53 protein-coding genes, 1 pseudogene and 1 riboswitch (2 of these 55 only partly in view) are annotated in these 56249 nt (G+C 70.9%); of the genes and pseudogenes, 27 read left to right on the top strand and 27 right to left on the bottom strand.

The features are described 5' to 3' along the window. From recF to dnaA, 4 genes are all read right to left on the bottom strand, one after another. Window positions 1–824 carry the 5' portion of a DNA replication/repair protein RecF gene (gene recF, locus AB0O40_RS04090; RefSeq protein ID WP_365035382.1) on the bottom strand. The gene continues 313 nt to the left of window position 1, outside the view, so only the first 824 of its 1137 coding nucleotides appear in the window; its start codon is at window positions 822–824; its stop codon lies beyond the left edge, outside the window. Between the two features lie 73 nt (window positions 825–897). Beyond that, window positions 898–1773, bottom strand: a complete 876-nt coding sequence (gene gnd, locus AB0O40_RS04085; protein WP_365035381.1) for a phosphogluconate dehydrogenase (NAD(+)-dependent, decarboxylating) — start codon at window positions 1771–1773, stop codon at window positions 898–900. A gap of 109 nt (window positions 1774–1882) precedes the next feature. Beyond that, a complete protein-coding gene (gene dnaN, locus AB0O40_RS04080; RefSeq protein ID WP_365035379.1) occupies window positions 1883–3013 on the bottom strand; it encodes a DNA polymerase III subunit beta in 1131 nt (376 codons plus the stop codon). A 1039-nt stretch (window positions 3014–4052) separates the two neighbouring features. Next, window positions 4053–5840: a chromosomal replication initiator protein DnaA gene (dnaA, locus tag AB0O40_RS04075; RefSeq protein ID WP_365035378.1), complete on the bottom strand. Its 1788-nt coding sequence runs from the start codon at window positions 5838–5840 to the stop codon at window positions 4053–4055. Window positions 5841–6196: 356 nt separating this feature from the next. Between dnaA and rpmH the strand changes: the two genes are divergently transcribed. The 9 genes and pseudogenes from rpmH (at window position 6197) to AB0O40_RS04030 (ending at window position 12724) form a co-directional block, all read left to right on the top strand. Further along, window positions 6197–6334, top strand: coding sequence for a 50S ribosomal protein L34 (rpmH, locus tag AB0O40_RS04070; protein ID WP_030457638.1), 138 nt, complete (start codon window positions 6197–6199; stop codon window positions 6332–6334). Window positions 6335–6355: 21 nt separating this feature from the next. Then, a complete protein-coding gene (gene rnpA / locus AB0O40_RS04065) occupies window positions 6356–6730 on the top strand; it encodes a ribonuclease P protein component (RefSeq protein WP_365035376.1) in 375 nt (124 codons plus the stop codon). Further along, window positions 6727–7150, top strand: a pseudogene (yidD, locus tag AB0O40_RS04060) (membrane protein insertion efficiency factor YidD). The gene rnpA and the pseudogene yidD overlap by 4 nt, the downstream one beginning before the upstream one ends. Beyond that, window positions 7042–8112: a membrane protein insertase YidC gene (gene yidC, locus AB0O40_RS04055; RefSeq protein ID WP_365035447.1), complete on the top strand. Its 1071-nt coding sequence runs from the start codon at window positions 7042–7044 to the stop codon at window positions 8110–8112. Before yidD ends, yidC begins: the two are co-directional and overlap by 109 nt. 15 nt (window positions 8113–8127) lie before the next feature. Continuing rightward, entirely contained in the window at window positions 8128–8640 is a 513-nt protein-coding gene (locus AB0O40_RS04050; protein WP_365035374.1) for a R3H domain-containing nucleic acid-binding protein, read from the top strand. A 116-nt stretch (window positions 8641–8756) separates the two neighbouring features. Further along, window positions 8757–9473 carry a 16S rRNA (guanine(527)-N(7))-methyltransferase RsmG gene (rsmG, locus tag AB0O40_RS04045; RefSeq protein WP_365035372.1) on the top strand — a complete coding sequence of 239 codons (717 nt, stop codon included), beginning with the start codon at window positions 8757–8759 and terminating at the stop codon, window positions 9471–9473. A gap of 265 nt (window positions 9474–9738) precedes the next feature. Beyond that, complete coding sequence (locus AB0O40_RS04040) at window positions 9739–10824, top strand: ParA family protein (RefSeq protein WP_365035370.1); 1086 nt, start codon at window positions 9739–9741, stop codon at window positions 10822–10824. Beyond that, window positions 10821–11891, top strand: a complete 1071-nt coding sequence (locus AB0O40_RS04035; protein ID WP_365035368.1) for a ParB/RepB/Spo0J family partition protein — start codon at window positions 10821–10823, stop codon at window positions 11889–11891. Before AB0O40_RS04040 ends, AB0O40_RS04035 begins: the two co-directional genes overlap by 4 nt. 215 nt (window positions 11892–12106) lie before the next feature. Further along, window positions 12107–12724, top strand: coding sequence for a GNAT family N-acetyltransferase (locus AB0O40_RS04030; RefSeq protein WP_365035366.1), 618 nt, complete (start codon window positions 12107–12109; stop codon window positions 12722–12724). A gap of 92 nt (window positions 12725–12816) precedes the next feature. Here the strand turns inward: AB0O40_RS04030 and trxA are convergent, their stop codons facing one another. From trxA to AB0O40_RS03995, 7 genes are all read right to left on the bottom strand, one after another. Next, window positions 12817–13152, bottom strand: coding sequence for a thioredoxin (gene trxA / locus AB0O40_RS04025; protein ID WP_365035364.1), 336 nt, complete (start codon window positions 13150–13152; stop codon window positions 12817–12819). A gap of 42 nt (window positions 13153–13194) precedes the next feature. Beyond that, window positions 13195–14154, bottom strand: coding sequence for a thioredoxin-disulfide reductase (gene trxB / locus AB0O40_RS04020; RefSeq protein ID WP_365035362.1), 960 nt, complete (start codon window positions 14152–14154; stop codon window positions 13195–13197). Between the two features lie 126 nt (window positions 14155–14280). Then, entirely contained in the window at window positions 14281–15201 is a 921-nt protein-coding gene (locus AB0O40_RS04015) for a hypothetical protein (protein ID WP_365035361.1), read from the bottom strand. Beyond that, window positions 15198–15887 (bottom strand): RNA polymerase sigma factor SigM, encoded by a 690-nt coding sequence (gene sigM, locus AB0O40_RS04010; protein ID WP_365035359.1) that lies wholly within the window; start codon window positions 15885–15887, stop codon window positions 15198–15200. The genes AB0O40_RS04015 and sigM overlap by 4 nt, the downstream gene beginning before the upstream one ends. A 27-nt stretch (window positions 15888–15914) precedes the next feature. Then, window positions 15915–17639, bottom strand: coding sequence for a protein kinase family protein (locus AB0O40_RS04005; protein WP_365035357.1), 1725 nt, complete (start codon window positions 17637–17639; stop codon window positions 15915–15917). 117 nt (window positions 17640–17756) lie between these two features. Continuing rightward, window positions 17757–19973 carry a murein biosynthesis integral membrane protein MurJ gene (murJ, locus tag AB0O40_RS04000; protein ID WP_365035355.1) on the bottom strand — a complete coding sequence of 739 codons (2217 nt, stop codon included), beginning with the start codon at window positions 19971–19973 and terminating at the stop codon, window positions 17757–17759. Between the two features lie 47 nt (window positions 19974–20020). Next, entirely contained in the window at window positions 20021–22291 is a 2271-nt protein-coding gene (locus AB0O40_RS03995) for a DUF6049 family protein (protein ID WP_365035353.1), read from the bottom strand. Window positions 22292–22474: 183 nt separating this feature from the next. On the opposite strand from AB0O40_RS03995, the gene AB0O40_RS03990 reads away from it, so the two are divergent. Continuing rightward, the gene (locus AB0O40_RS03990; RefSeq protein WP_365035351.1) at window positions 22475–23917 is read left to right on the top strand and encodes a CCA tRNA nucleotidyltransferase; all 1443 of its coding nucleotides are present in this window, start codon (window positions 22475–22477) and stop codon (window positions 23915–23917) included. 85 nt (window positions 23918–24002) lie between these two features. Here AB0O40_RS03990 and AB0O40_RS03985 read toward each other — a convergent pair whose 3' ends face one another. The 3 genes from AB0O40_RS03985 to AB0O40_RS03975 all read right to left on the bottom strand — a co-directional run bounded on the left by AB0O40_RS03985 (window position 24003) and on the right by AB0O40_RS03975 (window position 27088). After that, entirely contained in the window at window positions 24003–25268 is a 1266-nt protein-coding gene (locus AB0O40_RS03985) for an MFS transporter (protein WP_365035349.1), read from the bottom strand. 84 nt (window positions 25269–25352) lie between these two features. Then, a complete protein-coding gene (locus AB0O40_RS03980; RefSeq protein ID WP_365035347.1) occupies window positions 25353–26435 on the bottom strand; it encodes an inositol-3-phosphate synthase in 1083 nt (360 codons plus the stop codon). Window positions 26436–26485: 50 nt separating this feature from the next. Further along, window positions 26486–27088 carry a helix-turn-helix transcriptional regulator gene (locus tag AB0O40_RS03975; RefSeq protein WP_365035345.1) on the bottom strand — a complete coding sequence of 201 codons (603 nt, stop codon included), beginning with the start codon at window positions 27086–27088 and terminating at the stop codon, window positions 26486–26488. A 276-nt stretch (window positions 27089–27364) separates the two neighbouring features. Between AB0O40_RS03975 and AB0O40_RS03970 the strand changes: the two genes are divergently transcribed. Then, entirely contained in the window at window positions 27365–30028 is a 2664-nt protein-coding gene (locus AB0O40_RS03970) for a transglycosylase domain-containing protein (RefSeq protein WP_365035343.1), read from the top strand. 95 nt (window positions 30029–30123) lie between these two features. Beyond that, window positions 30124–31584 (top strand): glycosyltransferase 87 family protein, encoded by a 1461-nt coding sequence (locus AB0O40_RS03965; RefSeq protein ID WP_365035341.1) that lies wholly within the window; start codon window positions 30124–30126, stop codon window positions 31582–31584. 26 nt (window positions 31585–31610) lie between these two features. Here the strand turns inward: AB0O40_RS03965 and AB0O40_RS03960 are convergent, their stop codons facing one another. The 3 genes from AB0O40_RS03960 to AB0O40_RS03950 all read right to left on the bottom strand — a co-directional run bounded on the left by AB0O40_RS03960 (window position 31611) and on the right by AB0O40_RS03950 (window position 34299). Continuing rightward, window positions 31611–32642: an alanine racemase gene (locus tag AB0O40_RS03960; protein ID WP_365035339.1), complete on the bottom strand. Its 1032-nt coding sequence runs from the start codon at window positions 32640–32642 to the stop codon at window positions 31611–31613. A gap of 90 nt (window positions 32643–32732) precedes the next feature. Then, complete coding sequence (locus AB0O40_RS03955; RefSeq protein WP_365035337.1) at window positions 32733–33851, bottom strand: peptidoglycan bridge formation glycyltransferase FemA/FemB family protein; 1119 nt, start codon at window positions 33849–33851, stop codon at window positions 32733–32735. Between the two features lie 133 nt (window positions 33852–33984). Continuing rightward, the gene (locus tag AB0O40_RS03950) at window positions 33985–34299 is read right to left on the bottom strand and encodes a hypothetical protein (RefSeq protein ID WP_365035335.1); all 315 of its coding nucleotides are present in this window, start codon (window positions 34297–34299) and stop codon (window positions 33985–33987) included. Window positions 34300–34565: 266 nt separating this feature from the next. On the opposite strand from AB0O40_RS03950, the gene rpsF reads away from it, so the two are divergent. The 4 genes from rpsF to rplI all read left to right on the top strand — a co-directional run bounded on the left by rpsF (window position 34566) and on the right by rplI (window position 36278). Further along, window positions 34566–34856 carry a 30S ribosomal protein S6 gene (gene rpsF, locus AB0O40_RS03945; protein WP_004950685.1) on the top strand — a complete coding sequence of 97 codons (291 nt, stop codon included), beginning with the start codon at window positions 34566–34568 and terminating at the stop codon, window positions 34854–34856. 71 nt (window positions 34857–34927) lie between these two features. After that, entirely contained in the window at window positions 34928–35533 is a 606-nt protein-coding gene (locus AB0O40_RS03940; RefSeq protein ID WP_365035333.1) for a single-stranded DNA-binding protein, read from the top strand. Between the two features lie 43 nt (window positions 35534–35576). Beyond that, window positions 35577–35813, top strand: coding sequence for a 30S ribosomal protein S18 (gene rpsR, locus AB0O40_RS03935; RefSeq protein ID WP_005315025.1), 237 nt, complete (start codon window positions 35577–35579; stop codon window positions 35811–35813). Window positions 35814–35831: 18 nt separating this feature from the next. Then, the gene (gene rplI, locus AB0O40_RS03930; protein WP_365035331.1) at window positions 35832–36278 is read left to right on the top strand and encodes a 50S ribosomal protein L9; all 447 of its coding nucleotides are present in this window, start codon (window positions 35832–35834) and stop codon (window positions 36276–36278) included. A 114-nt stretch (window positions 36279–36392) separates the two neighbouring features. On the opposite strand, the gene AB0O40_RS03925 is transcribed toward rplI, so the two are convergent. Beyond that, on the bottom strand, window positions 36393–37730 hold the full coding sequence (locus AB0O40_RS03925) for an MATE family efflux transporter (RefSeq protein WP_365035329.1): 1338 nt from the start codon (window positions 37728–37730) through the stop codon (window positions 36393–36395). Between the two features lie 467 nt (window positions 37731–38197). On the opposite strand from AB0O40_RS03925, the gene dnaB reads away from it, so the two are divergent. Then, entirely contained in the window at window positions 38198–39661 is a 1464-nt protein-coding gene (gene dnaB / locus AB0O40_RS03920) for a replicative DNA helicase (RefSeq protein ID WP_365035445.1), read from the top strand. Window positions 39662–39680: 19 nt separating this feature from the next. On the opposite strand, the gene AB0O40_RS03915 is transcribed toward dnaB, so the two are convergent. Further along, window positions 39681–40145 (bottom strand): GNAT family N-acetyltransferase, encoded by a 465-nt coding sequence (locus tag AB0O40_RS03915; RefSeq protein WP_365035322.1) that lies wholly within the window; start codon window positions 40143–40145, stop codon window positions 39681–39683. A 10-nt stretch (window positions 40146–40155) separates the two neighbouring features. Beyond that, entirely contained in the window at window positions 40156–40374 is a 219-nt protein-coding gene (locus AB0O40_RS03910) for a hypothetical protein (RefSeq protein ID WP_365035320.1), read from the bottom strand. A 158-nt stretch (window positions 40375–40532) separates the two neighbouring features. On the opposite strand from AB0O40_RS03910, the gene AB0O40_RS03905 reads away from it, so the two are divergent. The 3 genes from AB0O40_RS03905 (at window position 40533) to AB0O40_RS03895 (ending at window position 43861) form a co-directional block, all read left to right on the top strand. After that, a complete protein-coding gene (locus tag AB0O40_RS03905) occupies window positions 40533–41678 on the top strand; it encodes a histidine kinase (protein ID WP_365035318.1) in 1146 nt (381 codons plus the stop codon). Between the two features lie 24 nt (window positions 41679–41702). Beyond that, on the top strand, window positions 41703–42371 hold the full coding sequence (locus AB0O40_RS03900) for a response regulator transcription factor (RefSeq protein ID WP_365035317.1): 669 nt from the start codon (window positions 41703–41705) through the stop codon (window positions 42369–42371). Between the two features lie 101 nt (window positions 42372–42472). Next, a complete protein-coding gene (locus tag AB0O40_RS03895; RefSeq protein WP_365035315.1) occupies window positions 42473–43861 on the top strand; it encodes a serine hydrolase domain-containing protein in 1389 nt (462 codons plus the stop codon). Window positions 43862–43912: 51 nt separating this feature from the next. On the opposite strand, the gene AB0O40_RS03890 is transcribed toward AB0O40_RS03895, so the two are convergent. Further along, complete coding sequence (locus AB0O40_RS03890) at window positions 43913–45085, bottom strand: winged helix DNA-binding domain-containing protein (protein ID WP_365035314.1); 1173 nt, start codon at window positions 45083–45085, stop codon at window positions 43913–43915. An 87-nt stretch (window positions 45086–45172) separates the two neighbouring features. Further along, window positions 45173–46048 (bottom strand): GNAT family N-acetyltransferase, encoded by an 876-nt coding sequence (locus AB0O40_RS03885; protein ID WP_365035312.1) that lies wholly within the window; start codon window positions 46046–46048, stop codon window positions 45173–45175. A gap of 215 nt (window positions 46049–46263) precedes the next feature. Between AB0O40_RS03885 and AB0O40_RS03880 the strand changes: the two genes are divergently transcribed. Further along, a complete protein-coding gene (locus tag AB0O40_RS03880; RefSeq protein WP_365035310.1) occupies window positions 46264–46914 on the top strand; it encodes an HAD-IB family phosphatase in 651 nt (216 codons plus the stop codon). Window positions 46915–47057: 143 nt separating this feature from the next. After that, window positions 47058–48350: a globin domain-containing protein gene (locus tag AB0O40_RS03875; protein WP_365035308.1), complete on the top strand. Its 1293-nt coding sequence runs from the start codon at window positions 47058–47060 to the stop codon at window positions 48348–48350. A 46-nt stretch (window positions 48351–48396) separates the two neighbouring features. On the opposite strand, the gene AB0O40_RS03870 is transcribed toward AB0O40_RS03875, so the two are convergent. The 4 genes from AB0O40_RS03870 to AB0O40_RS03855 all read right to left on the bottom strand — a co-directional run bounded on the left by AB0O40_RS03870 (window position 48397) and on the right by AB0O40_RS03855 (window position 51560). After that, on the bottom strand, window positions 48397–48876 hold the full coding sequence (locus tag AB0O40_RS03870; protein WP_365035306.1) for an NUDIX hydrolase: 480 nt from the start codon (window positions 48874–48876) through the stop codon (window positions 48397–48399). A gap of 35 nt (window positions 48877–48911) precedes the next feature. Beyond that, the gene (locus tag AB0O40_RS03865; RefSeq protein ID WP_365035304.1) at window positions 48912–49805 is read right to left on the bottom strand and encodes a LysR family transcriptional regulator; all 894 of its coding nucleotides are present in this window, start codon (window positions 49803–49805) and stop codon (window positions 48912–48914) included. A gap of 207 nt (window positions 49806–50012) precedes the next feature. Further along, entirely contained in the window at window positions 50013–51182 is a 1170-nt protein-coding gene (locus tag AB0O40_RS03860) for a cystathionine gamma-lyase (RefSeq protein WP_365035302.1), read from the bottom strand. Next, a complete protein-coding gene (locus AB0O40_RS03855) occupies window positions 51183–51560 on the bottom strand; it encodes a phage holin family protein (RefSeq protein WP_365035301.1) in 378 nt (125 codons plus the stop codon). It abuts the gene before it with no gap. Between the two features lie 79 nt (window positions 51561–51639). Between AB0O40_RS03855 and AB0O40_RS03850 the strand changes: the two genes are divergently transcribed. From AB0O40_RS03850 to AB0O40_RS03835, 4 genes are all read left to right on the top strand, one after another. After that, the gene (locus AB0O40_RS03850) at window positions 51640–51957 is read left to right on the top strand and encodes a cupin domain-containing protein (RefSeq protein ID WP_365035299.1); all 318 of its coding nucleotides are present in this window, start codon (window positions 51640–51642) and stop codon (window positions 51955–51957) included. Between the two features lie 119 nt (window positions 51958–52076). Continuing rightward, window positions 52077–52295 carry a DUF5326 family protein gene (locus AB0O40_RS03845; RefSeq protein ID WP_365035443.1) on the top strand — a complete coding sequence of 73 codons (219 nt, stop codon included), beginning with the start codon at window positions 52077–52079 and terminating at the stop codon, window positions 52293–52295. 238 nt (window positions 52296–52533) lie between these two features. Beyond that, window positions 52534–53280 (top strand): helix-turn-helix domain-containing protein, encoded by a 747-nt coding sequence (locus AB0O40_RS03840; RefSeq protein WP_365035297.1) that lies wholly within the window; start codon window positions 52534–52536, stop codon window positions 53278–53280. Between the two features lie 98 nt (window positions 53281–53378). Beyond that, the gene (locus tag AB0O40_RS03835; protein ID WP_365035295.1) at window positions 53379–53834 is read left to right on the top strand and encodes an SsgA family sporulation/cell division regulator; all 456 of its coding nucleotides are present in this window, start codon (window positions 53379–53381) and stop codon (window positions 53832–53834) included. 113 nt (window positions 53835–53947) lie between these two features. On the opposite strand, the gene AB0O40_RS03830 is transcribed toward AB0O40_RS03835, so the two are convergent. Then, window positions 53948–55453: a YibE/F family protein gene (locus AB0O40_RS03830; protein WP_365035293.1), complete on the bottom strand. Its 1506-nt coding sequence runs from the start codon at window positions 55451–55453 to the stop codon at window positions 53948–53950. 39 nt (window positions 55454–55492) lie between these two features. After that, a riboswitch (TPP riboswitch) is annotated at window positions 55493–55645 on the top strand. On the opposite strand from AB0O40_RS03830, the gene thiC reads away from it, so the two are divergent. Beyond that, window positions 55639–56249, top strand: partial view of a phosphomethylpyrimidine synthase ThiC gene (thiC, locus tag AB0O40_RS03825; RefSeq protein ID WP_365035291.1) — the 5' end (the start) only. The gene runs 1162 nt beyond the window's last position; only the first 611 of its 1773 coding nucleotides appear in the window; its start codon is at window positions 55639–55641; its stop codon lies beyond the right edge, outside the window. Its footprint overlaps the riboswitch before it by 7 nt.

Genomic DNA, 56249 nt, shown 5'->3' with positions numbered 1-56249 from the left:
GGACCGACCAGGGTCACACCCCGCTCGATCTCCTGCTTGCGGGCCTCGGCGAGGGCTGCGGTCAGCGCCTCGTACAGCTGCTCGCGGGAGCCCGGCAGGGCGGCGTCGACCACCTCGCCGGCCGAGCTCCTGTACGCCAGGGACAGCGGGCCGCCGCCCGGGGCCAGCTGCTCGTAGGCCTTGTCGGCCAGCGGCTGGAGGGTGGCGATCAGGTCCAGGCGCTGGGCCAGCAGCTCGGCGCCGGCCCGGGCCAGGTGCTGGTCCCAGACGTCGAGGGTGGACAGGTCCATCGACCGGCCGCCGTGCCGGCGGGCCATCGCGGCGGACTTCAGGAGGGTGTTGCGCTGCTTGAGGACCCGCTCGTAGTCGGAGCGGACGCCCGCCATCCGCGGGGACCGGGCGGTGATCAGCTCGTCGAGGAAGCGGCGGCGCTCCCCGGGGTCGCCCTTGATCAGCGCCAGGTCCTCGGGGGCGAACAGGACGGTGCGCACGATCCCGAGCACGTCACGCGGTCTGACCTGCGAGGACCTGTTGATCCTGGCCCGGTTGGCGCGGCCCGGGTTGAGTTCCAGCTCGACCAGCTGACGGCGCTCGCCCTGGGTCACCGCGGCCCGGACGATCGCCCGCTCGGCCCCCATCCGCACCAGGGGGGCGTCGGAGGAGACCCGGTGGCTGCCGAGGGTGGCGAGGTAGCCGACGGCCTCGACGAGGTTGGTCTTCCCCTGGCCGTTGGGGCCCACGAAGGCGGTGACGCCCGGGTCGAGCGGGACCTCGGCCCGGGCGTAGGAGCGGAAGTCGGCCAGCGACAGGTGCGAGACGTGCATGGTGCGGCCGACCTCCCCCGGCTCCTGCTGTGTCGTCCCCAGCCTGTGGACGGGCCGGGGACCGGTTGTGGACTTACTTCTTCTCGACCGCGTGGCCGCCGAACTGGTTGCGCAGCGCGGCGATCATCTTCATCTGCGGGGAGTCGTCCTGCCGCGAGGCGAAGCGGGCGAACAGCGAGGCGGTGATCGCCGGCAGCGGGACGGCGTGGTCGATCGCGGCCTCGACGGTCCAGCGGCCCTCGCCCGAGTCCTGGGCGAAGCCCTTCAGCCGGTCCAGGTGCTCGTCCTCGTCCAGGGCGTTGACCGCCAGGTCGAGCAGCCAGGAGCGGATGACCGTGCCCTCCTGCCAGGAGCGGAAGATCTCGCGGACGTCGGTGACCGAGTCCACCTTCTCCAGCAGCTCCCAGCCCTCGGCGTAGGCCTGCATCATGGCGTACTCGATGCCGTTGTGGACCATCTTGGCGAAGTGGCCGGCGCCGACCTTGCCGGCGTGCACGGCGCCGAAGTCGCCTTCGGGCTTGAGGGCGTCGAAGACCGGCTGCACCCGGGCGACGTGCTCCTTGTCGCCGCCGTACATCAGCGCGTAGCCGTTCTCCAGGCCCCACACGCCGCCGGAGACGCCGCAGTCGACGAAGCCGATGCCCTTGGCGGCCAGCTCCTCGGCGTGCTTCTCGTCGTCGGTCCAGCGGGAGTTGCCGCCGTCCACGACGACGTCGCCGGGCGAGAGCAGTTCGCCGAGCTCGTCGATCGTGGACTGGGTCGCCTCACCTGCGGGGACCATCACCCACACGACGCGCGGAGCCGGCAGGCCGTCCACAAGCTCCTGGAGGCTGTGGACGTCGGCGAGGTCCGGGTTGCGGTCGTAGCCGATGACGGTGTGGCCGGCGCGGCGGATGCGCTCGCGCATGTTGCCGCCCATCTTGCCGAGACCGATGAGACCGAGCTCCATCAGGTGGTTCCTTAAGTGTGTGTGCAGTTTCGTACCCGCGTCCGAGCCTACGCCCGGACCCGGGTGCACACCGTCCCCCGGACCGCCGCCCGGGGGACGCGCCGCGGGCTCAGCCGGACAGGCGGACCGGCATGATCAGGTACTTGTACGCCTCGTCCGCCTCGGCGTCGACGGCCGGGCGGCCGCTGAGCAGCGCCGGCTTGGTCGAGGTCGTGAAGGAGAGCTGGGCGACCGGGGAGTCGATGGCGCTCAGGCCGTCGAGCAGGAAGGTCGGGTTGAAGGCGATGGAGATGTCGTCGCCGTCGAGCTTGGCGTCCACCCGCTCCACAGCCTGTGCGTCGTCGGAGGAGCCGGCCTCCAGGATCAGCACGCCCTGCTCGAAGCTGAGGCGGACCGGGGTGTTGCGCTCGGCGACCAGGGCCACGCGCTTGACGGCCTCGACGAACGGGGCGGTCTCGATCACCGCGACGGAGTTGAACTCGGTCGGGAAGAGCGTGCGGTACTTCGGCAGGTCGCCCTCGAGCAGGCGGGTGGTGGTGCGCCGGCCGGCGCCCTCGAAACCGATCAGGCCCTCGCCCGCGCCGGAGCCGGAGAGCGCCAGCGTGACGGTGTCGCCGCTGGTCAGGGACTTGGCGGTGTCCAGCAGGGTCTTGGCGGGGACCAGCGCCACGGCGGAGGCGTCCGGGTTCTCCGGCTTCCACAGGAACTCGCGGACCGCGAAGCGGTAGCGGTCGGTGGAGGCGAGGGTGACCCGGTCGCCCTCGATCTCGATGCGCACACCGGTCAGCACCGGGAGCGTGTCGTCGCGGCCGGCGGCGATGGCCACCTGCGCGGCGGCGGAGGCGAAGACCTCACCGGGGACGGTGCCGGTGGCGGTCGGCATCTGCGGCAGCGCCGGGTACTCCTCCACCGGCAGGGTGTGGAGGGTGAAGCGGGAGGAGCCGCAGACCACGGTCGCCCGTACACCGTCTGTGGAAATCTCCACCGGGCGGTTGGGGAGGGCGCGGCAGATGTCGGCGAGCAGGCGGCCGGAGACGAGGACGGTGCCGTCCTCCTCCACGTCGGCCTCGACCGAGACGCGTGCGGAGACCTCGTAGTCGAAGCCCGACAGGCTCAGCGAGCCCTCCTCGGCCTTCAGGAGGAGGCCTGCGAGGACGGGGACCGGCGGCCGGGCCGGCAGGCTGCGGGCCGCCCACGCCACCGCCTCCGCGAGTACGTCGCGCTCCACCCGGATCTTCACCGGAACCGCCTCCTGCTGTTGCTGGCTCGCCCTGCTGGCCTTCGTCGTCGGCTGAATGCCGGAGACCAGTCTGACGTACGGCGCCGACAGTCGGTGCGGCTGGCGGTCAAGTCGAGCCCGAGGTGTCGGGAGGGCCGAGCGACGAGTTGTGCACAGGACCCGCTTGAAAACCGAATCCGAGCTAACTCTCTATGGGGGTAGTAGTAGGCCCTGTGGAAACCGTGGATAACCGCGTCTGCGCAGGTCAGTCCAGGTTTTTTGTCCACCGACCCTGTGGGTGACACCAGTGGACAACCGGGGTGTCCTGTGGAGAAGCGAAAGTTCTGCACAGTCCGTCCCCAGGTCACCCCGGGTACTCCACAGGTCCGTCCCCAGCTTTACCCCGGTTCCCCACAGCCCAATCCTCCGGTCTCGTGTGACGGCTTTCACTCGGGACGGTGATGAGGGGTGGCCGGTTGCCGAACAGTGGACAACCGTGTGGAGAAGCCGGGGAAAGTTGGGGACAAGGGTCCCCAGGCTGTGGGCCACCGGTGGACAACGCTTGTGGAGAGCTTGTGGACAAACTCTTTGTCCACAGCCTGTGGATCTCCGCTGCGCACAATTCCACAGGGTGCTGACCAGGGCTGATACTCCATCAACAGGGTTACCTGTGGACGGAATGTGGGCGACGTCGGGGGTCCCCAGGGTGTGGACGGAAGAAACCCACAAGATCTGTGGAGGACGGCCGTAACCTCGCTGCAAATCGAACAGAGGGCTACGGGAAGGCATCGGTCCCGGGGCGCCGAAACGGCCTCAGCGGGGTCCCGCAGCGCTTCCGGAGGGGCTTTTCGGGCCTCTGGAAGCCGCTGAACGGGCCTCCGGAAGCCGCCGAACAGGTCTCTGGGAGCCGCTGAACGGGACTCTGCGAACCGCCGGACCGGCCCCCGGAAGCCGCTGAACGGACTGCCGGGAGCCGCCGAACGGGTCGCCGCAGACGACGAAGGGGCGCCCCGGGAGGTCCCGGGGCGCCCCTTCGGACGTGGTGTGCGGGCGGGCCGCGTCAGCCGTTCTTGATGCGGTTGGTGAGCTCGGTGACCTGGTTGTAGATGGACCTCCGCTCGGCCATCAGCGCCCGGATCTTGCGGTCCGCGTGCATGACGGTCGTGTGGTCCCGGCCGCCGAACTGCGCGCCGATCTTCGGCAGCGAGAGGTCCGTCAGCTCCCGGCACAGGTACATCGCGATCTGCCGCGCCGTCACCAGCACCCGGCTGCGCGAGGATCCGCACAGGTCGTCCACCGTCAGCCCGAAGTAGTCGGCGGTGGCGGCCATGATGGCGCCGGCGGTGATCTCGGGCGCGGTGTCCTCGCCGCCGGGGATCAGGTTCTTGAGGACGTCCTCGGTCAGCCCCAGGTCCACCGGCTGCCGGTTGAGGCTGGCGAAGGCCGTGACGCGGATCAGCGCGCCCTCGAGCTCGCGGATGTTGCGCGAGATCCGGGACGCGATGAACTCCAGCACCTCCGGCGGGGCGTTGAGCTGCTCCTGGACGGCCTTCTTGCGGAGGATCGCGATCCGGGTCTCCAGCTCGGGCGGCTGGACGTCGGTGATCAGGCCCCACTCGAAGCGGTTGCGCAGCCGGTCCTCCAGGGTGACCAGCTGCTTGGGCGGCCGGTCGGAGGAGAGCACGATCTGCTTGTTCGCGTTGTGGAGCGTGTTGAAGGTGTGGAAGAACTCCTCCTGCGTCGACTCCTTGCTCGCCAGGAACTGGATGTCGTCGACGAGCAGGATGTCCATCTCGCGGTACCGCTTGCGGAAGGCGTCGCCCTTGCCGTCGCGGATGGAGTTGATGAACTCGTTGGTGAACTCCTCCGAGCTCACGTACCGCACCCGGGTGCCCGGGTAGAGGCTGCGGGCGTAGTGGCCGATGGCGTGCAGCAGGTGCGTCTTGCCGAGGCCGGACTCGCCGTAGATGAAGAGCGGGTTGTACGCCTTCGCCGGCGCCTCGGCCACCGCGACCGCGGCCGCGTGGGCGAAGCGGTTCGAGGCACCGATGACGAAGGTGTCGAAGAGGTACTTGGGGTTGAGCCGGGCGGTGGGCTCCACCGGTCCGGACGAGGAACCGGAGGAGGCCGGCGGCGGCGCGGCGGAGGGCCCCCCGGGGCTGCCGGGCGCGGCGGGCCGGCGCGGCTCCGGCGGCTCGGGCCGGTCGCCCCGCTGGTTGTCGTACCCCGAGTCGTACGACGGCTGCTCGTACTGCTTCGGCTCGTAGGGCTTGGGCTCGTACGGGCGCGGCTCGTAGGGGGGCATCGGCTGGTCGTACTGCGACTGCTCGTAGCCGCCGGGGCCGGTGGGGCCGGGCGTGGCGTAGGGGTCGCGGTCCGGGAAGCCGCCGAGCCGGGGCTGCTGCCAGCCGTACTCCTCCTGGGGAGCGGACGGGCGCGGCCAGGCGCCGGGCTCGGGGCGCTGCTGCTGGTAGTCCGGATAGGCCGGGCGGGCCGTGGGCGGCTGGTCGTACGCGTCCTCGTACCGCGGCCGCTCCTGCGGGGCCGGCGGCGCCGGGGCGGGGACCGGCTCGCCGACGGAGTCGTCGACGGTGATCGCGATCCGGATCGGGCGGCCGCACTCACGGCTCAGGGTCTCGCTGATCAGCGGGGCCAGCCGGCCTTCCAGTACGCGCTTGCCCCATTCGTTGGGGACGGCGAGCAGGGCCGTGTCGGCGACCAGCGCGAGCGGCTGGCACCGCTCGACCCACTGCTTGTCCTTGGCCTCGATGCCCTGCGCTCCCTCACCCAGCAGCTGCTCGAGAACCCTGGGCCACACTGCGGCAAGATCGGCAGGTACGTCAGCCACAGGGCACGCTCTCTCACAGGTCCCACGAATGTGTGGTTCTTTGGGACGGTCGGGACAAAAAAATGCGGGGTCAAGCCACGGTAGTCAGCGCGACCCGTGCGGTTCAAGTTGTTGTCCACAGGCTGTGCACAGAGGGGCCCGTGACGGCCTCGGTTTGACCGGATGGCGTAGCCGCGCGTACCGTATCGAGGTCGAGTTGTCGATGGCTGCTGCCGCCTGCCTACCGATGGGCGAAGATCACTCAGTGTGATCGTTTAGCGGTGTCCACTCGGGCGATCACGTGAAGTTCCTCGTGGGCGCACGGTGACAGCCAGGCGATGTAACGCCACACACGATTCATTCTCTGGAGCCCCCGAGTGAGCAAGCGCACCTTCCAGCCGAACAACCGTCGTCGCGCCAAGACCCACGGTTTCCGCCTGCGTATGCGTACCCGTGCCGGCCGCGCGATTCTCGCGAACCGCCGCGCCAAGGGTCGCAGCGCCCTGTCCGCCTAATCGCGCACAGGCCGTGACGTCGTGCTGCCTACCGAAAATCGGCTGAGGCGGCGCGAGGACTTCGCGAACGCGGTACGGCGAGGCCGTCGGGCAGGTCGCCCGCTCCTCGTCGTCCACCTCAGTACCAGCGGTGCAACGGACCCGCACGAGCCGGGGGAGGCAGCTCCCCCGACGCGTGCGGGTTTCGTCGTCAGCAAGGCGGTGGGCGGTGCGGTGGTCCGCACCCAGGTCAAGCGCAGACTGCGCCACCTGATGCGGGACCGACTCATCGACCTGCCCCCCGGTAGCCTGGTGGTGGTCCGCGCGCTGCCCGGATCGGGTGACGCCGACTACGGACAACTTGCCCGGGACCTGGATGCCGCAATCCTGCGGTTGCTGGGAGGCGTGGCTCGATGAAGTACCCGCTGCTCGCTTTGATCAAGCTGTACCAGTGGACGATCAGTCCGCTGCTCGGGCCGGTGTGCCGTTACTACCCCTCGTGCTCGCACTACGGGTACACGGCCATCGACCGGCATGGTGCGGTGAAGGGGACTGCCCTCACCGCCTGGCGGATCCTGCGGTGCAATCCGTGGTCCCCCGGCGGAGTCGACCACGTCCCACCTCGCAAACGCCCGCGTTGGCACGAACAGCTGCGCAGTGCGTTGCGTAGACCTCGCAATGCTCAAGGAGCCTGATTAGTGGACACGATTGCCAGTCTGTTCAGCTTCATCACCTGGCCCGTCTCATGGGTCATCGTCCAGTTCCACAAGCTGTACGGGGCGATCTTCGGCCCGGACACGGGCTGGGCCTGGGGACTGTCCATCGTTTCCCTGGTGATCCTGATCCGCATCTGCCTGATCCCGCTCTTCGTGAAGCAGATCAAGGCCACGCGGGGCATGCAGGCGATCCAGCCGAAGATGAAGGCGATCCAGGAGCGCTACAAGAACGACAAGCAGCGCCAGTCCGAAGAGATGATGAAGCTGTACAAGGAGACGGGTACCAACCCGCTCTCCTCGTGCCTTCCCATCCTGGCGCAGTCCCCGTTCTTCTTCGCGCTCTACCACGTGCTCGCCGGCATCGCCAACGGCAAGCCGATCGGTGTGATCGACGGTCCCCTGCTGGAGAGCGCCCGTCAGGCGCACATCTTCGGCGCTCCCCTCGCGGCCAAGTTCATGGACAGCGAGGAGAAGGTCCAGGCGCTGAACGCCTCGCTGACCGACGTCCGGATCGTGACCGCGGTCATGATCGTCATGATGTCGCTGTCGCAGTTCTACACGCAGCGCCAGCTGATGCAGAAGAACGTCGACCTCTCGGTCAAGACGCCGTTCATGCAGCAGCAGAAGATGCTGATGTACGTCTTCCCGCTGATCTTCGCGGGCATGGGCATCAACTTCCCCGTCGGTGTCCTCGTCTACTGGCTGACCACCAACGTGTGGACCATGGGCCAGCAGATGTACGTGATCAACCAGAACCCGACGCCGGGATCCAAGGCCCAGGACCAGTACCTCCAGCGCCTGCTCAAGCACGTCACCTCGCACGGTGAGGTCAAGGGCCGCCGCCGGAAGAACATCGTCGCGGCGATCGTCGCCAAGGGTCCGGACCGCAACGACAACGAGCGCAAGTTCGTCACCGCGCTGTCCAAGCAGGGCATGGCCGCCCAGGCCGACGGCAACGTGGCCAAGAGTGTCGAGCCCACGTCCGATGCGGACGCGGCGAGCAGCGCGGCCGCCAAGCGGCAGCAGCCCAAGCGGCAGAGCAAGTCGCAGCGCCAGACCCCCAAGCCCTCTTCCAAGAAGTAAGAAGGAGTCCATCCCGTGACGGAAGGCACCACCTCCGCCGCCGCCGAGGGTGGCGACACCCTCACCCGCCTCGAGCAGGAGGGTGAGATCGCGGCCGACTACCTCGAGGGTCTGCTGGACATCGCCGACCTGGACGGCGACATCGACATGGACGTCGAGGCCGACCGCGCCGCCGTGTCGATCATCAGCGACTCGGGCAGCCGCGACCTGCAGAAGCTCGTCGGCCGGGACGGGGAGGTCCTGGAGGCGCTTCAGGAGCTGACCCGGCTCGCCGTGCACCGCGAGACCGGTGACCGCAGCCGCCTGATGCTCGACATCGCCGGCTTCCGGGCCAAGAAGCGCGAGGAGCTGGCGGCCATCGGCGCGAAGGCCGCGGACGAGGTCAAGAGCAGCGGCCAGCCGCTGAAGCTCGACCCGATGACCCCCTTCGAGCGCAAGGTCGTGCACGACGCGGTCGCCGCCGCGGGGCTGCGCAGCGAGTCCGAGGGCGAGGAGCCCGCGCGCTTCGTCGTTGTGCTCCCGGCCTGATCGGTCGCAGAAGTGATCGGCCCCGTCTGTGTCGCAGACGGGGCCGATGTTTGTCAGCCTGGCATTTCAACCTGCACGTGTTGATCACCGCAGAGCGGTACGGAAGGACGGTCCCCGTGACGGAGGCAGCAGCGGAGCTTCCCCCGGCGCCCGAAGAGGCGCGGGCGGTGTTCGGCGAGTATTTCCCGGAAGCCGTCCGGTACGCCGAGCTGCTGGCGGACGCGGGCGTCAAGCGCGGGCTGATCGGGCCCCGGGAGGTTCCCCGGCTCTGGGAGCGGCACCTGCTGAACTGCGCCGTGCTCTCCGAGGTGGTGCCCGAGGGCGTCACCGTCTGCGATGTCGGCTCGGGCGCCGGCCTGCCGGGCATCCCGCTGGCGCTGGTCCGCCGTGACCTGAAGATCACGCTGCTGGAGCCCCTGCTGCGGCGCACCACCTTCCTCCAGGAGGCCGTGGAGCTGCTGGGGCTGGACCACGTCACCGTGGTCCGGGGCCGGGCCGAGGAAATGATGGGCAAGCTCCAGCCGGTGCACGTGGTGACCGCCCGTGCGGTGGCCCCGTTGGACCGGCTCGCGGGCTGGGGCGTACCGCTGCTGCGGCCGTACGGCGAGATGCTGGCGCTCAAGGGCGACACCGCCGATGAGGAGCTGGTGTCGGCGAAGGCCGCGCTGAGCAAGCTGGGCGTGGTCAACACCTCGGTGCTCCAGGTCGGTGAGGGTGTGGTCGACCCGCTCTCCACGGTCGTGCGCGTCGAGGTGGGGGAGAGCCCCGGCGGCGTGCGCTTCGCGGCCAAGCGGGCCAAGGCCGCGCGGGTCGGGCGGACCCGCCGCCGCTGACGGGTCCGGTTCCGGCACGCCGGGGCGCCCCGGCGTGCCGTTGAGGTCGGAACGGTATGGATTTCGGAGTGTCGGGGCGGGTTGATCTTTCCGCGCGTGCATCGTGTTTCACGTGAAACGTCGCTCTCTGCTGCACGGAATCATCAGCCGCGGCCGTGCGGCTACCTCGCCCCGGAACCGCCAGCAGGCCGGGGTGACGGAGTTGTCCACAGCTGTGGATTCATCCACAGGAGTGCGGGCCCCGCTGGTTCGCGACCCCGAAGGCATGGCAGGCTCTGTTCATCCCGAGCCTGAAGTCGAGGAGAGTGAATCCGTGCGGTCCGACGCCAACCTCGCGGGGCCCATGGCCGATCCGGTCCCCGGCCCCCGCACCGAGTCCCCAGGCGGCGATGTTTCACGTGAAACATCGGTGCCGCTGGTGGACGCGGACACACCCATCGGCCGTGCCGCCCAGCTGGCGGTAGAGGCCTTGGGGCGTGCCGGTGAGGGACTTCCCAGGCCGGCGGAGAAGCGGATCATCGTGGTCGCCAACCAGAAGGGCGGCGTGGGCAAGACCACCACGACCGTCAACCTGGCCGCCTCGCTGGCCCTGCACGGTTCGCGGGTGCTGGTCATCGACCTGGACCCGCAGGGCAATGCCTCGACGGCGCTGGGCATCGACCACCACGCGGAGGTCCCCTCGATCTACGACGTGCTGGTCGAGAGCCGGCCGCTGCTGGAGGTCGTCCAGCCGGTGCCGGACGTGGAGGGGCTGTTCTGCGCCCCCGCCACGATCGACCTGGCCGGAGCGGAGATCGAGCTCGTCTCGCTGGTGGCCCGCGAGAGCCGCCTCCAGCGGGCCATCCAGGCCTACGAGCAGCCGCTGGACTACATCCTCATCGACTGCCCGCCGTCCCTCGGGCTCCTCACCGTCAACGCCCTCGTGGCGGGGGCCGAGGTGCTGATCCCGATCCAGTGCGAGTACTACGCGCTCGAGGGGCTGGGTCAGCTGCTGCGCAACGTCGACCTGGTCCGGGCCCACCTCAATCCTGCCCTGCACGTGTCGACCATCCTGCTGACCATGTACGACGGCAGGACGCGGCTGGCCTCGCAGGTGGCGGAGGAGGTGCGGAGCCACTTCGGCAGCGAGGTCCTGCGCACGAGCATCCCGCGTTCGGTCCGCATCTCGGAGGCTCCGAGCTACGGCCAGACGGTGCTCACCTATGACCCGGGCTCCAGCGGCTCGCTCTCGTACCTGGAAGCGGCGCGGGAGCTCGCGCTGCGAGGGGTGGGGATTCAGTACGACGGCCAGCACGCCCACACGGGCGGCGCCGTCACCAGCACACAGAACATGTCGGAGGGGATCCAGTGAGTGAGCGACGTAGAGGGCTCGGGCGGGGGCTCGGCGCTCTGATCCCGGCGGCTCCGACGGAGAAGCCGGGCCCGGCCGTGGGAGCGGGCTCCCTGTCCCCGTCGGCGGTCCCGGTCCTGACCGCGGAGCGCGGGGTGGCGGCAGCCAAGGTGACCGCCCTGCCGCAGAGCGCGGCTCCGCTCGACGCGGAGCTGCCCTCGGCCGCGGTGCCCGAGCCGGCGGAGGTGGCCGGGGCGACCTTCGCCGAGCTGGAGCTGGACTCCATCACCCCGAACCCGCGCCAGCCCCGTGAGGTCTTCGACGAGGACGCCCTGGCCGAGCTGGTCACCTCCATCCAGGAGGTCGGCCTGCTCCAGCCCGTGGTGGTGCGCCGGCTGGGTACCGAGCGCTACGAGCTCGTCATGGGTGAGCGCCGGTGGCGGGCCTGCCGTGAGGCCGGTCTGGAGAAGATCCCCGCGATCATCCGGGCCACGGACGACGAGAAGCTGCTGCTGGACGCCCTCCTGGAGAACCTGCACCGGGCGCAGCTGAACCCCCTGGAGGAGGCGGCGGCCTACGACCAGCTGCTCCAGGACTTCAACTGCACCCACGACCAGCTGGCGGACCGGATCGGCCGGTCCCGGCCGCAGGTCTCCAACACGCTGCGACTGCTGCGGCTCTCGCCCCCCGTCCAGCGCCGGGTGGCCGCCGGGGTGCTCTCCGCCGGTCATGCCCGCGCCCTGCTGTCCGTGGAGGACTCCGGGGAGCAGGACCGGCTGGCCCACCGCATCGTGGCCGAGGGGCTGTCGGTGCGGGCGGTCGAGGAGATCGTGACGCTGATGGGCAGCGAGCCGGCCAGCTCGGTGAAGCCCAAGGGCCCCCGGGCCGGTACCCGGGTCTCCCCGGCGCTGACCGACCTGGCCTCGCGCCTCTCGGACCGCTTCGAGACCCGGGTCAAGGTCGACCTGGGCCAGAAGAAGGGCAAGATCACCGTCGAGTTCGCCTCGATGGAGGACCTGGAGCGGATCCTGAGCACCCTGGCGCCGGGCGAGGGCCGGGTGCTGGAGCAGGGCGCCGGCGAAGGCTGAGCCCCGACGGGACGAAGGAAAGGGCGGGCCTGTGCCCGCCCTTTGCTTTCTCCCGGTGTCGGCCCGGTGACGCGGTGGATACGATGCACACAGGTATGGCGCAACCACTCGGAGACACCTCATGAGGAGGGGGCGGGGGCCATGCGTTCGGTGAGCCGCACCGGCCTGGTGACAGCAGGCCTGGGACTCGGAGCCGTAGGAGGTTTTGTCGGATCATGGGTCGTCGGCTTGTACCGCTCACGCTGGACAACCTCCGGGATCTCCCGAAGCGGTGCCGTGCCTGCGTTTTCTGGGAGCTCGATCCGGTCAGCGGCGAAGCCGCGATAAAGGCCGGCCGCCCCGAGCTGGAGAAGGAGGCGTGGATCTCCGCCGTTCTCCTGGAGTGGGGGTCCTGCGGCCGACTGGTCTACGTGGACGACGTCCCGGTGGGCTTCGTGCTCTATGCCCCGCCCGCCTACGTGCCGCGCTCCACCGCCTTCCCCACCAGCCCGGTCTCCCCCGACGCCGTGCAGCTGATGACCGCCTGGATCGCCCCCGGGTACCAGGGGCAGGGGCTGGGACGCGTCCTCGTGCAGACGGTGGCCAAGGACCTGCTGCGCCGCAGCTTCAAGGCGATCGAGGCCTTCGGGGACGCCCGCTGGGACGGTCCGGCCTGCCTGCTGCCCGCCGAGCACCTGCTCGCGGTCGGGTTCAAGACCGTACGCCCGCACCCGGTGAACCCACGGCTGCGACTGGAGCTGCGCTCCACGCTGTCGTGGAAGGAGGACGTGGAGATGGCCCTGGACCGGCTCCTGGGCGCCGTCCAGAAGGAGCCCGCGCTGCGCCCGCTGTGAGCGGCGCCGGGAGGATCGCGCGGAGAGCCGCGTAGGGGGCCGCTCCAGGAGAGCGGCCCCCTACGACGGAGACCATCAGACCGTGCCGACGGTCAGGCCTTGACCTCGATGAAGCCGTCCAGGTCGCGCAGGATCGCGGCCTTCGGCTTGGCGCCGACGATGGTCTTGGCGACCTCGCCACCCTGGTAGACGTTCAGCGTCGGGATGGACATGACGCCGTACTTGGCGGCCGTGGCCGGGTTCTCGTCGATGTTGAGCTTGACGATCTCGATCTGGTCGCCGTACTCGGCGGAGATGGCCTCCAGCGAGGGGGCGATCTGACGGCACGGGCCGCACCAGGCAGCCCAGAAGTCCACCAGAACGGGCTTCTCGCTCTTGAGGACGTCGGCCTCAAAGGACGCGTCGGTCACTGTCTTCAGGGTGGCCACAGCGGCCTCCTTCTTCTACTGCGGTGGGGTGTGGGAAGAGGGTCAGACGGTCGCGGTCGCGTGCTCCGCGTCGGAGAGCGCGGCGAGGAAGCGCTCCGCGTCCAGGGCGGCGGAGCAGCCGGTGCCGGCGGCGGTGATGGCCTGGCGGTAGGTGTGGTCCACCACGTCACCGGCGCCGAACACACCGGTCAGGTTGGTGCGGGTCGAGGGGGCGTCCACCTTCAGGTAGCCCTCCTCGTCAAGGTCCAGCTGGCCCTTGAACAGCTCGGTCCGCGGGTCGTGGCCAACGGCGATGAAGAGGCCGGTCACCTGGAGCTCGGAGGTCTCGCCGGTCTTGGTGTTGCGCAGGGTCAGGTGTGAGAGCTTCTGCTCGCCGTGCACCTCGGCGACCTCGCTGTCCCAGGCGAACTTGATCTTCGGGTCGGCGAAGGCGCGCTCCTGCATGGCCTTCGAGGCGCGCAGGCTGTCGCGGCGGTGGACGATCGTCACCGACTTCGCGAAGCGCGAGAGGAAGGTCGCCTCCTCCATGGCCGTGTCGCCGCCGCCGACGACGGCGATGTCCTGGTCCTTGAAGAAGAAGCCGTCGCAGGTGGCGCACCAGGAGACACCGCGGCCGGAGAGCGCGTCCTCGTTGGGGAGGCCGAGCTTGCGGTGCTGCGAACCGGTGGTGACGATGACGGCCTTGGCGCGGTGCACGGTGCCGGCGGTGTCGGTGACGGTCTTGATCTCACCGGTCAGGTCGACGGCGACGATGTCGTCCGGGACCAGCTCGGCACCGAAGCGCTCGGCCTGCGCCCGCATGTTGTCCATGAGGTCGGGGCCCATGATCCCGTCACGGAAGCCGGGGAAGTTCTCGACCTCGGTGGTGTTCATCAGGGCGCCACCCGCGGTGACGGCACCCTCGAAGACGAGGGGCTTGAGCGATGCGCGCGCGGTGTACAGGGCGGCGGTGTAACCAGCCGGCCCGGAGCCGATGATGATCACGTTACGAACGTCGCTCACGGGTAAGTTCCTCGTCTCTGCGGACTGCCTGCTGACTACCGGGGGCCGGTGTTTCGGTCTCACCCCACCCAACGGATCCTACGGCGCCGACATTCCCGGACCGATCCGTGTCCAGCAGGGGCGCCGTCAGCTCCGAGGATAGGAACCGGTCAGGAGAACGCTGCCACGCCCCGCCGGATTACCGCTGGTGCACCCGGCGTCCACGACGTAGGCGTCCACACGGGAGCCGTCGCCCGGGTTCGGGAAGACGACGAGGAAGGCCCGCTGTCCCTGGTAGGTGCCCGGTTCCCCGGCCAGCGGGGGCTCGGAACGGCCGGTCGCCTCGGTGACGCAGGTGGGTACGGCGGCGGCCGCGGAGAGTCCGCTCGCGTCCCGGTAGGTCTCCGCGCCGGGGACGTTCGACGCCTTGGGCGCGCTCTTGTCCGTGTCGTCGGCGGTGAGGAGTCGCTGGACGTCCGTCGCCAGCCGTTCGGAGGTGAAGCCCGGACCGGGCGAGTCGGCTGCGCTGACGGCGCTCTGCTTCGTGTCCATGTCTCCGGACGGCAGGTTCTGCACCAGGAACACGGTGAGGGACAGGGCGGCGGCCGCGGCCATGCCCGTGAGGACGGCGAACCGACGCCGGCTCCGGGTGCGGCCCGGGCCGGAGCCGGCACCGGACCGGCCGGCCGGCCGGGTTGAGCCGGGGGCCTGGGGCCGGGGAGCGGTCCGGGGGGTCGATGTTTCACGTGAAACATCGGCTGCGGGGGCGTGGTCCGTATCGGAGCGGTCCCGATCCCGTCCCTCGGGAGAGGTGGCGTCGAGCAGTGCCTCCGCGGCCAGGGCGGCGTCGATCCGGCCGGCGATGTCGGCTGGCATCCGGTGCGGCCCGGGGAGGGTCCCCAGCAGCCCGCGGATCTCCTCCAGGGACGCGAGGACGTCGGCGCACAGGGGGCACTCGGTCAGGTGGAGGCGGACCTCCGTGCTCTTGGCCGGTGAGAGGAGGCCTTCGGTGAGATCGGAGATCTCCGAGACTTCCGGGTGCCGGATCGTGCCGGTCGTGGAACTCACCCTCGCCCACCTCCGCCCTTCACCGCATCGGGGTCCCTGGTATCTGCTGCTGGTGGGACGGATGTCCCCTGCGTCCGGTTCCTTCCCCGGTCGGTGGCGGTGTTACCCCCGCCTTCCCCGCGCAGATGAGTGAGCATGGGGAGAAGTTTCGCCCGGCCACGGGCGCACCGGCTCTTGACCGTGCCGACGGGTACGTCCAGCATCCCCGCCACCTCCGCCACCGGGTAGCCCTGCATGTCCACCAGGACCAGGGCGGCCCGTTGCTCGGGCGGCAGCGTGCCCAGCGCGGCCAGCAGCTCCCGGTGGAGGTCCTGGCGCTCGGCGGGGGCCTCGGCGGACTCGTGGGGCTCCAGCAACCGCTCGAAGTCCTCGGGATCCTCCACGGCCCGGGTCTTGCGGGTGGCTGCCTTGCGGGCCCGGTCCAGGCAGGCGTTCACCGTGATGCGGTGCAGCCAGGTGGTGACCGCCGACTGGCCGCGGAAGGTGTGGGCGGCGCGGTACGCGGAGACCAGGGCGTCCTGCACCGCGTCGGCGGCCTCCTCGCGGTCCCCCAGGGTGCGCAGGGCCACGGCCCAGAGCCGGTCGCGGTGCCGGCGGACGAGCTCACCGAACGCGTCGGGGTCACCCGCGACATGACGGGCCAGGAGGTCCTGGTCGCTGATGTCCCCGAGTGGTGCGTGATCCAACGGTGAGCCCCTCCCCCTGCCGTCGTGTCAGCCGGTGAACTTCACGTCCGTGACGCCCTGCTTGTAGCCGGCCTTGCTGAACTCGTCCACGCCCGACCGGGGTACCTCTGTCAGCCAGAGGACCACGTACCGGGTCTTCACCGGCGTCTTCGCCTTGAGGACCAGTTTGGAGCCCGAGGTGGTTCCCGAGGCGATGGGCTTCATCGCGCTGACGGGCGTGCCCGAGGACATGGAGTCGGCCGCGTAGATCGCCCCGGTGGTGTGGTCGCCGTCGTAGCGCAGCGCTATCGACGCGGCGTCGACCTCGTGCCGGGAGCCGAGATCGAAGACCAGGCCGATGCCCTGCTTGTAGGGCGCCAGCTTGGGGCCTTCGTTGAAGCTCTTGGAGCGCCACCAGGTCGAGCCGTCCCCGTCGACGGCCTTGCCGGCGCCGTCGCTGTTCTGCGGGGTGCCGTCCGGGTAGTACTCCTCGGCGTCCTTGACCGCCAGCGCGACCGGGGCCTTCTTCGGCGGGGTGTCGTCGTCGCTGTCCGTGGTCTGCGAGTGGTTCGCGTCGCCGTTGCCGGACTTGTGCTTGAGGAGGGTGTCGGCCAGCTGCCAGCTGCCCAGTCCCAGGGCGGCGATGAGCAGCGCGGCGACACCCCACTTCAGGGCCCGGCCGGTGCGGCTCTGGAGCGGCGGCGGGGGCGGCGGGACCACCATGGCCTGGGTGACCCCGGGCCGGCTCACCGGGCGCCCGTAGGTGCCCTGCTGGTAGGTCGTGTGCTGGTACTCGGGCGGGGCCGTGAAGACCGGCTCCGGCGGCTTGATGCGCGGCATCGCGGCCACGGCCTTGGCCAGTTCCTCGGGGGTGGTGCAGGGCGGTTCCTGGCGGGACGCGGTGGCGCCGTCGTTGGCGAGGGCGCGCATGGCGATCTCGGCCAGTCCGCGGTGCACACCGGCCCGGACCTGGTCCGGCGGGATCAGCCCGACGCCCTTGGGCAGCCCGGACAGGCCGTAGGCGTCGCTCTCGTAGGGCCACCGCTGGGTGAGGGCGGAGTAGAGCAGCGCACCGATCGCCTCGGTGTCCGCACGCTGGGGGGTCTCGCTCTGGATGCCGCGCAGGGCGGCGTTCACGGCCAGCCCGCGGATCCGGTACTGGCCCGAGGAGGTGCGCAGTATCGCGCTGGGGGTGAGCCGGAGGTGGGCCAGCCCCTCGCGGTGGGCGGCGGCCATCGCCTGGGAGACCTGGCTGACGAGCTGGTAGGCCTCGTGGGCCTCCATGGGGCCGGCCGCCAGGATGGCCGTCAGCTCCGTGGAGTCGGGCAGCCATTCGTGGACGACGTAGACGAGGTCGTTGTCCTCGACGGCGTCGAGGACCTGGACGAAGCGCGGGTCGCCGAGCAGCGCCGAGGAACGGGCGGCGGCGAGGACGGAGCGGGCGCGCGGGTGGTCCGCGGGCAGCAGGTGGACGCCGACCGCACGGCGCAGTTTCTCGTCCATGGCACGCCAGGAGCTGAAACCGTCCAGACGGGTGACGCACTCCTCGAGTCGGTAGCGTCTGGCCAGCTTGTGGCCGCTGTGCAGGTCCGGAGCCGTGGTCGCGGTCCTGCCGCGCTCGGCGTCCGTCTCGGTCGTGGACTTGTCCGCGGTCTGCCGGGAATCCGTCGTCTCTGGCGCCCCGTCGGCCGTGGCCTTCTCCGCCTTGGCGGTCAGCGGCTCATCGCCGCTGTTGTCGGCCACGTCGACGGCAGCCGTGCTACGTTCCGCCACCGTCGTTCCTGCCTCCCCATCCATTGCGCGCTGTCGGCCAGTCTGCAAAGCCATGCCAATTGTGCCCACAACCCGCCGCTGTGCACGACACGCAGCAGCGGCGGATGGTTGTGCGGATCAGCGTCCCAGACGTCCCCGCACCATCCCGACCATGGCGTTCAGTTCCTCGATGCGCATGCGCTTGGCCGCGGTGAAGAAGACGCCCATCAGGACGATGCCGCCGGCCACCAGCGCGGCCAGCGACCCGAGGGCGCCGGTGCCGAGCAGCCGGATGACCGCGAAGGCCACGCCGCCGCCGAGGGCGGCCGCCGGGAGGCAGGCACCCGCGAGGCGGGCGTAGGTCCGCACGACGTGCGAGCCGTCCAGGTCGCCGCCGAGCCGGGTGCGCAGCCGGCGCCAGGCGACGCCCACGCCGACCGCGTAGGCCAGGCCGTAGGCGGCGCCCATGCCGACCACGGCCCAGCGGGCCGGCAGCAGCAGGAAGGCGAGTCCGGAGGCCGCCGCGTTGACCGAGGCGACGATGACCGTGTTGTAGAAGGGGGTGCGGGTGTCCTCGTAGGCGTAGAAGCCGCGCAGCACCACGTACTGCACCGAGTACGGGATCAGGCCGACGCCGAAGGCCATCAGGACGTAGCCGATGTTCTGGGCGCCGCTGCCGGAGCCGGCGTACAGCAGGGTGGCCATCGGGACGCCCAGGGCCAGGAAGGCGAAGGCGCAGGGCACGATCGCCACGGCGGAGGTGCGCAGGCCGTAGGAGATGTCGTCGCGGACGGCCGCGGCGTCGCCGTCGTGCGCGGACCGGGAGATCCGCGGGAGCACCGCGGTCATCACGGAGACGGTGATGATGGCCTGCGGCATCTGCCACAGCAGCAGCGCGTAGTTGTAGGCGGTGATGCCGGTGCCGGGGTGGCCCTGCTTCTCGGCGACGGAGCCGGCCCAGGTCGCCAGCTGGGTGACCACCACCAGGCCGATCTGGTTGGCGAGCACGAAGAAGAAGGTCCACTTGGCCAGTCCGGCGGCCTTGCCCAGGCCGTGGCCGCGCCAGTCGAAGCGCAGCCGGGGCTTGAAGCCGGCCTCCCGCAGGTACGGGATCATCGACAGGGCCTGGACGGTGAGGCCGAGCAGGGTGCCCAGGCCCAGCAGCCGCACGCCCTCGGGGGTGACGGTGCCGGCGCTGACGTGGGAGCTGGTGAAGCCGCCGAAGGCCCAGATGAAGGCGCCGAAGGTGGCGATCACCACGATGTTGTTGAGGACCGGGGTCCACATCATCGCGCCGAACTTGCCGCGGGCGTTGAGGATCTGACCCATGACCACGTGGACGCCCATGAAGAACATGGTCGGCAGGCAGTAGCGGGCGAAGGCCACCGCGACGTCCATCTGCTGCGGGTCCGAGGCCAGCTTCGGCGACATCATCGTGATGAACAGCGGCGCGGCCAGCACGCAGATGGTGGTGACGCCCGCGAGGAGGACGACGACCAGGGTCAGCAGCCGGTTGGCGTAGGCCTCGCCGCCGTCGTCGTCGTTCTTCATGGCGCGGACGAGCTGCGGGATGAAGACGGCGTTCAGGGCGCCGCCGCCGACGAGGACGTAGATCATCGTCGGGAGGGTGTTGGCGATCTGGTAGGTGTCGTTGAACGTGCCGACGCCGATGGCGGCGGCGATCACCAGGGTGCGCAGGAAGCCGGTGAGGCGGGAGACGATCGTGCCGGCCGCCATCAGGGCGCTGGACTTCAGCAGGCTGGCGGCCCGGCCGGCGGGCTTGCTCGGGGCCGGGGCGGCCACCGGTGCGTCGGCGGGGGCGGGCGCGGGGACCGGCGGCCGGTGCCCGGCTCCCTGGTCGCGGTAGAGGTGGGCGAAGGCGTCGGTGCCCGGCTCCTCGTCGGAGGCCTGGGTGACGAGGGCGTCCACCCCCACGAACTGCGTGGTGGTGGCGTGGTCCCCGTAGGGCAGGTGGCGAGAGGGGCCGTCGGGCTCGGGCGGCGGGGTCTGGGCCCATACCCGCGGGTCGGGGGCGTAGACGGGGGCCGCCGGGGGCTCGTAGAGCGGGCCGGGCTCCTGGTAGGTGCCGGGCGGCGGCGGGGGGTGGGCGGCCCGGTCGTACAGGGCCTCCGTCACCGGGTCCTGCGCGGACAGGTCCTGGGACCGGTACGGGTCCTGGGCGTAGGCGTCCTGGACGTACGGGTCCTGGAGGTAGGGGTCCTGCTCGAGGGGGTCCTGGGCAGGGCCGGCCGGCGGCGGGAACTGCCCCGGTACCGGGGTGCCCTGGCCCGGCTCCCTGGAGGGTGCGGTGCCACTCGCTCCCTGCGCGCGGTCACCTTCGTACGGCGCGTTCATCGAAACCCCACCTCATCGTCCCCAGGCCCGACCGGCCACGGCGTCGCTCAACGGTCCACTGTCTCACCTGGGCCGGAAGAGCTGTCGCTTTCCGGTCCGGTGTCCGGGCTCGGGTCACTCGGCTGCTCGCTCTGTCCGGCGGCGGCCCGGGCGGCGACCCGCTTGCGGCTGGCATACATCTTCACCCCTGCGAGGACGAGCAGGAGCACGCCGCCCGCGATGACGAGCAGCACCGTGGAGGTGATCTCCGTGGCCTCGACGGTGAACTTGCGCGCCTGGCCGTACCGGACGCCGTCCTTCGTGTAGAGCTGCGCGGTGACCTCCACCGGACCACTGGCGGTCGCGTTGGCGGTGAACTTCACCGACTGGCTGTGGCCGCCCTGGATGTCGATCTGCCGCTCGTCCTGGCCCTCGTCGTCGAACATCAGGCGCGTCGGGTTGGCGGAGGTCAGCCGGAGCACCAGCCCGTGCACGTCCTGGACCAGCCCGTTCTGCACGGTCACGGGGATCGTGGCGCTGCGCCCCGACAGGTGCGCCTTGGACTTGGGGATCAGCTGGACCTGGTCCATCAGCTCGGTCAGGTAGCCCTGGGTGCCGTCCCGGTAGGCCTGGGCCTCCTTGGGCCGGCCCCGCCAGGAGGTCGACATCTCGCGGTTGAAGGCGTTGCCGAAGGGGATCTCCACCCGGTCGGGGTGGGACAGGATCACCTTGAAGTGGTCGAGAGTGCTCTGGGTGGTGCGCATCTGCTCGAAGGCAGACTGCGGCAGCTCCTGCTTGCGCAGCCAGCCCGGGTACAGGCCGGCGCCGGGGACGACCGTGGTGGCACCCGGGTCGGGCTTGCCCTTGGCGGCGGTCTCCAGGTCCACCGGCTGCACCCAGCGGCCGGTCTGGAGGGTGTGCAGGGCGGCGGCCATGCTCTGCGCCTGGCTCGCGGTGGGCATCCGCTGGGGGGCGACCACGACGCTGCGGGGCGCGTCGGTGTCCTGGAGGTTGAGCGCCAGGCTCTGGGCCAGGAACTCCTGGACGGCGAGGGTGGAGCTGCCGGCGCGCACCATGTCGCCCTGGAAGGCCTTGGAGAGCCGGGCGTCCGCCACCACGGCCGTGGTGCCGGCGCCGATGGGCCGGGGCGCGGAGGGCGTGTAGGGCAGCCCGCCGTTCTCCTGGAAGCTGTCGCTGCGGGCCAGGACGTTGTGGGCGCCCGCGGAGGTGGCGACGTTGACGATCGCCGGGTCCACGGCCCCTTCGACGGGCCAGGAGAAGTCGGTGGAGGGCTGGACGTGCAGGATGGTCTCGACGACCTGCCGGGCCTTGTCCGTGGCCGGCCGGAGCTGACCGAGGGAGCCGGAGACGTTCTTGCCGCGGTGGGCGAGCGAGGCCAGGTCCGGGTCGGCGAAGGGCAGGGCGACGACCTTCTTGTCCGCCACGGCCTTCTCCAGGGCGGCCAGCCAGCGCTTGGCCACCGCCTGGCTCTTGCCCGGGACGGTCCGGCCGTCCGGCTGGCGCACCGAGTAGGCGTTGGCCATCGCCGCCACGCCGGCCAGCAGGTCCGGGTCGATCACCCAGGTGACCGGGAGGTCCTTGCCCAGGGAGACCAGCTGTTCCAGCCGGCCGCCCGGTTCGAGCTCGGCGGCGAGGTCGTCGTTCTCGAAGACGGGGGTCTGGAGCTCGTCGGACCCGGTCTGCGCGGTCAGGTGGGTGGTGGAGATCAGCGGCCAGACGTAGCTGAGCTGGGCCCGCTTGCCGGCGCCCTCCGGCTGCCAGGGCAGGAAGGTCCGCTGGATCCCCAGCAGCCGCTCGTCGGACCGGCTCTCGGTCTCGCCCGACAGCGAGACGCCCAGCTGGTAGACGCCGTCCTCGTCGAGGCCGAGCTTGGCGACCGGGATCTTGAGGGTGAACTGCTGGGAGACCTTGGACGGCAGCGCGGGGAGTTTCACCGCGGAGCCCTCGACCTCCGAGGGCTCGGCGCCCGGACGGATCCCGGTGCGGTCGGCGGCCTCGTCGATCGAGGTGCGGTCGGTGAGCTGGCCGCCGACGCGGAGCCCGACGTGGGCGTTGGTGATCGTCTCCTTGCCCTGGTTCGTCACCGTGCCGGAGATCGTGAGGGTGTCGCCCTTGACCGGGGCGGTGGGGGCCAGTGAGTCCAGGGACACATCGACGGTGGCGGAGCCCCCGGAGCGGGGGGCGGCCTGGGCGGGCCCGGCGGGTACGTAGATCAGTCCGGCCAGGACGGGCGTTCCGGCGAGCATCACGACGGCCCGCCGCAACCAGCGGCGGGCAGGAGCGGGGGTCTCCCCCTGGAAATCTGCCGCCTCGGCCACGCGTCGCCCGTCCTCGTCGTGTCAGTGGTCGTCGGTTGTGCGTCCACGCATGGTAACGAGGGCCGCTGTGCCCGAGTGCCGCGGACTGCTCCACATGATCGGGCGGGGCCGGCAGGCGCCCCGGTCGGCGCCGGGACTCCGGCGGGAGTCGGGCGCCGGGCGGGCCACGTACCCTTTTCTGTTGTGCCGAACGCCAACGAAGACAATCCCAGTGAACTGAGCCAGGTGCAGCGCCGCGCGGTGAGCGAGCTCCTGCGGGTCGCGCCGGTCGCCGACGATCTCGCACGCCGCTTCCAGGAGGCCGGCTTCCGGCTGGCCCTGGTCGGAGGTTCCGTCAGGGATGCCCTGCTGGGACGGCTCGGCAACGATCTCGACTTCACCACCGACGCGCGTCCCGAGGACGTCCTGAAGATCGTCCGGCCCTGGGCGGACGCCACCTGGGACGTGGGCATCGCCTTCGGCACCGTCGGGTCGCAGAAGGACGGCTTCCAGATCGAGGTGACCACCTACCGGTCCGAGGCCTACGACCGCACCTCCCGCAAGCCCGAGGTCTCGTACGGCGACTCCATCGAGCAGGACCTCGTCCGTCGCGACTTCACCGTCAACGCCATGGCGCTGGCGCTGCCGGAGGCGGAGTTCATCGACCCGCACGGCGGCCTGGAGGACCTGGCGGCCCGGGTGCTGAAGACCCCCGGCACCCCCGAGGAGTCCTTCTCGGACGACCCGCTGCGGATGCTGCGAGCGGCCCGCTTCGCCGCGCAGCTGGACTTCGAGGTGGCCCCCGAGGTCGTCGCCGCGATGAAGGCCATGGCCGACCGGATCGAGATCGTCTCCGCCGAGCGGGTCCAGGGCGAGATCAACAAGCTCCTGCTGGCCGCGCACCCGCGCAAGGGGCTCGGCCTGCTGGTGGACAGCGGCCTGGCCGACCACGTGCTGCCCGAGCTGCCCGCCCTGCGGCTGGAGAGCGACGAGCACCACCGGCACAAGGACGTCTACGACCACTCGCTGATCGTGCTGGAGCAGGCGATCGACCTGGAGGAGGACGGCCCGGACCTGGTGCTCCGGCTGGCCGCGCTGCTCCATGACATCGGCAAGCCGCGCACCCGTCGCTTCGAGTCGGACGGCCGGGTCTCCTTCCACCACCACGAGATGGTCGGCGCGAAGATGACCAAGAAGCGCATGACCGCGCTGAAGTACTCCAACGACATGATCCGGGACGTCTCCCGGCTGGTGGAGCTGCACCTGCGGTTCCACGGCTACGGCACGGGCGACTGGACGGACTCCGCGGTCCGGCGCTACGTGCGGGACGCGGGACCGCTGCTGGACCGGCTGCACAAGCTGACCCGTTCCGACTGCACCACGCGCAACAAGCGCAAGGCGAACGCGCTCTCCCGGGCCTACGACGGCCTGGAGCAGCGGATCGCGGAGCTCCAGGAGCAGGAGGAGCTGGACGCGATCCGGCCCGACCTCGATGGCAACGACATCATGGAGGTCCTGTCGGTGGGCCCCGGGCCGGTGATCGGCCAGGCCTACAAGTTCCTGCTCGAGCTGCGTCTGGAGAACGGGCCCATGGAGCGGGAGGCCGCGATCGAGGCCCTCAAGGCCTGGTGGGCCACGCAGAGCTGAGCCCCTCCGGCAGCGGAACGGCGGTCGATGTTTCACGTGAAACATCGACCGCCGTTCTCGTACCCGGGGACACCGGGGCGTTGTTTCACGTGAAACAACGCCGGGTGCGCGCCAGCCCGACCGCCACGCCCGCATAGATGACGGCCACGGTGAGGAGCAGCGCGACGGACTTCCCGTCGGGCGGCAGCATCAGGGCGGAGACCGCGGCGGCGCCGACGAAGGCGGTGTTGAACAGCACGTCGTAGACCGCGAAGACCCGCCCTCGGAAGGAATCCTCCACCCGCGACTGCACCTCGGTGTCGGTGCAGATCTTCGCTCCCTGGGTCACCACTCCCAGCAGGAAGGCGGCGACCAGCATGGGGGCGGGAGCGAAGGGCAGGCCCAGCGCCGGCACCAGCACGGCCGCTGCCAGGGCCCCGGCGGTCATCCAGCCCAGCGTCCCGAAACGGTGCACGGCCCAGGGCGTCACCAGCGCCGCGGTGAAGAACCCGGCACCGGAGACGGCCACCGTCACGCCCAGCAGGGCCAGTCCGGCGGACTCGCTGTCGGACCAGGCGTAGCGGCACAGCATCAGCAGCGCGACGGTGAGCGCCCCGTAGCAGAAGCGGATCATCGTCATCGCGGCCAGGGCGCGGGCGGCCCGGGGCCGCTGGTTCAGGTGCCGCACCCCGTCCACCATGCCCCGGACGGTGACCGCGACGGCCGCGCGCAGGGCCGGGCGCTGCTGCGGGGGCCCGTCGGGACCCAGCAGGGCCACCGGCAGCCGGAGCGAGGCCAGGGCGCCACCGAGGTAGAGGACGGCGGCCAGCAGCACCACCACGGCATTGGAGCCGGACGCGAGCAGCCGGACCGCGAAGGCCGCGCCACCGCCCAGGGTGGCCGCCAGGGTGCCCGCGGTCGGGGAGAGCGCATTGGCCATCACCAGCCGGTCGCTGTCCACCACCCGCGGCAGGGAGGCGGAGAGACCGGCCAGCACGAAGCGGTTCACCGCGGTGACGGAGAGGGCGGAGGCGTAGAAGAGCCAGTCCGGTACCGAGGCGAGCACCAGCCCGGCCGTGCCGCAGGCCAGGAGGGCCCGGAGCAGGTTCCCGTAGAGGAAGACCTGCCTGCGCCGCCAGCGGTCCAGGAGGACTCCGGCGAACGGCCCGACGATCGAGTAGGGCAGCAGCAGCACCGCCATGGCGGAGGCGATCGCCGCTGGCGAGGTCTGCTTCTCCGGAGAGAAGACCACGTAGGTGGCGAGCGCGACCTGGTACACGCCGTCGGCGGACTGGGAGAGCAGTCGTACGGCGAGCAGGCGGCGGAAATCCCTCAGGCGCAGGAGTACGCGCAGATCACGTACGACAGGCATGAGGGCAAGGGTCACATACGCGGAGGGTCCCCGGACACATTGTCCGGGGACCCTCCGCGGAAGATCAGGTGAAGCAGGCGCTGCTTAGCGCTCGACCTCGCCCTTGATGAACTTCTCGACGTTGGCCAGCGCCTCGTCGTCGAAGTACTGGACCGGCGGGGACTTCATGAAGTAGCTGGAGGCCGAGAGGATCGGGCCACCGATGCCGCGGTCCTTGGCGATCTTCGCGGCGCGCAGGGCGTCGATGATGACACCGGCGGAGTTCGGGGAGTCCCACACCTCGAGCTTGTACTCGAGGTTCAGCGGGACGTCACCGAAGGCGCGGCCCTCGAGGCGGACGTACGCCCACTTGCGGTCGTCGAGCCACGCGACGTAGTCGGACGGGCCGATGTGGACGTTCTTCTCGCCGAGCTCACGGTCGGGGATCTGCGAGGTGACGGCCTGCGTCTTCGAGATCTTCTTCGACTCGAGGCGCTCGCGCTCGAGCATGTTCTTGAAGTCCATGTTGCCGCCGACGTTGAGCTGCATGGTGCGCTCAAGACGGACACCGCGGTCCTCGAACAGCTTGGCCATCACGCGGTGCGTGATGGTGGCGCCGACCTGCGACTTGATGTCGTCGCCGACGATCGGGACACCGGCCTCGGTGAACTTGTCCGCCCACTCCTTGGTGCCGGCGATGAAGACCGGGAGGGCGTTGACGAACGCGACCTTGGCGTCGATGGCGCACTGCGCGTAGAACTTGGCCGCGGCCTCGGAGCCCACGGGCAGGTAGCAGACCAGAACGTCGACCTCGCGGTCCTTCAGGACCTGGACGACGTCGACCGGGGCCTCGGCGGACTCCTCGATGGTCTGGCGGTAGTACTTGCCCAGACCGTCCAGGGTGTGGCCGCGCTGCACGGTCACGCCCTTGCTCGGGACGTCGCAGATCTTGATGGTGTTGTTCTCGCTGGCGCCGATGGCGTCCGAGAGGTCGAGGCCGACCTTCTTCGCGTCCACGTCGAACGCGGCGACGAACTCGACGTCACGGACGTGGTAGTCGCCGAACTGCACGTGCATCAGGCCGGGGACCTTGGTCGCCGGGTCGGCGTCCTTGTAGTACTCCACGCCCTGGACCAGCGAGGCGGCGCAGTTGCCCACGCCGACGATGGCTACGCGAACCGAACCCATTCCGGTTGCTCCCTGTTTGTTCTCGGACGAGGCCTGCTGGATGCAGGGCCTCACTTAGCAGTGTCGTCGGGCGATTCGGGACGCATCTGGTCCCGCCCCGCCCTCTCGCTCTCAATGAGCTCGTTCAGCCAGCGCACTTCGCGCTCGACGGACTCCATTCCGTGCCGCTGCAACTCAAGCGTGTAGTCGTCGAGGCGCTCGCGCGTCCTGGCGAGTGAGGCGCGCATCTTCTCCAAGCGCTCCTCGAGCCGGCTCCGACGGCCTTCGAGCACCCGCATGCGAACATCGCGTTCGGTTTGACCGAAGAACGCGAAGCGGGCGGCGAAGGACTCGTCCTCCCAGGTGTCCGGGCCGGTGTGCGAGAGCAGCTCTTCGAAGTGCTCCTTACCTTCCGCCGTCAACCGGTAGACGATCTTGGCTCGGCGCCCTGCGAGTGAAGCGGCGAGGGCGTCCTCCGGGGCGCTGCCCGGTTCTTCGATCAACCAGCCGTTGGCGACCAGCGTCTTGAGGCAGGGATAGAGCGTTCCATAACTGAACGCCCGGAAGACCCCCAGCGAGGTGTTGAGCCGTTTGCGCAGCTCGTAGCCGTGCATGGGGGATTCGCGAAGCAGACCGAGGACGGCGAACTCAAGGATGCCGGAGCGCCTGCTCACTCGCCGAACCCTCCCCTGCTTCTGGTCCCGTATGCCGACCCGATGTATCGGGTCGATACATCCAGACGATAGAACCGGGCGGTCGGTTCGGCAAGAGGGGGCTCCGTGACCGGTGTCACATCACCAATTCGTCCGAGGCAAGTTGCCTGATTTGGGGTGAACTTCGGTGCTGCGAGGGTTTTGACCGTGCGTAGTCTGTGCGGGCATGACTCCGGTGGAACCGGAATTCACCTGCCGCTTCCAGGCGCACTCGCCTGCCCGAGGAGTAGTCGTTCGATGAGCGAGCACCGTCGCAAACCGCCGCAGTCGCAGGGCGGTGGACGAGCCGCCGGCCGCCGGGGAGCCCCGCAGGGTCCCGGACGCCGGGCGGAGCCGGGCCGGGGCGTACCCTCCGGACCGCCTCCCGGCGCGTACGGTCAGCCGCAGCCGCCCTACGGCCAGCCGCAGCAGTACGGCCGGCCCCCCCAACCCCCGCAGCACCAGGAGCCGGCGTACGGCGGCCGGGCCGAGGCGCGGCGTGCGGCGCAGCGCGGAAGCGGAAGCCGCAGGCGGGCCCCCGAGCCGGCCGGTGCCGGCCGCGGCGGCAGGCCCCCGGGCAAGAAGCGTTTCATCGACTACCCGCGGTCCGGCAAGGACGGCTGGAAGCGCTTCGTGCCGTCCTGGAAGCTGGTCGGCGGCACGGCCCTGGGCTTCTTCGCGGTCCTGACGGCCGCCACGGGCATCGCGCTGGCCATGGTGGGCAAGCCGAACCCGAACGACATGGCGATCGCGCAGAACAACGTCTACCTCTGGGCCGACGGCAGCCAGATGGCGGCCGTGGGTGGCGAACGCAACCGCCAGATCCTCCCGTACTCCGACATCCCGGCGGCGATGCGCAATGCCGTGATCGCGGCGGAGAACGAGTCCTTCGACACCGACCACGGCGTCGACCCGATGGGCATCGGCCGGGCCGTGTGGAACATGGCCAAGGGCGGCTCCACCCAGGGTGGCTCGACCATCACCCAGCAGTACGTCAAGAACACCTACCTGGACGCCGACCAGACGGCCAAGCGCAAGATCACCGAGCTCCTGATCTCCATAAAGCTGGGTTACACCGGCGAGAAGGAAGAGGTCATGGCCGGGTATCTCAACACGGCCTACTTCGGCCGCGGCGCCTACGGCATCCAGGCCGCCGCGCAGGCGTACTTCAAGAAGGACGCGAAGGAGCTCGACCCCTCCCAGTGCGCCTTCCTCGCGCAGATCCTCAAGGGTCCGAACCTCTACAACCCGGACGGCGGCATCGGCAGCGCGGCCACCCCGAAGGCGAACACGGATCGCGCCAAACTCCGCTGGTCCTGGGTCCTGGACCGTGAGGTGACCGTGGGCCGGATGAGCCAGGAGGAGCGGGACAAGTACAAGACCTTCCCCGTGCTCCAGCCCCCGGAGGGCGCCCTGGCGCTCACCGGTCAGACCGGCTACCTGGTCGAGATCGCCAAGCAGTACGTCCTGAAGAAGACCGGGATGACGATCAACCAGTTGGACCACGGCGGCTACACGATCAAGACCACCTTCGAGAAGGACCGGGTCGCGGCCCTCACCAAGGCCGTGGACAAGACCCGCACCGAGTTCCTGGACGAGAAGAACCGGCCCGAGACGGACAAGTACGTCCAGTTCGGCGCGGCCTCGGTGGACGTCAAGACCGGCAAGATCGTCGCCATATACGGCGGTCCCGGCTGGGACCACAAGCACTTCACCAACAACGCCAACACCTCCGGCGTCCCGGTCGGCTCGACCTGGAAGCCCTTCGTGCTGGCCGCCGCCATGGAGTACGGCACCAAGAACTCCGACGGCGAGGGCATCTCCCCGAAGAGCAAGTACAACGCGAACGACCTGATCGTCATCAAGAACCGCGACGGCGACCCGGTCATGGGCTCCAACGGCCGGCCCTTCCGGCAGAAGAACGAGTCCCCGACCCGCTACGGCTTCGTCACCCTCGACGTGGCCATGCAGAAGTCGATCAACACGCCCTTCGTGCAGCTGGGCTTCGACGTCGGGCACAGCAAGGTCCGCGAGGTGGCCGAGTCCACGGGCATCCTCAAGGACTCGATGAACCCGAACAACGACGCCTCCTTCATGCTCGGCACCTCCACGCCGAGCGCGATCCGGATGGCCGACTCGTACGCCACGTTCGCGGCCTCGGGCATGCACCACGAGCCCTACTCCGTCAGCGAGGTGAAGACCAAGGACGGCGTGATGGACGGCTTCGAGGAGCCGAAGCCCGCGCGCGTGATGGACAACTCCATCGCCGACAACGTCACCAAGGTCCTCAAGCACGTGGTCGAGAAGGGCACCGGTACCAAGGCGCTCAAGCTGGGCAAGCCGGCCGCCGGCAAGACCGGTACCACCGACAAGAACAAGTCGGCGTGGTTCGTCGGCTACACCCCCGAGCTGTCCACGGCCGTGACCCTCTTCCGGACCGACCCCACCAGTGAGGACAAGGAGCTGATGTCGATGAACGGCACCGGCGGTATCTCCTCCATCCACGGTGGTGACATCCCGGCCGAGATCTGGACCTCGTACATGAAGGCGGCGCTGAAGACCTCGGCGGACTTCCCGGAGGCCGAGGACATCGGCGTGGACGCCGACGGCGACGGTGCCCCCACCGCCGACCCCAGCCCGTCGATGAGCACGGAGCCCTCCCCCTCGGACGAGCCGACCAAGGAATCCCCCTCGCCCAAGCCCAGCCGGACCAAGAAGCCCAAGCCCACCTGCCGTCCGATGGACTGGAACTGCGGGAGCGACGGCGGCACGGACCAGGGCACGGACCAGGGCGGCGACAACGGCGGCAAGAACGACGGCGGCGTGGACGGCGGGCCCACTCAGGACCCGGACCCGTCACCCTCCCCGTCCAGGACCGGCCGCCGCGGCGGCCAGACCAACGGCGGCCTGTTCGGCGGCTAGCCCGGCCGGAACCCCCGCCCCGTACGACCCGAGGGCCGTCGCACATGGTGCGACGGCCCTCGGCCTTCCCCCGGTCGGTACGGCAGGATGAGCGCATGACGAAGGTGCACGGGGACCGCCCCGTACTGCCCACCCAGCAGGACGAGGTCGCCGCGGCCGGCAGTGCGTTCCTCGGCGGACCGATGGGCCGGCGGGCCCTGACCGGCGGGCACTGGCTGCACCCGGTGCGGGTGGTCGTCCTGGTCGCGCTGGGGATGTTCGCCCTCGGGATGGCACAGAAGGTGCCCTGCTACGACTGGGGCTGGTTCCGCGGGGCCACCTCGCAGTACACCCACGCCTGCTACTCGGACATCCCGCACCTGTACGTGGTGCGCGGCTTCGCCGACGGGCTCACCCCGTACTTCGACCGGCTGCCCGGGGACATGCAGTACCTCGAGTACCCGGTGCTCACCGGCCTCTTCATGCAGGTCGCGGCGTGGCTGACGCCGGGCTCGGGGGCCATGCAGCACCGCGAGCAGATCTACTGGCTGGTCAATTCCGGCATGCTCATGGTCTGCGCCGCCGTGCTCGTGGTGTGCGTGGCCCGCACCCACCGCCGGCGGCCCTGGGACGCGCTGCTGGTGGCCCTGGCGCCGGCCCTGGCGCTGACCGCCACGGTCAACTGGGACCTGCTGGCGGTGGCCCTGACCGCCGCCGCGATGCTCATGTGGTCCCGCGGCCGGACGGTGCTGTTCGGCGTCCTGATCGGCCTGGCCACCGCGGCCAAGCTCTACCCCGTGCTGCTGCTCGGGCCGCTGCTGCTCCTGTGCTGGCGGGCCGGGAAGTGGCGGGAGTTCCGCCTCGCGCTGTCGGGGGCCGCCGCCTCCTGGCTGGTGGTCAACGTGCCCGTCATGCTGCTCGCGCCGGAGGGGTGGAAGAAGTTCTACACCTTCAGCCAGGAGCGGCCGGTGGACTACGGCTCCTTCTGGCTGGTGATCTCCCAGCGCACCGGGAACCCGCTGGACGACGCCAACACCTACGCCACGCTGCTGATGATCGTCCTGTGCGGCGGCCTGGCCGTGCTGGCCCTCGGCGCCCCGCGCCGCCCGCGCTTCGCCCAGCTGGCCTTCCTGGTCGTCGCGGCCTTCATCCTGACCAACAAGGTCTACTCGCCGCAGTACGTGCTCTGGCTGGTCCCGCTCGCCGCGCTGGCCCGGCCGCGTTGGCGCGACTTCCTGATCTGGCAGGCCGGCCAGGTCGTGTACTTCCTGGGCATCTGGTTCTACCTGGCGTACACGCTCGGCGGCGACAAGCACCAGGGCCTGCCGGTGGAGGGCTACCAGGTGGCCATCGCCGCGCACGTCCTGGGCACGCTGTACCTGTGCGCGGTGGTCGTCCGGGACATCCTGATGCCCGAGCGGGACGTCGTACGCCGGGACGGCTCGGACGACCCCTCCGGAGGGGTGCTGGACGGGGCCCCGGACGTGTTCGTGATCGGGGACGCCGCGAGGGCGCCGCAGGATGCGACGCCCTCGGACGGACAGCGGGTGGACTGGGGGGTCTCCGCACGCGACTGACGCGGGCGCTCACCCCTCCCGTCGGGTCAGCGGTCGAGCATGCGGTCGAACTGCGTGGTGGTGTGCCGCAGGTGCGCCACCAGCTCGTCGCCCACGGTCGGCTCGGTGGCGTCGGAGGGCACGAACAGGATCGACACCTGCATGTGCGGGGGCTCGGCGAACCAGCGCTGCTTGCCGGCCCACACGAAAGGCGAAAGGTTCCGGTTGACGGTCGCCAGACCGGCCCGGGCCACGCCCTTGGCCCGGGGCATCACGCCGTGCAGCGCCTTGGGGGCCTCCAGGCCCACGCCGTGCGAGGTACCGCCGGCGACCACGACCAGCCAGCCGTCCGAGGCGGTCTTCTGCTGGCGGTAGCCGAAGCGGTCGCCCTTGGAGACCTTGGTGACGTCGAGGACCGCGCCCCGGTACTCCGTCGCCTCGTGGTCGCCCAGCCACAGCCGGGTACCGATGCGGGCCCGGAAGCGGGTCTGCGGGAACTGCTGCTGCAGCCGGGCCTGCTCCTCGGCGCGCAGGTGGCTGACGAACATGGTGTGCAGCGGGAGGCGGGCCGCGCGCAGCCGGTCCATCCAGCCGATGACCTCCTCGACGGCGTCGGAGCCGTCCGGGCGGTCGAGGGGCAGGTGGAGCGCGAAGCCCTCCAGGCGGACGTCCTCGATGGAGCCGGCGAGCAGCGGCAGATCGCTCTCGGAGATGCCGTGCCGCTTCATCGAGCTCATGCACTCGATGACGACCCGGGCGCCGACCAGGGAGCGCAGGCCCTCCATGGACGAGACGGAGCGGATCACCCGGTCCGGCAGCGGCACCGGCTCCTCGCCCCGCCGGAACGGGGTGAGGACCAGCAGGTCGCCGCTGAACATGTCCTTGATCCGGGCGGCCTCGTACGTGGTGCCGACCGCCAGGACGTCGGCGCCCAGCCGGGTCGCCTCCTCCGCCAGCCGCTCGTGGCCGAATCCGTAGCCGTTGCCCTTGCAGACCGGGATCAGACCGGGGAACTGGTCGAGCACCTGCTTCTGGTGCGCACGCCAGCGCGCGGTGTCGACGTAGAGCGTGAGCGCCATGCCCGTCCGGAGCCTTTCTCGAAGTGTGTCAGGGGGTGTCGCGGGGACCTGCCGGGCCGTCCCGCCGCAGGGGCGGGACGGCGGCGGCGGTCAGCGGCGCGACATGTAGATGTCGAGCGCCTTGTGGAGCAGCTTGTTCAGCGGGAAGTCCCATTCGCCGACGTACTCGACGGCCTCGCCGCCGGTGCCGACCTTGAACTGGATCAGGCCGAACAGGTGGTCGTTCTCGTCCAGGGAGTCGCTGATGCCGCGCAGGTCGTAGACGCTCGCGCCGAGGGCGTAGGCGTCGCGGAGCATCCGCCACTGCATCGCGTTGGACGGCCGGACCTCGCGCTTGTGGTTCGCGGAGGCGCCGTACGAGTACCAGACGTGCTGGCCGACCGTCAGCATGGTGGCGGCGGCCAGGGGTTCGCCCTCGTGCTTGGCGATGTACAGGCGCATGCGGTTGGGGTCCTCGGAGTTGAGGGCCGTCCACTGGCGCTGGAAGTAGCTGAGCGGGCGCGGGCGGAACTTGTCCCGCTCGGCGGTGATCTCGTAGAGGCGCTGCCAGTCGGCCAGGTCCTCGTAGCCGCCCTGGACGACCTCCACGCCGGCCTTCTCGGCCTTCTTGATGTTGCGGCGCCACAGCTGGTTGAAGCCCTTGAGGACGTCGTCCAGCGAGCGGTTGGCCAGCGGCACCTGGAAGACGTAGCGGGGCTGGACGTCGCCGAAGCCGGCGCCGCCGTCCTCGCCCTGCTGCCAGCCCATCCGGCGCAGCTTGTCGGAGACCTCGAAGGCGCGGGGCTCGATGTGCGTGGCCTCGACGTCGCGCAGGCGCTTGACCTCGGGGTCCTGGATGCCGGACTTGATGGCCGTGGCGTTCCAGCGGCGGATGACCACCGGCGGGCCCATCTTCACCGTGAACGCGCCCTGCTGCTTCAGGTGGGCGAGCATCGGCTGCAGCCACTCGTCCAGGTTGGGGGCGAACCAGTTGATGACCGGGCCCTCGGGCAGGTACGCCAGGTACCGCTTGACCTTGGGCAGTTGGCGGTACAGGACCAGGGCGGCGCCGACGAGTTCACCGGACGAGTCGAACCAGCCGAGGTTCTCGGACCGCCACTCGTTCTTCACGTCGGCCCACGCCGGGACCTGGCAGTGGCTCGCCGAGGGCAGGCTCTGGATGTAAGCCAGATGCTGCTCTCGGCTGATGGTCCTCAGGGACAGGCTCATGCGGGGCGTCTCCTCCGGCGGCTTCGCTGGGTATGGCGCGAAGCCTACTGCGACAAGGGCGCCACCCATCTGGGGGACTTCCCCGGACCGGAGCCCGGGCATCCGGCGGCGCCCCGCCGCGGAGGAGCGCCGCTCACCCCAGAACGCCGCCGAACAGGCCGCCGTGCGCCATGCCGAGGAAGAAGCCGATCGCAGAGGCGCCAAGGCCGATGATCAACGCGAAGCGCTCGCGTGTCGTCGCGGAGATGAACTGTCCGTAGGCCCCGGTGAGGATGCCGACCAGGCCGGTCCACGAGCTCAGCAGGTGCAGATTGTGGAAGAACGCGGTGACGAACGCCACGGCGCCGAGCACCAGCGTCACGGCGAGCAGGGTGTCCTGGAGCGGGTGCGGTTTGCCGTCGGTGGAGAACAGCGAGATGGAGGACTGGGGTCGCATTGCCTGTGCCATGAGGGGCACCTCCCGGCGATGGAGAGTGGTGCGGCAGGGCCGGCCGGCCGTATCCGGCGGGCATAGCACCGCGCACACCCGTTGTGTACAGATTGTGGCCCCTCCCTGCCGGATTTCAACCGGAAGGAGGGGAGCAGGTACTCTGTACGGTCTGCGCGGTGTCTGCTCACGGGCCGGTCGGCCCGAGAGTCGCCACGCAGCACGCATCACGACCCTCCTGCCACGGAACGACCGTGGCCGCTGAGTCCAAAGGAGGTGGGTTCCACATGCGTCACTACGAGGTGATGGTCATCCTCGACCCCGATCTCGAGGAGCGCGCTGTCTCCCCGCTGATCGAGAACTTCCTCTCCGTCGTCCGTGAGGGCAACGGAAAGGTCGAGAAGGTCGACACCTGGGGCCGTCGTCGTCTCGCTTACGAGATCAAGAAGAAGCCCGAGGGCATCTACTCGGTCATCGACCTGCAGGCCGAGCCTGCGGTCGTCAAGGAGCTCGACCGCCAGATGAACCTGAACGAGTCGGTCCTCCGGACCAAGGTCCTCCGCCCCGAGACCCACTGAGCTTCCGCTCAGAGGTAATCGGGTTCGAGTAGCACAGCAGCCAGCAGCAATCCCCGCCGAGAGGTTCATCCATGGCAGGCGAGACCGTCATCACGGTTGTCGGCAATCTCGTCGACGACCCCGAGCTGCGCTTCACCCCGTCCGGGGCGGCAGTCGCGAAGTTCCGTGTCGCGTCGACCCCCCGTACCTTCGACCGCCAGACCAATGAGTGGAAGGACGGCGAGAGCCTGTTCCTGACCTGCTCGGTGTGGCGCCAGGCGGCGGAGAACGTCGCCGAGTCGCTCCAGCGAGGCATGCGCGTTCTCGTGCAGGGCCGGCTGAAGCAGCGGTCCTACGAGGACCGCGACGGTGTCAAGCGCACGGTCTACGAGCTGGACGTCGAGGAAGTCGGCCCCAGCCTGCGCAACGCCACGGCCAAGGTCACCAAGACCGCCGGTCGCGGTGGCCAGGGTGGTTACGGCGGCGGTGGCGGCGGCCAGCAGGGCGGCGGCGGTGGCGGCAACTGGGGCGGAGCCCCCGGTGGCGGCGGCCAGCAGGGCGGCGGAGCTCCCTCCGACGACCCCTGGGCCTCCTCCGCGCCGGCCGGCGGCCAGCAGGGCGGCAACGGCGGCGGTGGCGGCTGGGGCGGAAGCTCCGGCGGCAACGGCGGCGGCTACTCGGACGAGCCCCCCTTCTAGGGCGGCTCGTACCCAAACTTCTTGATCACACAGGAGAAACACCATGGCGAAGCCGCCTGTGCGCAAGCCTAAGAAGAAGGTCTGCGCGTTCTGCAAGGACAAGACCGCGTACGTGGACTACAAGGACACGAACATGCTGCGGAAGTTCATTTCCGACCGCGGCAAGATCCGTGCCCGTCGCGTGACCGGCAACTGCACGCAGCACCAGCGTGACGTCGCCACGGCCGTCAAGAACAGCCGTGAGATGGCGCTGCTGCCCTACACGTCCACCGCGCGATAAGGGAAGGGTGACCAAAAAATGAAGATCATCCTGACCCACGAGGTCTCTGGCCTCGGCACCGCCGGCGACGTCGTCGACGTCAAGGACGGCTACGCTCGCAACTACCTGGTTCCGCGCGGCTTCGCGCTCCGCTGGACCAAGGGTGGCGAGAAGGACGTGGCGCAGATCCGCCGCGCCCGCAAGATCCACGAGATCGCGACCATCGAGCAGGCCAACGAGATCAAGGCCACGCTCGAGGGTCTGAAGGTCCGCCTGGCCACCCGCTCGGGTGACGCCGGTCGTCTCTTCGGTTCCGTCACCCCGTCCGACATCGCCACGGCGATCGAGGCTTCCGGTGGCCCGAAGGTCGACAAGCGTCGCGTCGAGCTGGGCTCGCCGATCAAGACCCTGGGCGCCCACCAGGTCTCCGTGCGTCTGCACGCTGACGTGGTCGCGAAGCTCGGTGTCGAGGTCGTCGCCGCCTAAGTGCCGCGCGTGAAGGGCCGCACCCCTCGGGGTGCGGCCCTTTTCCGTGCGCGGGGCCGATGTTTCACGTGAAACATCGGCCCCGATGTCACTGGGGGTGCCCCCGGCATCGGCTCAGCGGGTGGCTCCGGTGACCAGCCAGCGGCCCGAACGGGAGCGCAGCTGGAGGGTGACCATCCGGACCAGCATCATCAGGGTCATGGCCCACCACAGTGTGGTCAGGCCCCCGCCGAGGCTGGGTACCAGCAGGGCGACCGGGGTGAACACCGCCAGGGTCACCAGCATGGCCCCGGCCAGGTACGTGCCGTCCCCGGCGCCCATCAGCACGCCGTCCAGGACGAAGACGATGCCGGCGACGGGCTGGGAGAGCGCCATCACGAGCAGCGCCGGGAGCAGGGCGTCCTTGACCCCGGGGTCGCTGGTGAAGAGCGGGACGAACAGCGGCCGGGTCAGGACCACCAGCAGGCCGAGCACGGCCCCCGAGGCGATGCCCCACTGCACCATGCGCCGGCAGACGGCCTTGGCCCCGGCGGTGTCCCCGGCGCCCAGGTAGCGGCCGATGATCGCCTGGCCGGCGATGGCGATGGCGTCGAGGGCGAAGGCGAGCAGGCTCCACAGGGAGAGCAGGATCTGGTGGGCCGCGATGTCGGCGTCGCCGAGCCGGGCGGCGACCAGGGTGGCGATCATGAGGACGGCCCGCAGCGACAGCGTGCGGACCAGCAGGGGCACCCCGGCCTGGGCACAGGCCCGGATGCCGGCGGCGTCGGGGCGCAGGGAGGCGCCGTGCCGCCGGGCGCCGCGGACGACCACCAGCAGGTACACGGCGGCCATGCCGTACTGGGCCAGGACGGTTCCCCAGGCGGATCCGGCGATGCCGAGCCCGGCGCCGTAGACGAGGCCGAGGTTCAGGCCGGCGTTGGCGGCGAAGCCGCCGATGGCCACGTACAGGGGCGTACGGGTGTCCTGGAGGCCGCGCAGGACTCCGGTGGCCGCCAGGACCATCAGCATCGCTGGGATGCCCAGGGCGGAGATCCGCAGGTACGTGACGGCGTACGGGGCGGCCGTGTCGGAGGCGCCGAGCAGGGAGACCAGCCAGGGTGCGGTGGGCAGCACCACCGCGATCACGGCGGCGCCGAGCAGCAGGGCGAGCCAGATGCCGTCCATGCCCTGGCGGATGGCGGCGCCGAGGTCACCGGCGCCGACCCGGCGGGCGACCGCGGCGGTGGTGGCGTAGGCCAGGAAGACGAAGATGCTGACGGCGGTGGTGAGCAGGGCGGCGGCGACCCCGAGCCCGGCGAGCTGGGGGGTGCCGAGGTGGCCCACGATGGCGCTGTCGGCCAGCACGAAGAGCGGTTCGGCGACGAGTGCTCCGAAGGCTGGAACGGCCAGTGCGAGGATCTCGCGGTCGTGCCCGCGGAGGGCGGCCTTCGGGCTCTCGGGCGCTTGTGTCATGCTCCCAATCTAATCTTCCACAGGTAATAGACGCAAGCATCATTAGACACTTACCAATCCGTGGACAGGAGCGCTGTTCGTGCGGTGTTGGCGGCGATCTTGAAACCGCTGCCGAAGTTTTTCTCTCGCACAGGGGGCGGGTGGCGAAATCGCAGGTCAGATGGTGTGAGGTAGAGCGCCCTATGAGTTTGTCCACAGTGCCGTCCCCCGGTTCGTGCACAGGATCCGGCGAGTTACCCACAGCATTGGGCGCGTCATCCACACAGCCTGTGGATAACCAGATTGGCTGACGGTGCCGACGGGCCTACCGTTGTCCGTCTGCCCGACTCTCCCCGGCTGCTGCCGGGAGGTGCTTCAGTACGCGATTCGGGCGCTCGAAATGTCAGGGCCGTGGCGTAAGAAGGACTGTCACGGCGAGGTCCGCAGCGCGGGCGGAAGGAGGCGGCCCGGTGAGCATTCCCGAGCCCATGGAGGACCCCTGGGCCGACAGCGGGCCCAGCGACCGTCTTCCCGTCTCCCGGCCCCGGCGCAACGAGGGCGGCCGGCGCGGCGACGAGCAGCACGAGCGCGGCCGGGAGGGCGACTCCTGGGACGGCGGCGGGGGCGGCTTCGAGCGGGTGCCCCCGCAGGACCTCGACGCCGAGCAGTCCGTGCTCGGCGGCATGCTGCTGTCCAAGGACGCCATCGCGGACGTGGTCGAGGTCCTGAAGGGCCACGACTTCTACCGGCCCGCGCACGAGACGATCTACCAGGCGATCCTGGACCTGTACGCCAAGGGCGAGCCGGCCGACCCGATCACGGTCGGCGCCGAGCTCACCAAGCGCGGCGAGATCACCAAGATCGGCGGCAGCTCGTACCTGCACACGCTCGTGCAGTCGGTGCCGACCGCGGCCAACGCCGAGTACTACGCCGAGATCGTCCACGAGCGGGCGGTGCTGCGCCGGCTGGTGGCCGCCGGCACCAAGATCACGCAGATGGGATACGCGGCCGACGGCGACGTCGACGAGATCGTCAACAGCGCCCAGGCCGAGATCTACGCCGTCACCGAGCAGCGGACCTCCGAGGACTACCTGCCGCTCGGCGACATCATGGAGGGCGCCCTCGACGAGATCGAGGCGATCGGCTCGCGCAGCGGGCAGATGTCCGGGGTGCCGACCGGTTTCACCGACCTGGACTCGCTGACCAACGGCCTGCACCCGGGCCAGATGATCGTCATCGCGGCCCGTCCCGCCATGGGAAAGTCCACCCTCGCGCTGGACTTCGCCCGGGCCTGCTCGATCAAGGCCAACCTGCCCAGCGTGATCTTCTCCCTCGAAATGGGCCGCAACGAGATCGCGATGCGCCTGCTGTCCGCCGAGGCGCGGGTGGCGCTGCACCACATGCGCTCCGGCACGATGACCGACGACGACTGGACCCGGCTGGCGCGCCGGATGCCCGACGTCTCGGCCGCGCCGCTCTACATCGACGACTCGCCGAACCTGTCGATGATGGAGATCCGGGCCAAGTGCCGGCGGCTCAAGCAGCGCAGCGACCTCCAGCTCGTGGTCATCGACTACCTCCAGCTGATGCAGTCCGGCGGCGCCCGCCGTCCCGAGAGCCGTCAGCAGGAAGTCTCGGACATGTCGCGAAACCTCAAGCTGCTGGCGAAGGAGCTCGAGGTGCCGGTGATCGCGCTGTCCCAGCTGAACCGAGGCCCCGAGCAGCGCACGGACAAGAAGCCGATGGTCAGCGACCTGCGTGAGTCCGGCTCCATCGAGCAGGACGCCGACATGGTCATCCTGCTGCACCGCGAGGACGCCTACGAGAAGGAGTCCCCCCGCGCCGGCGAGGCCGACCTGATCGTCGCCAAGCACCGAAACGGCCCCACCGCAACCATCACCGTCGCCTTCCAGGGCCACTACTCCCGCTTCGTCGACATGGCCAACACCTAGGCCGGCGCCGCCGGACGGCTCACAGGGTGAGCTTGAAGCCGTCGTGGGAGCGGGTGAAGCCCAGGCCCTCGTAGAAGCGGTGGGCCGCGGTGCGGGACTTGTTGCTCGTGAGCTGGACCAGGCCGCAGCCGCGGGACCGGGCGCGGGCCACGGCCCGCTCCATCAGGATGCGGCCGAGCCCTGCGCCCCGGCGGTCCGCGCGGACCCGGACCGCCTCGATCAGGGCGCGCTCCGCTCCCCCCTTGCCGAGTCCGGGGATGTAGGTGACCTGGAGGCAGCCCAGGACCGTGCCGCCGTCGGTCAGCACCAGCAGTTCGTTGCGGGGGTCCGCGGTGATCGAGGCGAAGGCCGTTTCGTAGGCCTCGGTCACGGTGACCGAGGCCGGGTCCACCACCCGGTCCTCGGCCGAGAGCAGGGCGAGGACCGCCGGCAGGTCGGCGCGGGTGGCGGGGCGGAGTCCGAAGGGGGATGCGGGTGCCGTCATGCACCTGACCCTAGGAGGTGGGCTTCGGCGGGGTCTTCAGGGCGTCGGTGAGGAGGGCCAGGGCGATGCCCAGGACGATGAGGACGATGTTCGTGTAGACCTCGTAGCCGTCGGGGCCCAGGTGGCGGAGGAAGCCGAAGAGGCGGAAGCCGGAGAACCATTCGTGGACCAGGCCGCTGGCGCCACCGGCGATCAGGACGAAGCTGACGAATCCGAGCAGTGATTTCATGGCTCCGACGCTAGGCACCGCGCCGCCGGCCCGGTATCGGGCGCCGGGCGCCGCCGCAGCGACCAAGGTCTCGTCTTGCGGCCGGGGCTGTCGTCCGAAGGTATCGGCCCCGGGCCGGGCCCCCGGAACACCCCGTCCCGCGTCGTAGATTGCGGGACATGACCCGCCAGAGCGTCCGTGACCGCCTCTCCGACCTCGGTGCCTTCCTCCTCGCGGCCGTCTTCGCCGTGCTCACCGCCGACGAGGCGCTGGCGGGCCGGGAGCTGTCCGAGACGGCCCTCTTCTACGACCAGCTCGCCGGGGGCCTCGCCTGCGCCGCGCTGTTCCTGCGGCGCCGCTACCCCGTGCAGCTGTCCGTGCTGCTGGTGGCCGCCGGGACGTTCTCGCACTTCGTGACCGGCCCGACGCTGGTGGCGCTGTTCACCGTCGCCTCCCGGTGCCCGGTGCGCACCACCCGCCTGGTGGCCTTCCTGACGGCCCTGCCGCTGCCGGTGTTCCTGATCCGGCACCCCGACCCCTCGCTGCCGGTCGCGACCTCGGGGGTCGTGTACTTCGCGCTGGTCTCGGCCGCCTTCGGCTGGGGGCTGTACGTCCGGTCCCGGCGGCGCCTGGTCGAGGAACTGCACGAGCGCGCCGAGCGGGCCGAGTCGGAGGCCCAGCGCACCGCCCGGGAGGAGATCGCCCGCGAGATGCACGACGTGCTCGCCCACCGGCTCTCCCTGCTGAGCGTGCACGCCGGAGCGCTGGAGTACCACCCCGACGCCCCGGCCGCGGAGGTGCAGCGGGCGGCCGGGGTGATCCGGGACAGCGCCCACCAGGCGCTGGAGGACCTGCGCGAGATCATCGGGGTGCTCCGGGACCCGGCCGGCCCGGAGGGCACCGACCGGCCGCAGCCCACCCTGGCCGACCTGCCCCGGCTGGCCGCCGAGTCCCGGGCCGCGGGCACGCCCGTGGTGCTGGACCAGGACGTGCCCGGGGCGTCGGAGGTCCCCGCGGTCCTGGGCCGGGCCGTCTACCGGGCCGTCCAGGAGGGCCTGACCAACGCCCGCAAGCACGCCCCGGACGCCGAGGTCACCGTGACCGTGCGCGGCACCCCGGGCGAGGGCCTGGTCGTGGAGCTGCGCAACGCGTTGCCCGGCGCCCCGCTCGAGCGGGCCATCCCGGGCGCCGGCCACGGGCTGATCGGGCTGGCCGAACGGGTCCGGCTGGCCGGCGGACGACTGGAACACGGCGGCACCGGCGCGGAGTTCCGCCTCCACGTCTGGCTACCGTGGACCGTGCGACCCCGTTCCACCTCGTCCTGACCGACCCCATCCGAGGAGCCTGCGGTGAACGACCCCGCTGCCGTGCGTGTCCTGCTCGTGGACGACGATGCGCTGGTGCGCTCGGGACTGCGGCTGATGCTCGGCGGCGCCCCGGACATCACGGTGGTCGGTGAGGCTGCCGACGGCTCGGAGGTGCCCGCGCTGGTGGACGCGCTCAGCCCCGACGTCGTCCTGATGGACATCCGCATGCCGGGGGTCGACGGGCTCACCGCCACCGAGGAGCTGCGCCGCCGGGCGGACCCGCCCCAGGTGCTGGTGCTCACCACCTTCAACACCGACGAGCACGTGCTGCGGGCCCTGCGGGCCGGGGCCGGCGGCTTCGTCCTCAAGCACACCCCGCCCGCGCAGATCGTGGCGGCCGTCCGCAGCGTCGTCGCGGGGGAGCCGGTGCTCTCGCCGGCCGTCACCCGGCAGCTGATCGCCCAGGTCTCCGGCGATCCGGGGCAGCTGGGCCGGGCGGCCCGGGCCCGGGACCAGCTCGCCTCGCTGGGCGCCCGGGAGCGGGAGGTGGCGGTGGCCGTCGGCGAGGGCAAGGCGAACGCGGAGATCGCCGCCGAACTGTTCATGAGCCTCCCCACGGTCAAGACCAACGTCTCGCGCATCATGGCCAAGCTCGGCCTGAACAACCGGGTCCAGATCGCCCTGCTGGTCAACGACGCCGGCGAGCTCTGAGCGGACGGCGCCGAGGACGGCGCCGGGGACACCGCCGCGCCGCATGGCGGGCCCGGAAAAACCCGGACGCTTCCGGCACTCCGAAATGCGAAGCTGCGGGCATGACTTCCGCACCAGAAGAGCTCCTTCCCGCCACCCGCCGCGCCCTGCTGCACCGGATCGCCGTGGCGCAGTCGGAGGGCCGCGCGCCCTCGGTGGTGGCGGCCGTGGTCCGGGACGGCCGGACCGTCTGGGAGGGCGCCCGCTCCTCCGTCGACGGCCACGCCCCCGACGGCGACGTCCAGTACCGCATCGGCTCGATCACCAAGACCTTCACGGCCGTGCTGGTCATGCGGCTGCGCGACGAGGGGCTGCTGGACCTGTCCGACCCGCTGGAGAAGCACCTGCCCGGCACGGCCGCGGGCGAGGTGACCATCGCCCAGCTGCTGGCGCACTCGGGCGGTCTGGCGGCCGAGTCGCCCGGCGAGTGGTGGGAGCGCTCCGCCGGTACGCTGCGGCCCGCACTGGCCGACGTCCTGGGCGAGGAGCCCTTCAAGCACGTCCCCGGACGGGTGCACCACTACTCCAACCCGGGCTACACCCTGCTGGGTTCGCTGGTGGCGGCGGTGCGCGGGCGCCCCTGGGCGGAGGTGCTGCGGGCGGAGGTGCTGGAGCCGCTGGGCCTGGACCGGACGAGCGTCCTGCCGCAGGCTCCGCACGCGGGTGGCTGGGCGGTGCATCCGTGGGCGGACGTGATGATGCCCGAACCGCTGGAGGACCTCGGGCTGATGGCCCCGGCGGGCGTGCTCTGGTCCACCACCCGCGACCTGGCGGTCTTCGCCGCCTTCCTGCTCGCGGGCGACGACCGGGTGCTCGGTGCGAGCAGCCTGCGGGAGATGCGGGCGCCCGGTGCGCCGCCGGAGCCGGGCGGTGCCGGATCGGGGTACGGGTTCGGGCTCCAGATCCTGAACACCGGGAACCGGCTGCTGGTGGGCCACAGCGGTTCGCTGCCCGGGTTCGTCGCCGGGCTGTGGACCAGCGAGGCCGACGGGCTGGCCGCGGTGGTGGTTGCCAACTGCACCTCGGGGCTGCCCGCCTCGACCGCCGCCGCCGACCTGCTCGCGATCGTGGCGGAGGCGGAGCCGCGCTTCCCCGAGCCCTGGCGTCCGGTGTCCGCCGTGGCCCCGGAGCTCCTGGAGTTGACCGGCCCCTGGTACTGGGGCACCTCCCCGCAGCTGCTGCGGCTGACCGCGGACGGCGGGGTGGAGCTGGGCCCGGTCGGGGCGGCCGGCCGGCGGTCGCGGCTGCGGGCCGAGCCGGACGGCACCTGGACCGGGCTGGACGGCTACTACGCGGGCGAGACCCTGCGCGCGGTCCGGCGCCCGGACGGCAGCCTGAGCCATCTGGACCTCGGCTCCTTCGTCTTCACCCGGACGCCCTACGACCCGGCCGCCCCGGTTCCCGGCGGGGTGGACCCGCGGGGCTGGCGGGGCACGGACCAGGGCCTGTGACGTAGCGTCCCGGCCCCGGCGGCCGGCAGTCCGCCGGGGCCGGGACGCGGATCAGCCGGAAAGCTCGCGTTCCAGCGGGGTGCGGAAGCGCGGGGTGACCCGGGCCGCGCCGATCCACTCGGCCAGTCGGGCGGCCTCGGCCCCGATGAGCGCACCGGCCTCGGCACCCGGGTCGGTGAGCAGACGCCAGACCACCTCGCCGTCCGCACGCTGGGCCCAGCCGCCCACGATCGCGCCGTTCCACCAGACGGTGGGTCCGATGTTGCCGGCGCGGTCGAAGAGCGCGGCCCGGTGCGCGGGGTCGAGGTGGAAGCCCCGGTCGGCCCAGCCCATCGCGCTGGGGTCCAGCCCGGGCAGCAGGGCGGCCCAGGGCTCGGGGGCCGCGGTGGTGCCGGTGTCCCCCGGGGCGACCAGGGCGGCGGTGCCGTCCTCCAACCGGACCGGCTCGGCTCCCGCGGCGGCCAGCGCCTTGCGGGTCTCGGTGAGCGTCCAGCCGGTCCACCACTTCAGGTCGGCCTCGGTGGCCGGGCCGTACGAGAGCAGCCAGCGGCGGGCCAGCTCGGCCCGGGCCTCCGCCGCGGGCAGCGCGGGCCAGGGCTCGGTGTGCGTCCAGCGGAACTGGCTGGAGACCCAGCTCCCGCGGGGCCGGTCCCGACGGATGCGGCCGTCGGCGGCCAGCAGCCGGATCACCCGAGAGGCCACGCCCTGGGTGGCCTCGTACGACTTCCCGCGGAACACGGTGATCTTCTGCTGGAGGGCGGCCACGGCGGCGGACAGCTGGGTGCCGGTGGAGGGGCCCCGGGCGTCCAGCGCGGCGAGCGCGGCGGCCTCCGCGGCGGCGAGCCAGGCCGCGTCGAGGCCCTGGCCGTCGTCCGCGAGGTGCTTGAGCAGGGTCCGGCGCTCCTTGGCGGCGATGGCCCGTGCGGTGGAGGAGTCCACGTACGGTGCCAGCTCGCGGGAGACGGCGAAGAGGGTGTTGCGCATGCTCAGCAGCCGGACCAGCGCGCCCTCGTCGTAGAACTCCGCCTCCATCGACGCGGCGTCGGCACCGGAGGTGCGGGCCCGGGCGGAGAGGAAGACCGTCGCGGCGTCCGTGGCGTGCAGGGCGACCACCGAGTCCGCCGCCTCGGCGACCGTCCGCGCCCGTGCCGAAGGGGCCAGCCGGTGGCGCCGGCCCAGCCGGTTGCGGCGCTCGGCGTCGGTGAGCGTGGGGTGCTTGGTCATGCCCCGGATCGTAGGGTCGGGAGCCGACAGGTACCCGGACCTCGCGGGTCCGGGCCGTGAGCGGTCAGCGGGGCCGGGCGGGCCGGCTCAGCCGGCCGCGACCGTCAGCGGCGCGAAGCGCCGGGTCCAGTCGCCGGGGAGGTCCGGGACGCCCCGGGTCATCACGGCGTTGAAGGTGATCGAGGCGAGCCCCCGGGCCTTGAGCCAGTCCCGTAGTTCCTCGTGGCGTACGTCCACATCGGTGCGCAGCGGCCGGTCCCCGCCCGCGGCCAGCGCGCTCACCAGCGCCTTGGCCGTCCCGGTGTCCCGGGCGATCAGGGGGCCGACGACATGGGTGTGCATGTTGGGCCAGGCGGCGGCGTAGCCGGTCAGCCGGCCGGAGGGGTCCTCGGCGACCACCAGCCGGTCCGCGAAGGCGGGCAGCCGGGTGATCATGTGCATCCGGCCGGTGCCGAACACCTCGCGGTCGAGCTCGAGGATGGCCTGGAGGTCGTCGGCGGTGGCCGGCCGGGTGCCCTCCGCCGTCTCGTCCCCGAGGGCCCGGAACTCGCCCATCAGCATCTCGGCGCGGCCCGGCGTGGTGAAACCGAGCTCTTCGTAGAGCGGCCGGCCGTTCGGGGTGGCGTGCAGGGTGAGCGGTACCGGCCCCAGTTGCTCGCAGACGTACGACATCAGGCGGCGGCCCAGGCCCTGCCGGGCGAAGCGCTCGGCCACCAGCACCATGCCGATGGCCGCCAGGTCGGGGGCGTCCGGGGCATCGCCGTACCGGGTGACCACGCAGGCGGCCGCGAGCCCCTTGCCGTCGGGGGCGTCGATCCCGAATCCGGTGCCCGCGGTGAGCAGGAGCCGCCATTTGTGTTCCTCGCGGGGCCACGAGCGGTCTTCGGAGAGGTCGGCGCAGTGGGTGACGTCCCCTGCGGTGAGACGTCGGATCGTCGCGTTGGCCAGGGCAGATGTCGTCACCGTGCCACCCTCTCGAAGAGCCTCGCACCCGTCCAGTGGATTTGGCGGTTCCGTCAGGTCCACGGGGTCGTTCCGTCATGGTTCGGCGCCATGTTTCACGTGAAACATGGCGATTCCGCGACCAGAGCGGCCTTACCCGAAACAGCCCGGGCATGTTTCACGTGAAACCGAAACATGGTGTTTCACGTGAAACGGAACGTCTAGCCTCGGCTGGCATGAGCACCCTGCACCTCTTCGACCTCGACGGCACTCTCATGTACGGATCCGCCGCGCCGGTCGAGATCTCCCGCCAGCTCGGCCTCACGGTCGAGATCGCGGAGCTGGAGCAGGAGTTCAGTGAGCGCAGGATCGAGCCGCCCGAGTTCGCCCAGCGCCTGCGGTCCCTGTGGGCGGAACTCACCGAGGTCCAGGTCCGGGCGGCTTTTGACGGTGCTCCGTGGCTGGCCGGGATCAAGGAGGTCTGGCAGGAGATCCGCGAGCGCGGCGACTACTGCGCCGTGGTGTCCCTCTCCCCGTCCTTCTTCGTCGAACTGCTCGTGGAATGGGGAGCCCATGCCGCGCACGGCTCGGTCTTCCCGGCCGTTCCCTTCACCCTCCCTCTCGACACGAGCGGAATTCTGACGCCCGCCCGGAAGGTGGAGGTGGCCGACCGGCTGTGTGCCCGTTTCGGGGTGACCCGGAACGATTGCATTGCCTATGGGGATTCGATGACGGACGCGGAGTTGTTCGCGGTCGTTCCGGTCTCCGTCGCGGTCAATGCGCGGCCGCACCTGGCGGCCGTGGCCACGCACGTGTACCAGGGGCTCGACCTTCGAGAGGCCTACCGGCTCGCGTCACTGCCCCGACAGGCGAGTGCCGGATCCTAACCGCAAAACCGGAGCGAAACGCGGTGTTTCCGCGTTTTGCCCCAAGTGCTGTATGGGGCTGGCATTCTGCGAGTGCCCGGAATCACCGATTCGAGGCCGAGGCGCGCGCAGACCGACCGAGTTGCTTTTAAGCGAGGCACCGCATGGACGCTCCGCCCACCAGACCGGCCAGAGGCGTGGCCCAGATACCCAAGGTGGGCCGCTCGTCACCCCGGCCCGCTCCCGCAGCAGCCGTACCGCCGGCCCGGTCCCCGGCCGCCCCGAAACCGGCCCCGGCCGAACCGGCCGGCGAACTCCCCGTCCCAGGACCGGTCTCCCCGGAGCCCTCACCGGATGCCGTGGTCATCCGGCGGACCCTGGCGGAGATCGAGCCCATCGCGGACAAGGTCACCTCGTACTTCTACGCCCTGGTCTTCGTCGGCCATCCCGAGCTGCGGGAGCTGTTCCCCGCCGCCATGGACGTCCAGCGGGACCGGCTCCTCAAGGCCCTGCTGACCGCCGCGGAACACATCGACAACCCCGGTGTGCTCGCCCCCTACCTGCGCCGGCTCGGCGGCGGGCACCGCAAGTACGGCACCCGGCCGGAGCATTACCCGGTCGTGGGCGAGGCCCTGATCGGAGCGCTGTCGCGGTACGCCGCCGACACCTGGGGCCCCGAGGCGGAGGCCGCCTGGGTCCGGGCGTACACCGTCATCTCGCAGATCATGATCGACGCGGCGGCCGAGGACGAGCAGCTCCGGCCCGCCTGGTGGCAGGCGGAGGTGGTCTCGCACGACCTGCGCACCCCGGACATCGCCGTGGTCACCGTCCGCCCCGACCAGCCGTACCCCTTCCTCGCGGGCCAGTACACGAGCCTGGAGACGCCCTGGTGGCCCCGGGTCTGGCGGCACTACTCCTTCGCCTCGGCACCCCGCTCGGACGGCCTGCTGTCGTTCCACGTGAAGGCCGTCCCCGCGGGCTGGGTGTCGAACGCCCTGGTCCGGCACGCCCGCCCCGGTGACGTGCTGCGGCTGGGGCCCCCGGCCGGTTCGATGGTCGTGGACCACGCCACCGACAACGGCATGCTCTGCCTGGGCGGTGGCACCGGCATAGCCCCGATCAAGGCGATGATCGAGGACGTGGCGGAGCACGGCGAACGCCGCCCGGTGGAGGTGTTCTACGGCGCCCGGCGCGACGGCGACCTGTACGACATCGACACGCTGCTGGGCCTCCAGCAGTCGCACTCCTGGCTGTCGGTGCGACCGGTGGTCTCCAACGGGCTGACCGGCCAACTGCCCCAGGCCGTCGGCGAGCACGGGCCCTGGAACTCCTACGACGCCTACCTCTCCGGCCCGCCGGGGATGATCCGCAGCGGGGTGTACGCCCTCGAGCGGATCGGCATCCCGCGCGACCGGATCCGGCACGACGCGGTGGAGGAGCTGGTGGCGGCGGGCTGACGCCCCGGACCGGCCCCGGCGCCCTCCCGGCCCGGGGCCGGACGCCTCAGCCCAGGTCCGGGGCGTGCATCGCGCGCACGCCTTCGATGTTCCCGTCCAGGTAGTGCCGCAGGGAGAGCGGGACGAGGTGCACGGCCGCGATGCCGACCCGGCTGAACGGGATCCGGACGATCTCGTACTCGCCCTGGGGCTCGTCGATCTCGGGGCCGTGGCGCTGGCTGGTGTCCATGGACTCCAGCCGGCAGACGAAGAAGTGCTGGACCTTCACGCCGGTGACACCGCCCTCGGCGATGTGCTCGACGGTGTCCACGAAACAGGGCACCACGTCGGTGATCTTCGCCCCGAGTTCTTCGTGGACCTCGCGGTGCAGTGCGTCGACGACGGTGGTGTCATCGGGCTCCACGCCCCCTCCGGGGGTGAGCCAGTAGGGATCGACTCCGGGCTTGGTTCGCTTGATGAGGATCAGGTCGTCACCGTCGAGCAGGATGGCGCGGGCGGTGCGTTTGACCACGGGACGTTCGGTCATGGGAAAAGAGTGGCCCGGTTCCGGGCGTCTGAAACTCACCAGCCCGCGGCGGCCTCCAGCAGGCGCTGCTGGGCGCGGGCCAGATGCGGCAGTCCGAGCGTGCCGGTGCGGGCCGTGAGGAAGTAGGTGCGCAGGGGCGGTACCGGCGGTTCCAGCAGGGCCACCACCCGCCGCTCCGCCAGGGCCGCCGCGCACAGGTACTTCGGCAGGACCGCGAGCCCGCCCCCGGCGGCCACGCACTCCAGCACCGCGCGCAGGTCCGGCACCACGACCGTGGCCGCGGCGGGCGGGCGGGTGTCGAAGACGGCCGTCCAGTACCGGGAGACCAGCGGCAGGGATTCGTGGACCTCGACCAGCGGCACCCCGTCCAGCGCGGCCGGTCCCTTGTCGCGCAGGGCCACCGGGTCGACGTACGCCGCCCACTGCGGGGCGGCGACCAGGACGTGCTCCTCGTCGCACAGGGCGCCCGAGACGAACAGCCCGCCGCGCGGCCGGGCGGTGGTCACGGCCAGGTCGTAATGGCCGGCGGCCAGCCCCTCCAGGACCTCCTCGGGATCGGCCAGCAGCGCGGCGCGGACCGCCCCCTCCGCCCCGAGGGCTCCCCCGGTCAGGGCGGGCAGCACCCGTAGCGAGACGAACTCCGGCGGCCCGGCCAGGTGCAGGGTGCGGGGCGGTGCCCCCGCGTCCGTCCCGGCGATCTCCAGCAGGGCGTCCAGGTGCGGGGCGGCCCGGTGCGCCAGCTCGTCCCCGACGGCCGTCGGGGTCACGCCCCGGGCCCGGCGCAGGAAGAGGGGGCGGCCGAGTTGCCGCTCCAGGGTGCGGATCTGCGAGGTCACGGCCGGCTGGGAGAGTCCGAGCAGGGCGGCGGCCCGGGTGAACGAACCGGCCCGGTGCACGGCGACGAAGGTACGGAGGAGGGCCAGGTCCATGGCAGCCCCTCTCTGGTGGCTCCGCCCGGCCGCCCGGACGGCAGACTCCCCACTATAAATATGTCGATAGGTCTCTGTCGTTCCTGTGATTGGACTCTGACACAGGGTCAACTAGCCTTGTCGGCGTGGTTCTTCGCCTGGTGACCCGGTGGGGGACCAGGACGCTCCGAGCCATGAGGGGGGAGGCTCGGAGCGTCCCTCCGCGCCTCAGACCTGCGGTGCAGCCGCCGCGTCCAGGGCGCGCAGCACGTCCGCCACCAGGTCGTCGGTGTCCTCGACCCCGGCCGAGAAGCGGATGAAACCCTCGGGCACGGCATCGCCGCCCCACCGTCCGCGGCGCTCGGCCGTGGAGCGGACTCCACCAAAACTGGTCGCGTCCTCGACCAGCCGTGCGGCGGCCAGGAAGCGCTCGGCGTGGGCCCGGTCGGGGAGGGTGAAGGACACCACGCCCCCGAAGCCCTGCATCTGACGGGCCGCGATCTTGTGCGAGGGGTCCTCGGGCAGCCCGGGATAGCGCAGCCCCCGTACCTCGTCCCTACCGGCCAGCGCCTCGGCCACCGCCAGGGCGTTCGCCCACTGCCGGTGGTTGCGCAGCGCGATGGTGGCCAGGGAGCGGTGTGCCAGCCAGGCCTCCATGGGGCCCGGGATGGCACCGACGATCTTGCGCCAGGAGCGCACCTGGGCCGCCAGGGCGGGGTCCCGGCAGACCACGTAGCCGAGCAGCAGGTCGCCGTGACCGGTCAGTCCCTTGGTGCCGCTGGCCACGGCGAAGTCCGCACCGAGTGCCAGCGGGCGCTGCCCGAGCGGGGTGGCCAGGGTGTTGTCCACCGCGACCAGGGCCCCGGCCCGGTGCGCCGCCTCGGCGAGCCGGCGGACGTCGCAGACGTCCAGCCCCGGGTTGGACGGGGTCTCCAGCCAGAGCAGCCGGGCGCCGTCGAGGTGGTGCAGCTGGCCGTCGTCGGCGGTGGGCGCGGTGCGCACCCGCACGCCGTAGGCCGCCAGCTGGTCGCGGACCAGGGGAAGCACCTGGTAGCCGTCGTCCGGCAGGACCACGGTGTCGCCGGAGCGGGCCTGGGAGAGCAGGACCGCCGCGATGGCCGCCATGCCGGAGGCGAAGACGACCGTCTCGACCTCCTCCCCGGGGGCCTCCAGCTCGCCGATGGCGCGTTCCAGCAGGGTCCAGGTCGGGTTGGTGTCCCGGCCGTAGGTGTAGGGCCCGTCGACCTCTCCGGGCAGGTGGAAGTGGGCCGCGAAGACCGGGCCGGGCAGGGTCGGGGCGTTCTTGACCGGCTCGGGCAGGCCGGCGCGCACAGCGCGGGTGCCCTCGCCGTAGCCGTCGGTCGCTCCGGCCGCGGGGCCGTCGTGGTGGGTACGCACTCAGTCGCCGTCGGGCAGGGCGACGTTCACGGCCCAGGAGACGACGCTGATGATCAGGCCGCCGACCACCGCGGTCCAGAAGCCCTCGACGTGGAAGCTGAGGTCGAGCTTGTCGCAGATCCACGAGGTCAGCAGCAGCATCAGGGCGTTCACCACGAGGGTGAACAGGCCCAGGGTGAGGATGAAGAGGGGGAAGGAGAGGAGCTTCACCACCGGCTTGACGACGATGTTGACCAGGCCGAAGACCAGCGCGACGAGCACGAGGGTCAGGGCCTTCTTGCCGGTGCTGTCACCGGTCAGCGTGATCTTCTCGAGCAGCCAGATGGCCACGGCCAGGGCCGCCGAGTTGGCGAGCGTCTTGACTAGGAAATTCGTCATGTGTCTGATCGTTGCAGAGAAGGTCCGTGACGGACATCAGCAGAACAGTGGAACCGAGAACACAAGGGGCAAGAGGCAGATGAAGGCATTCCGGCTGGAGGAACTGGAGGCGCAGCGCGCCGCCAACCAGGGCGCCTACCTCCAGTTCCTCCGCGAACGGAACATGTCCGTGGGCCTGTACGCGCTGGACGCCGGCCAGGCCGATCCGCAGCAGCCGCACGGCCAGGACGAGGTGTACTTCGTGGTCAGCGGGCGGGCCTCGGTCACCGTGGGGGACGAGACGGAGACGGTGGCGCGGGGCAGCGTGGTGTACGTGCCGGCCGGGGTGGTGCACCGGTTCCACCACATCACCGAGGACCTGAAGGTGCTGGTGGTGTTCTCCCCGCCGGAGAGCTGACCCCTAGGGGTCAGCTCAGGGGACTCCAAGGGCTCAGCGGCCCCCGTTCTTCCTTCCGCACTCCTAGCATCGAAGCCAGGAAGCAAACACCTGAGGAAGAGGTAGAGGCAATGGACGGCATCCGGGAGATATTCGCAGGCATGCCTTGGTGGGTGAAGTGGATCGCGGTCCCGCTGCTCGCGCTGATGGTCTTCGGCGGGGTCATCACCACCATCCTCGGCGCCCTGATCGGGTTCGTGTTCAAGGCCCTCCTCTTCGTCGCGCTGGTCGGCGGTCTGATCTTCGTGGTCCGCAAGTTCACCGGCGCGGGCACGAAGTCGGCGCACGGCGACTGGTAGTCACCGGCCGGTCCACCGCGACCGGCCTGTGCGATCGCCCTGCTGTGACCGGCCTGCGCTGACCGGTCCGCCGCAACCGGTCTGCCCGCCGCAATCGGGCAGACCGGTGATTAGCCCACGAGAGGGAACGAGACCCGCCAAACCATCTGCGACCGGGGAACCCGCAGATAGGGTTGGCCCCCAGGCGGCCCGCCGCCACGCCTGGGGGTGAGCTGTGTCTTCGGTGCACAACGCCGCTGTGCCGACACTGATCGGGTCGGTCCAGCGAGCGCTGAGACTCCTCGAGGCCGCGGGTGCGCACAGCGAGGGAGCCCCCGCCAAACAACTGGCCCGCGAGGCCGGCCTGCCCCTCCCCACCGCGTACCACCTGCTCCGCACCCTGACGCACGAGGGCTACCTCCGCAGGGAGAGCGGAGTCTTTCTGCTGGGCGATGCGGCCGGGCGGCTGGCCGGTGGGGGACTGCAGCAGAAACGTCGCATCATGATCCTCGACTCCCTCGCGCACTTCCGCGAAGTGGTCGGCGCACCCGTCTACTTCGCGGTCTTCCGCGCGGGTGAGATCGAGGTGGTGGGGGTCAGCGACACCCCCGAGATGCCCGCCGTCCGGGAGTGGGCCGACTTCCGGGCCACCGGGCACGCCCACGCCATCGGCCAGTGCCTCCTCGCCCAGCTCGACGAGCAGACCCGGCGCGACTACTACGCGCGGCATCCCGTCGAGGCCATCACCCCGTACACCGTCCGGGACCTGCGGGCGCTCGAGCAGCGGATCGCCGCCATGGGCCGGATGCAGCCGGTGATCGAGCGTCAGGAGTACGTCCTCGGCTCGGTCTGCGCGGCCATCCCGATCACAGCGGGTGACACCGCCGCGACCATGGCGATTTCCCTTCCCCTGGACCAGCAGGACCGGTTGCTCTATGTGGTTGATCGGCTACGGAGTGAAGTAGGCGCGCTGTTGAGCTCACTCTCGTTCTCTATCAGTATCTGAAATCTCACTCCTTGTGATCTGCGGTCGCTTCCACCACTCTTGTCAAGAGGGCCCTGGGGGATCATTCCTGGCCACTTCTCACAACAGCGGGGTACGCAATGCGCGAGTCGGTACAGGCAGAAGTCATGATGAGCTTCCTCGTTTCCGAGGAGCTTTCGTTCCGGATCCCGGTGGAGCTCCGGTACGACGCACGCGACCCCTACGCCGTGCGCCTGACCTTCCACCTTCCCGGAGACGCGCCCGTGACCTGGGCGTTCGGCCGGGAGCTGCTGCTCGACGGCATCAACAAGCCGTGCGGTGACGGCGATGTGCACATCTCCCCCACCGATCCGGAGGAGCTGTCCGACGTCCACATCCGGCTCCAGGTCGGCGGCGACCGGGCCCTGTTCAGGGCCGGTGCGGCCCCGCTGATCGCGTTCCTGGACCGGACCGACCGGCTGGTGCCGCTCGGTCAGGAGCGCAACCTCGGTGATTTCGAGGGGAATCTGGACGAGGCGCTGGACAAGATCCTCGCCGAGACCCGCACCCGGCAGAACGAGCAGAACGCAGGCTGAAATCCGGCCGCCCGCAGGCCCGCCCGGCGAGCCGACGCGCCGAGCCGATCATCACCCTCCGTAGCCGAGGCCGGTGGACGTCCCGACCTCCGCGCTCTCCGTCCGGCGGACGGCTACCGCTTGCGCCGGCGTCCCCGACCGCCCCGCCCGGGTACCCCAGCGGGCGTGGCGGTCGGGGACACCGGCCGGTCCGCCGACACCACCAGCGCGGCCAGCGCCGTGGTCACCGGCACCGAGGCCACCAGGCCGATCGACCCGACCAGGGTCCGCACGATCTCCTCCGCCACCAGCTCGCTGTTGGCCACCGTGCCCACGCTGCTCTGGGCGATCGAGAAGAGCAGCAGCAGCGGCAGCGCCGCGCCCGCATAGGCCAGCACCAGCGTGTTGACCACCGAGGCGATGTGGTCCCGGCCGATCCGGATGCCCGCCCGGTAGAGGTCCCGGGGGCCCATGGCCGGGTCCGCCTGGTGCAGTTCCCACACCGCCGAGGTCTGGGTGACCGTCACATCGTCGAGCACGCCGAGCGATCCGATGATCACACCCGCCAGCAGCAGGCCGCTCATGTCGATGTGCGGGTACAGGCCGTGGATCAGGCCGGTGTTGTCATCCGTGTTGCCGCTCAGGAACGCCCAGTCGATGAAGAGCGAGCCCAACAGCCCGATCAGCACCAGCGAGACCAGGGTGCCGAGCACCGCCACCGAGGTGCGCGCCGTCAGGCCGTGGCACATGTACAGCGCGATGAGCATGATCGCGCTGGCCCCGACCACCGCCACCAGCAGCGGGTTCGACCCCTGGAGGATGGCCGGCAGGATGAACAGCGTCAGCACCGCGAAGCTCACCACCAGCGCGATCAGCGCGGTGACCCCGCGCAGCCGGCCGACCAGCACCACCGCCACCGCGAAGATGCCGGCCAGCAGCGCCAGCGGCAGCTTCCGGTTCACGTCGATCACCGAGTACTGGAGATCCCGCGGAGCGTCGGGCGCGTACGCCACCACGACCTCCTGACCGTCGCTCAACTGCCGGGGCGCGCCCGGCTGGACGATCTCGACGAAGGTCCGGCCCCGGTCGGGGCCGCTGCGCACCTCGACGGTGGCCTTCTTGCACTGCCCGTTCTGCGACTGCACCGCCTCGCGGCCCTCGGGGGTGGAGGTGTCCCCGGTCGGCGGGACCTGTGCGGCGTTGACGTCCTTGCAGTCCACCCGCTCCAGCCGGACCACTTGGCCCTGCTGGGTCTGCCGGTCGAAGCCGACGCCGGTCCGGGAGTGGTCGGGGGTGCCGCCGGGCCAGAGCACCGCCATGCCGATGACCACGGCCGCGGCGAAGGGGATCAGGACGGCGGCGATGACCTTGCGCAGGTGCCGGGAGCCGGGCGCGGCCGGTCCGTGGCTGTGCGCGTGCCCGTGCCCGCCGTGGCCTCCGTGCCCGTGCCCGCCGTGACCTCCATGGCCGCCGTGTCCGGAGCGCCCGTGACCGTCGTGTCCCCCGTGCCCGTGGCCACTGTGGTCGGAGTGCCCGTCGTGGCCCGCACGGTCGGAGTGGTCCGGGTGGTCGCCGGGGTTCCTGGGGCGCTGCGGAGAGGTGGTCACCGGCCGATCATCGCAAGAGATGAGGGGGCCCACTGTTCAGCGCCACACAGATGACGCTAGCGTGGGGGCACCTTTGCACAACGCGGGAGCTCGGAGCACCGGGCTGAGAGGGCGCTGATCACCGTACGCGCGTCGAGGACGACGAGCGGGTACGGGAGGAGGCTGCGTCGACCGCCGAACCTGTTACCGGGTAATGCCGGCGTAGGGAGATAGGTCTCATGACCATTCAGGATGCACGCACGCCTGCCACCAGCCAGGACGAGCGCACGCCGGGCTGGCACAAGGGGTACGTCGTGGGCTCCCGCCCCGACCTCCGGGTGCCCGTCCGACAGGTCCACCTCACCAACGGCAAGGACGTCACGCTCTACGACACGTCCGGTCCGTACACCGACCCCGCCGTCGACACCGACGTCCGCCGGGGCCTGGCCCCGCTCCGCGAGAACTGGATCATCGGTCGCGGCGACACCGAGGAGTACGCGGGCCGTCCCGTGCGCCCCGAGGACGACGGCATCAAGCACACCTCGCCGCGCGGTGGCCTGAAGAACCTCGACGCGGTCTTCCCGGGCCGCCCGCGGCAGCCCCGCCGCGGCCGGGGCGGCCAGGCCGTCACGCAGCTCGCGTACGCCCGCCGGGGCGAGATCACCCCGGAGATGGAGTACGTCGCGATCCGCGAGAACGTCTCCCCCGAGGTCGTCCGCGAGGAGATCGCCGCAGGTCGCGCGGTGCTCCCGGCGAACGTCAACCACCCGGAGATCGAGCCGATGATCATCGGCAAGCGCTTCCTGGTGAAGGTCAACGCCAACATCGGCAACTCCGCGGTCACCTCCTC

This window comes from Streptomyces sp. NPDC089919, assembly GCF_040684615.1.
In the GTDB taxonomy this organism is placed as follows: domain Bacteria; phylum Actinomycetota; class Actinomycetes; order Streptomycetales; family Streptomycetaceae; genus Streptomyces.
Note: the sequence above shows the minus strand (reverse complement) of the source record. Positions and strands in the feature narration are given on the sequence as shown.

What these genes read in the sequence shown, in the direction of transcription:
- AB0O40_RS03880 (WP_365035310.1), top strand. Translation starts at nt 46,264, where the DNA reads ATGAGCACCCTGCACCTCTTCGACCTCGACGGCACTCTCATGTACGGA.
- AB0O40_RS03835 (WP_365035295.1), top strand. Translation starts at nt 53,379, where the DNA reads ATGCGCGAGTCGGTACAGGCAGAAGTCATGATGAGCTTCCTCGTTTCC.
- AB0O40_RS03865 (WP_365035304.1), bottom strand. Translation starts at nt 49,805, where the DNA reads ATGGACCTGGCCCTCCTCCGTACCTTCGTCGCCGTGCACCGGGCCGGT.
- AB0O40_RS03870 (WP_365035306.1), bottom strand. Translation starts at nt 48,876, where the DNA reads ATGACCGAACGTCCCGTGGTCAAACGCACCGCCCGCGCCATCCTGCTC.
- AB0O40_RS04040 (WP_365035370.1), top strand. Translation starts at nt 9,739, where the DNA reads ATGGCAGGCTCTGTTCATCCCGAGCCTGAAGTCGAGGAGAGTGAATCC.
- dnaB (WP_365035445.1), top strand. Translation starts at nt 38,198, where the DNA reads ATGGAGGACCCCTGGGCCGACAGCGGGCCCAGCGACCGTCTTCCCGTC.
- AB0O40_RS03915 (WP_365035322.1), bottom strand. Translation starts at nt 40,145, where the DNA reads ATGACGGCACCCGCATCCCCCTTCGGACTCCGCCCCGCCACCCGCGCC.
- AB0O40_RS04030 (WP_365035366.1), top strand. Translation starts at nt 12,107, where the DNA reads ATGGGTCGTCGGCTTGTACCGCTCACGCTGGACAACCTCCGGGATCTC.
- AB0O40_RS03980 (WP_365035347.1), bottom strand. Translation starts at nt 26,435, where the DNA reads ATGGGTTCGGTTCGCGTAGCCATCGTCGGCGTGGGCAACTGCGCCGCC.
- AB0O40_RS03985 (WP_365035349.1), bottom strand. Translation starts at nt 25,268, where the DNA reads ATGCCTGTCGTACGTGATCTGCGCGTACTCCTGCGCCTGAGGGATTTC.
- AB0O40_RS03895 (WP_365035315.1), top strand. Translation starts at nt 42,473, where the DNA reads ATGACTTCCGCACCAGAAGAGCTCCTTCCCGCCACCCGCCGCGCCCTG.
- AB0O40_RS03890 (WP_365035314.1), bottom strand. Translation starts at nt 45,085, where the DNA reads ATGACCAAGCACCCCACGCTCACCGACGCCGAGCGCCGCAACCGGCTG.
- murJ (WP_365035355.1), bottom strand. Translation starts at nt 19,973, where the DNA reads ATGAACGCGCCGTACGAAGGTGACCGCGCGCAGGGAGCGAGTGGCACC.
- rplI (WP_365035331.1), top strand. Translation starts at nt 35,832, where the DNA reads ATGAAGATCATCCTGACCCACGAGGTCTCTGGCCTCGGCACCGCCGGC.
- AB0O40_RS03905 (WP_365035318.1), top strand. Translation starts at nt 40,533, where the DNA reads ATGACCCGCCAGAGCGTCCGTGACCGCCTCTCCGACCTCGGTGCCTTC.
- AB0O40_RS03955 (WP_365035337.1), bottom strand. Translation starts at nt 33,851, where the DNA reads ATGAGCCTGTCCCTGAGGACCATCAGCCGAGAGCAGCATCTGGCTTAC.
- rpsF (WP_004950685.1), top strand. Translation starts at nt 34,566, where the DNA reads ATGCGTCACTACGAGGTGATGGTCATCCTCGACCCCGATCTCGAGGAG.
- AB0O40_RS03875 (WP_365035308.1), top strand. Translation starts at nt 47,058, where the DNA reads ATGGACGCTCCGCCCACCAGACCGGCCAGAGGCGTGGCCCAGATACCC.
- AB0O40_RS03950 (WP_365035335.1), bottom strand. Translation starts at nt 34,299, where the DNA reads ATGGCACAGGCAATGCGACCCCAGTCCTCCATCTCGCTGTTCTCCACC.
- gnd (WP_365035381.1), bottom strand. Translation starts at nt 1,773, where the DNA reads ATGGAGCTCGGTCTCATCGGTCTCGGCAAGATGGGCGGCAACATGCGC.
- AB0O40_RS03850 (WP_365035299.1), top strand. Translation starts at nt 51,640, where the DNA reads ATGAAGGCATTCCGGCTGGAGGAACTGGAGGCGCAGCGCGCCGCCAAC.
- rpsR (WP_005315025.1), top strand. Translation starts at nt 35,577, where the DNA reads ATGGCGAAGCCGCCTGTGCGCAAGCCTAAGAAGAAGGTCTGCGCGTTC.
- AB0O40_RS03940 (WP_365035333.1), top strand. Translation starts at nt 34,928, where the DNA reads ATGGCAGGCGAGACCGTCATCACGGTTGTCGGCAATCTCGTCGACGAC.
- AB0O40_RS03970 (WP_365035343.1), top strand. Translation starts at nt 27,365, where the DNA reads ATGAGCGAGCACCGTCGCAAACCGCCGCAGTCGCAGGGCGGTGGACGA.
- AB0O40_RS03925 (WP_365035329.1), bottom strand. Translation starts at nt 37,730, where the DNA reads ATGACACAAGCGCCCGAGAGCCCGAAGGCCGCCCTCCGCGGGCACGAC.
- AB0O40_RS03960 (WP_365035339.1), bottom strand. Translation starts at nt 32,642, where the DNA reads ATGGCGCTCACGCTCTACGTCGACACCGCGCGCTGGCGTGCGCACCAG.
- AB0O40_RS03855 (WP_365035301.1), bottom strand. Translation starts at nt 51,560, where the DNA reads ATGACGAATTTCCTAGTCAAGACGCTCGCCAACTCGGCGGCCCTGGCC.
- AB0O40_RS03965 (WP_365035341.1), top strand. Translation starts at nt 30,124, where the DNA reads ATGACGAAGGTGCACGGGGACCGCCCCGTACTGCCCACCCAGCAGGAC.
- AB0O40_RS03910 (WP_365035320.1), bottom strand. Translation starts at nt 40,374, where the DNA reads ATGAAATCACTGCTCGGATTCGTCAGCTTCGTCCTGATCGCCGGTGGC.